This window comes from Myroides odoratus, assembly GCF_965118575.1.
Classification (GTDB): domain Bacteria; phylum Bacteroidota; class Bacteroidia; order Flavobacteriales; family Flavobacteriaceae; genus Flavobacterium; species Flavobacterium odoratum_B.
This window is the reverse complement of record NZ_CBCPHW010000001.1, coordinates 115,343-173,013: the sequence shown is the minus strand read 5'-3', so window position 1 is coordinate 173,013 and position 57,671 is coordinate 115,343. Positions and strand designations below refer to the sequence as shown.

At 36.1% G+C, this 57,671-nt stretch carries 39 protein-coding genes (2 of these 39 running past the window's edge); 13 read left to right on the top strand and 26 right to left on the bottom strand.

Going from position 1 to position 57,671, the window contains the following annotated elements; genetic code table 11:
• The 6 genes from ACMHJ2_RS00720 to ACMHJ2_RS00695 all read right to left on the bottom strand — a co-directional run.
• Positions 1 to 309: the start of a YicC/YloC family endoribonuclease gene (locus tag ACMHJ2_RS00720; RefSeq protein ID WP_413511179.1), read on the bottom strand. It extends 540 nt beyond the left edge of the window; 309 of the gene's 849 nt are visible here — the first part of the coding sequence; it begins with the start codon at positions 307 to 309; the stop codon falls past the left edge of the window.
• A gap of 585 nt (positions 310 to 894) precedes the next feature.
• Positions 895 to 1,248, bottom strand: a complete 354-nt coding sequence (locus ACMHJ2_RS00715) for an arsenate reductase family protein (RefSeq protein ID WP_413511043.1) — start codon at positions 1,246 to 1,248, stop codon at positions 895 to 897.
• Positions 1,249 to 1,252: 4 nt separating this feature from the next.
• Complete coding sequence (locus ACMHJ2_RS00710; protein WP_413511042.1) at positions 1,253 to 1,483, bottom strand: ferredoxin; 231 nt, start codon at positions 1,481 to 1,483, stop codon at positions 1,253 to 1,255.
• On the bottom strand, positions 1,480 to 2,724 hold the full coding sequence (locus tag ACMHJ2_RS00705) for a peptidase U32 family protein (protein WP_413511041.1): 1,245 nt from the start codon (positions 2,722 to 2,724) through the stop codon (positions 1,480 to 1,482). Before ACMHJ2_RS00705 ends, ACMHJ2_RS00710 begins: the two co-directional genes overlap by 4 nt.
• Before the next feature lie 11 nt (positions 2,725 to 2,735).
• Positions 2,736 to 4,094 carry a rhodanese-related sulfurtransferase gene (locus ACMHJ2_RS00700; RefSeq protein ID WP_413511040.1) on the bottom strand — a complete coding sequence of 453 codons (1,359 nt, stop codon included), beginning with the start codon at positions 4,092 to 4,094 and terminating at the stop codon, positions 2,736 to 2,738.
• A gap of 163 nt (positions 4,095 to 4,257) precedes the next feature.
• Positions 4,258 to 6,231, bottom strand: a complete 1,974-nt coding sequence (locus ACMHJ2_RS00695) for a KUP/HAK/KT family potassium transporter (protein ID WP_413511039.1) — start codon at positions 6,229 to 6,231, stop codon at positions 4,258 to 4,260.
• Between the two features lie 561 nt (positions 6,232 to 6,792).
• Between ACMHJ2_RS00695 and recA the strand changes: the two genes are divergently transcribed.
• Complete coding sequence (recA, locus tag ACMHJ2_RS00690; protein ID WP_413511038.1) at positions 6,793 to 7,797, top strand: recombinase RecA; 1,005 nt, start codon at positions 6,793 to 6,795, stop codon at positions 7,795 to 7,797.
• A gap of 439 nt (positions 7,798 to 8,236) precedes the next feature.
• On the opposite strand, the gene ACMHJ2_RS00685 is transcribed toward recA, so the two are convergent.
• Entirely contained in the window at positions 8,237 to 9,001 is a 765-nt protein-coding gene (locus ACMHJ2_RS00685) for a lysophospholipid acyltransferase family protein (protein ID WP_413511037.1), read from the bottom strand.
• Between the two features lie 138 nt (positions 9,002 to 9,139).
• Between ACMHJ2_RS00685 and trpS the strand changes: the two genes are divergently transcribed.
• A complete protein-coding gene (gene trpS, locus ACMHJ2_RS00680; protein ID WP_413511036.1) occupies positions 9,140 to 10,120 on the top strand; it encodes a tryptophan--tRNA ligase in 981 nt (326 codons plus the stop codon).
• Positions 10,121 to 10,184: 64 nt separating this feature from the next.
• On the opposite strand, the gene dprA is transcribed toward trpS, so the two are convergent.
• Positions 10,185 to 11,294, bottom strand: a complete 1,110-nt coding sequence (dprA, locus tag ACMHJ2_RS00675) for a DNA-processing protein DprA (RefSeq protein ID WP_413511035.1) — start codon at positions 11,292 to 11,294, stop codon at positions 10,185 to 10,187.
• Between the two features lie 173 nt (positions 11,295 to 11,467).
• Here dprA and ACMHJ2_RS00670 point away from each other — a divergent pair, with 173 nt between their 5' ends.
• From ACMHJ2_RS00670 to ACMHJ2_RS00660, 3 genes are all read left to right on the top strand, one after another.
• The gene (locus ACMHJ2_RS00670; protein WP_413511034.1) at positions 11,468 to 12,391 is read left to right on the top strand and encodes an SPOR domain-containing protein; all 924 of its coding nucleotides are present in this window, start codon (positions 11,468 to 11,470) and stop codon (positions 12,389 to 12,391) included.
• Between the two features lie 79 nt (positions 12,392 to 12,470).
• On the top strand, positions 12,471 to 12,980 hold the full coding sequence (locus ACMHJ2_RS00665; RefSeq protein WP_413511033.1) for an acyl-CoA thioesterase: 510 nt from the start codon (positions 12,471 to 12,473) through the stop codon (positions 12,978 to 12,980).
• Between the two features lie 15 nt (positions 12,981 to 12,995).
• A complete protein-coding gene (locus ACMHJ2_RS00660; protein WP_413511032.1) occupies positions 12,996 to 13,784 on the top strand; it encodes a S1/P1 nuclease in 789 nt (262 codons plus the stop codon).
• A 67-nt stretch (positions 13,785 to 13,851) separates the two neighbouring features.
• Here ACMHJ2_RS00660 and ACMHJ2_RS00655 read toward each other — a convergent pair whose 3' ends face one another.
• The 7 genes from ACMHJ2_RS00655 to ACMHJ2_RS00625 form a co-directional block, all read right to left on the bottom strand.
• A complete protein-coding gene (locus tag ACMHJ2_RS00655) occupies positions 13,852 to 15,198 on the bottom strand; it encodes a hypothetical protein (RefSeq protein ID WP_413511031.1) in 1,347 nt (448 codons plus the stop codon).
• A 131-nt stretch (positions 15,199 to 15,329) separates the two neighbouring features.
• Positions 15,330 to 17,243: an OmpA family protein gene (locus tag ACMHJ2_RS00650; protein WP_413511029.1), complete on the bottom strand. Its 1,914-nt coding sequence runs from the start codon at positions 17,241 to 17,243 to the stop codon at positions 15,330 to 15,332.
• An 18-nt stretch (positions 17,244 to 17,261) separates the two neighbouring features.
• On the bottom strand, positions 17,262 to 18,188 hold the full coding sequence (locus ACMHJ2_RS00645) for a type IX secretion system membrane protein PorP/SprF (protein ID WP_413511028.1): 927 nt from the start codon (positions 18,186 to 18,188) through the stop codon (positions 17,262 to 17,264).
• 70 nt (positions 18,189 to 18,258) lie between these two features.
• Entirely contained in the window at positions 18,259 to 24,273 is a 6,015-nt protein-coding gene (locus ACMHJ2_RS00640; RefSeq protein WP_413511030.1) for a fibronectin type III domain-containing protein, read from the bottom strand.
• 350 nt (positions 24,274 to 24,623) lie between these two features.
• Positions 24,624 to 26,537, bottom strand: a complete 1,914-nt coding sequence (locus ACMHJ2_RS00635; RefSeq protein ID WP_413511029.1) for an OmpA family protein — start codon at positions 26,535 to 26,537, stop codon at positions 24,624 to 24,626.
• Between the two features lie 18 nt (positions 26,538 to 26,555).
• Positions 26,556 to 27,482, bottom strand: a complete 927-nt coding sequence (locus ACMHJ2_RS00630; protein WP_413511028.1) for a type IX secretion system membrane protein PorP/SprF — start codon at positions 27,480 to 27,482, stop codon at positions 26,556 to 26,558.
• A 71-nt stretch (positions 27,483 to 27,553) separates the two neighbouring features.
• Positions 27,554 to 34,540 carry a fibronectin type III domain-containing protein gene (locus tag ACMHJ2_RS00625; protein ID WP_413511027.1) on the bottom strand — a complete coding sequence of 2,329 codons (6,987 nt, stop codon included), beginning with the start codon at positions 34,538 to 34,540 and terminating at the stop codon, positions 27,554 to 27,556.
• A gap of 354 nt (positions 34,541 to 34,894) precedes the next feature.
• On the opposite strand from ACMHJ2_RS00625, the gene hflX reads away from it, so the two are divergent.
• Positions 34,895 to 36,130, top strand: a complete 1,236-nt coding sequence (gene hflX / locus ACMHJ2_RS00620; RefSeq protein WP_413511026.1) for a GTPase HflX — start codon at positions 34,895 to 34,897, stop codon at positions 36,128 to 36,130.
• 248 nt (positions 36,131 to 36,378) lie between these two features.
• Positions 36,379 to 37,380, top strand: a complete 1,002-nt coding sequence (gene asnA, locus ACMHJ2_RS00615; protein ID WP_413511025.1) for an aspartate--ammonia ligase — start codon at positions 36,379 to 36,381, stop codon at positions 37,378 to 37,380.
• A gap of 51 nt (positions 37,381 to 37,431) precedes the next feature.
• Here the strand turns inward: asnA and ACMHJ2_RS00610 are convergent, their stop codons facing one another.
• From ACMHJ2_RS00610 to ACMHJ2_RS00585, 6 genes are all read right to left on the bottom strand, one after another.
• Positions 37,432 to 38,286, bottom strand: coding sequence for a DUF3078 domain-containing protein (locus ACMHJ2_RS00610; RefSeq protein ID WP_413511024.1), 855 nt, complete (start codon positions 38,284 to 38,286; stop codon positions 37,432 to 37,434).
• Positions 38,287 to 38,342: 56 nt separating this feature from the next.
• Positions 38,343 to 38,858 (bottom strand): DUF2480 family protein, encoded by a 516-nt coding sequence (locus ACMHJ2_RS00605; RefSeq protein ID WP_413511023.1) that lies wholly within the window; start codon positions 38,856 to 38,858, stop codon positions 38,343 to 38,345.
• Between the two features lie 2 nt (positions 38,859 to 38,860).
• Positions 38,861 to 39,181: an iron-sulfur cluster assembly protein gene (locus tag ACMHJ2_RS00600; protein ID WP_413511022.1), complete on the bottom strand. Its 321-nt coding sequence runs from the start codon at positions 39,179 to 39,181 to the stop codon at positions 38,861 to 38,863.
• 29 nt (positions 39,182 to 39,210) lie between these two features.
• On the bottom strand, positions 39,211 to 39,627 hold the full coding sequence (locus ACMHJ2_RS00595) for a SufE family protein (protein WP_413511021.1): 417 nt from the start codon (positions 39,625 to 39,627) through the stop codon (positions 39,211 to 39,213).
• Positions 39,628 to 39,649: 22 nt separating this feature from the next.
• Positions 39,650 to 40,864 (bottom strand): aminotransferase class V-fold PLP-dependent enzyme, encoded by a 1,215-nt coding sequence (locus tag ACMHJ2_RS00590; RefSeq protein ID WP_413511020.1) that lies wholly within the window; start codon positions 40,862 to 40,864, stop codon positions 39,650 to 39,652.
• A gap of 327 nt (positions 40,865 to 41,191) precedes the next feature.
• Entirely contained in the window at positions 41,192 to 41,989 is a 798-nt protein-coding gene (locus ACMHJ2_RS00585) for a M48 family metalloprotease (protein WP_413511019.1), read from the bottom strand.
• Positions 41,990 to 42,263: 274 nt separating this feature from the next.
• Between ACMHJ2_RS00585 and ACMHJ2_RS00580 the strand changes: the two genes are divergently transcribed.
• The 6 genes from ACMHJ2_RS00580 to ACMHJ2_RS00555 all read left to right on the top strand — a co-directional run bounded on the left by ACMHJ2_RS00580 (position 42,264) and on the right by ACMHJ2_RS00555 (position 49,106).
• Positions 42,264 to 43,130, top strand: coding sequence for a heme/hemin ABC transporter substrate-binding protein (locus ACMHJ2_RS00580; protein WP_413511018.1), 867 nt, complete (start codon positions 42,264 to 42,266; stop codon positions 43,128 to 43,130).
• A 10-nt stretch (positions 43,131 to 43,140) separates the two neighbouring features.
• Complete coding sequence (locus ACMHJ2_RS00575) at positions 43,141 to 44,172, top strand: FecCD family ABC transporter permease (protein WP_413511017.1); 1,032 nt, start codon at positions 43,141 to 43,143, stop codon at positions 44,170 to 44,172.
• A 1-nt stretch (position 44,173) separates the two neighbouring features.
• Positions 44,174 to 44,950, top strand: a complete 777-nt coding sequence (locus ACMHJ2_RS00570; RefSeq protein WP_413511016.1) for a heme ABC transporter ATP-binding protein — start codon at positions 44,174 to 44,176, stop codon at positions 44,948 to 44,950.
• A 12-nt stretch (positions 44,951 to 44,962) separates the two neighbouring features.
• The gene (locus tag ACMHJ2_RS00565; protein WP_413511015.1) at positions 44,963 to 46,003 is read left to right on the top strand and encodes a hemin-degrading factor; all 1,041 of its coding nucleotides are present in this window, start codon (positions 44,963 to 44,965) and stop codon (positions 46,001 to 46,003) included.
• A gap of 403 nt (positions 46,004 to 46,406) precedes the next feature.
• Positions 46,407 to 47,384 (top strand): ribonucleotide-diphosphate reductase subunit beta, encoded by a 978-nt coding sequence (locus ACMHJ2_RS00560; RefSeq protein WP_413511014.1) that lies wholly within the window; start codon positions 46,407 to 46,409, stop codon positions 47,382 to 47,384.
• 27 nt (positions 47,385 to 47,411) lie between these two features.
• A complete protein-coding gene (locus ACMHJ2_RS00555; protein ID WP_413511013.1) occupies positions 47,412 to 49,106 on the top strand; it encodes a ribonucleoside-diphosphate reductase subunit alpha in 1,695 nt (564 codons plus the stop codon).
• A 350-nt stretch (positions 49,107 to 49,456) separates the two neighbouring features.
• Here the strand turns inward: ACMHJ2_RS00555 and ACMHJ2_RS00550 are convergent, their stop codons facing one another.
• From ACMHJ2_RS00550 to ACMHJ2_RS00530, 5 genes are all read right to left on the bottom strand, one after another.
• Positions 49,457 to 49,927: a hypothetical protein gene (locus tag ACMHJ2_RS00550; protein ID WP_413511012.1), complete on the bottom strand. Its 471-nt coding sequence runs from the start codon at positions 49,925 to 49,927 to the stop codon at positions 49,457 to 49,459.
• Between the two features lie 2 nt (positions 49,928 to 49,929).
• Entirely contained in the window at positions 49,930 to 54,480 is a 4,551-nt protein-coding gene (locus ACMHJ2_RS00545; RefSeq protein WP_413511011.1) for an RHS repeat-associated core domain-containing protein, read from the bottom strand.
• 79 nt (positions 54,481 to 54,559) lie between these two features.
• Positions 54,560 to 54,862 carry a hypothetical protein gene (locus tag ACMHJ2_RS00540; protein ID WP_413511010.1) on the bottom strand — a complete coding sequence of 101 codons (303 nt, stop codon included), beginning with the start codon at positions 54,860 to 54,862 and terminating at the stop codon, positions 54,560 to 54,562.
• Positions 54,859 to 56,199 carry a hypothetical protein gene (locus ACMHJ2_RS00535; protein WP_413511009.1) on the bottom strand — a complete coding sequence of 447 codons (1,341 nt, stop codon included), beginning with the start codon at positions 56,197 to 56,199 and terminating at the stop codon, positions 54,859 to 54,861. Before ACMHJ2_RS00535 ends, ACMHJ2_RS00540 begins: the two co-directional genes overlap by 4 nt.
• Before the next feature lie 5 nt (positions 56,200 to 56,204).
• Positions 56,205 to 57,671: the 3' portion of a type VI secretion system Vgr family protein gene (locus tag ACMHJ2_RS00530; RefSeq protein ID WP_413511008.1), read on the bottom strand. It continues 501 nt past the right edge of the window; the window shows 1,467 of its 1,968 coding nt (coding positions 502–1,968); its start codon lies beyond the right edge, outside the window; its stop codon occupies positions 56,205 to 56,207.

The following is a 57,671-nucleotide window of genomic DNA, read 5'->3' as shown; positions in this document are numbered from 1 at the left end:
AGCCATTTTCATCAACTCTGTGGCATCTGCATTAGGAATAATCGCTTTCATTTGCTCAATATAAGCTAGAACAATTGGTGCATTGATTTTACTAGATGTCTCTTCTGCTGTTATTTCGCAAAACAGCGAAAAATCTACTTTTCCGCGCTCTAATTCTTGGGCAATTTGATTGCGCAAAGCCAATTCCTTTTCTCTATAACTCAAGGGCAAACGCACATTTAAATCTAGGCTTTTGCTATTAAGTGACTTTACTTCGATTGTAATTTTTTTTGTGGGTAATTGTAAACATGCTTTACCAAACCCAGTCATTGAATGTATCATACGCTAAATAGATAATGACTACAAAGGTAACAAAAACTAAAATAAATTGCTGATAACTACTTAAATTAAAAAAAAGAGGTAAAAAAGTGAAAATTCACATGGTAACACACAACTGCAATTGTAAAAATCTCTTGCGGACACCTCAAAGTTAGGTGAACAAAAAAAAGGGAAGTAAAAAACTTCCCTTTTCAAACCAACGTTGTACTTAACCGTAACTCTTTTAAAAACAAACCAATCTTTTCACTACGATAAGTCTAAACCAACTTCACACTATTTATGAAATAAAATATTCTTTTTCAATAGCTATTTTTTCACTTTTACAAAAGAACTATACCGGCTCTTCTTTCTGATTGAACCCCTTAATAAACAATTAAAATCCAAACCAGTATAGTATACTTTTCATTTTATTAAATCTTGAAAAACTTCATAGCAATTATTCCCTTTTTCATTATTAAGACAATCCATTTCGCATTTGGTCACATCTTATTGGTCACAAAAAACAAAAAAAAGACATAACACACTATAAATGAAGTACATAAAAACACAGAAATCGAAGTTTTCACTTCGATTTCTCTATTTTTTAGCTTCTATAAGAGCTTCTTCGACTACTTTTTTACTATTCCCTACAAAAATAAGGTCATCAATTAAAATTACGGGTCGATTTAAAAAAGTATAGTGTTCTAAAATTAAATCTTTATAATCTTCTTCTTGCAAGTTTTGATCTTTTAACCCTCTTGTTTTATACAATTGCGCTCGCTTATTAACTAGTGCTTCATAACTCCCCACTAAACGATACATTACTTGCAATTGTTCTGAAGTAACAGCCTCTTTCTTAATGTCTTGCAATTCAAAGCGGTCTAGGTTCGGCATTTCACCTAAAATTCGCTTACAGGTACTGCAAGAGCTCAAATAATATATTTTTTTCATGTCTTTACACTTCTTTTACGGTAATAATATGTACAGGACATACTTTTTGCGCCTGTTCACAAGCTTCTAAAATCGTATAATCTGGTGATTTTAAGGTGTGAAACCCCTTGGTATTCACTCCTTTCAACAATACTGTTTTTCCGTCTTTTTTTGACATTTGAAACTGCTGTGGAGCAACTTCAACACAGTAATTACAGCCAATGCATTTATCGCGTTGTAAGGTAATTACAATCATTCGCTTGTAACTATTTTATACATTTTATCAGATAATCGAACCCGAAAAGGTAATTTAAGCGTGCAATCATCTCCTTTTGTTGCTTTTTCTGCTGGTTGTTCATTGACAAATAGTTCCTCAATCCTTAATTCCTGAGCACCTGTACTTGGACCCGTAATTAAAATTCGATCGCCAATTTTAATCTCATAGGCTTCAATTTTAAACTCGCCAATGGATGCTTTTTGGAAATAATGAGCTGCTTTACCGACATATACTTTTTTCTGTGTTGCATTACTGCCAGGATTATCACTCCATTCCCCCAATTTTTGTCCCAAATAATAACCACTCCAAAATCCGCGATTGTAAACCGTTTCTAAAGCCACCATCCATTCGGTCACTTTTTCTTTACTATAAGTTCCATCAGCAATAGCATCTAGAGCTTCTCTATAGGTTCGAATAACAGTAGCAACATATTCAGGAGCTCTGCCTCTTCCCTCTATTTTTAGCACTTTGGCTCCTGCATCAATCACTTGGTCCAAGAAATCAATCGTACACAAGTCCTTAGGTGACATCATATACTCGTTATCAATCTCGATTTCAAATCCACTATCTTGATCAATAACCGTATATTTTTTACGACAATTTTGCTTGCATGCACCGCGGTTTGCGGAAGAATTATGCGAGTGTAAACTCAAATAACATTTACCCGAAACAGCCATACATAGCGCCCCATGTCCAAAAATTTCAATTTCTATTAAATGCCCTGAAGGTCCTTTTACTTGGTCTCTTTCGATTGCTTCTGTAATCATTTTTACTTGGCGTAAACTCAATTCACGCGATAAAACGATCGTATCAGCAAATAAACTATAAAATTTAACCGTTTCAATATTAGTTACGTTCAACTGCGTCGAGATGTGCACCTCAAAACCAATCGCTCTTGCTGAAGAAATCACAGCTTGATCCGAAGCAATTACAGCCGTTAAACCGGCCTCTTTCGCTTTGTTTAATAAGGTTTTGACTACTGACAAATCATGATCATAAATGATGGTGTTTAATGTCAAATAAGTACGAATATTTTTCTCTTTACAACGTCTAGCTATTTCGGATAAATCATCCACCGAAAAATTTACTGTCGAACGCGCTCTCATATTCAATTGATCCACTCCAAAATATACTGAATCAGCTCCGTTATCAATTGCAGCTTGCAATGATTCGAAGTTTCCAGCTGGAGCCATCAATTCAACTCTTCCTGAAACTGTCATAGCTTATATATTTAATCTAGAATTTTAAATATTTGATCGTTTTTACGTACCCGAAAACTCAATTCCATAGTCATAAGATCTCCTACCTTAACCTCAGTTACTTCTTGTCCATTGACTAACATTCTGTTTAAAGTTAAACGTTCATCACCGGTTGTTGGTCCTAGAATGGCAATCTTATCGCCCCTGTGTATGGCTTTATCTATCAAAAATTGACCTACTTGAGCTTTGGTAAAATAGTGTTGCACCGTTCCCACCAATTGTTTGCGTTCTACCTGTTTTTTTCTAATTTGAGTAACAGTACTCACTTTTACAGGTTGAATTTCTACTGTACCATCAACGTCTTTCTTGAATTTCAAAGATTCCGATCGTCCTTTTTTGAAAATAAGATTCCCTTTCTGTACTCCTTTTCTCAAGCGTTTTTGTTCATCAACAGGCATTTGAATAATTTCCAGACATTCATCCGAGCAACAACCGTGCATTTGTTCTGCACAGGTATCACACTGAATAAACAATAAATGACAAGCCTCATTTGCACAATTTACGTGCACATCACAAGGACTTCCACATTGATGACAATTTGCAATCACATCATCGGTAATTCGCTCCCCTAAACGGTGATCAAAAACAAAATTTTTACCAATAAATTTACTCTCTAGACCTTCCGCTTTTACTTGACGGGTATATTCAATAATACCTCCTTCTAACTGATAAACATTCTTGAATCCGTGGTGTTTAAAATAAGCAGAAGCTTTTTCACATCGAATTCCACCTGTACAATACATCAACAAGTTTTTCTCTTCCTTACTATCTTCCAATTGATCTTTGATGATTGGCAAGGATTCACGGAAAGTATCCACATCCGGGGTAATAGCTCCAATAAAATGGCCTACTTCACTTTCGTAGTGATTTCGAAAATCAACAACAACCGTATTGGGATCTTCTAATAATTGATTAAATTCTGTAGCTTTTACGTGAATCCCTTTATTGGTCACATCAAAAGTTTCATCTTTTAATCCATCTGCAACAATTTTACTTCGAATCTTTACGGTAAGTTTTAAAAACGATAAATCATCTTGTTCAACCGCAACATTTAGCCGAATACCTTGCATAAAATCATAGGCTTCTAAAGTTTCTCTGAACGCATCAAATTGAGATGCTGGTACAGACATTTGTGCGTTGATTCCTTCCTTTGCTACGTAAGTACGACCTAAGGCGTCTAGCGCATTCCAGGCTAAGAATAAATCATCTCTAAATTGTTGTGGGTTTTCGATTTTGGCATACGCATAGAAAGACAAAGTCAAGCGATTTTCTCCCGCTTGCTCAATAAGTTCTGCTCTTTCTTCTGCGCTTAAGGTGTTATACAGTTGCATGCTATATAAATTTAAGTGTAGAATAATTAAAAAAACGATTTGAAATTCTAAATGGAAGAATTTCCAGGCGCAAAGATACTCTTTTGTTTTGAAAATAAAAGAGTAAAATGAGAAAGACTGATTTACATTGCTGTAAATCAGTCTTTTATAAAATTATACCTTTTTATTCTAAACGCTTTAAAGGCAAGTCTTCAATAGGTTTAATTATCAGTGGGAAACGCTCAACTTTAACCGCACTACTATCCAACCCAAAAGCCTTTTCTTCTGATAAGGAGATCTTCTTTAAAAAGTCATATAAATCCAGAATAATCTTCTCTTTCATTGGCAAATCATTATCATACGACAATTCTTTTTCAATCAAAACATATTCAAAATCACCAACAGCATCGATTTTCTGCAGTGATTCGCATCGACTAGTAATATCAATTTCCCCTTGATTCATCAATTCAGTAACTACTTGTTTCATCAAGACATTAATGCGTTGTTCATTTCTGAATCCCAAATAAAAATCAACGCGTAAAATATTTTTATTAGGTCCATATTTTACAATTTTATATTCGAGTCTATAAGGTTCATCTACCACATTGACATGGACAAACCAATAATTATCGGCGCGCTTAGGGCGTCGATTAATAATGGAAAACATCGCTTTATATTCAACCTTTGATGGGTTATAAGCATTCGTTAGATAGACTAAGTTAGTCACGTATCTAGGCATGGTGTGATCTTGACTCAAATCTGTCAAAATCTGTTGATAATCTGCAATATCGACCAAATCCGTATAATTCCGTCTAATTTTCTTTCCTAAGTAGTTAACAGTCATAACCGAAGCCAAAATTCCCGCAATAAAAACGGTCACATAGCCTCCATGTGAAAATTTTTGAACGTTAGAGATAAAAAAGGAAACCTCAATGGTAAGGTAAACGAGTTCAATCAAAATAATTAATACGATAGGTACACGTTTCAAGACCATGAAGTATCCCAATAGGATTGTTGTACTAATCATACAAAGCGTAATGGCTAATCCATAAGCAGCTTCCATATTTCCTGATTCTTTGAAATGTAGCACAACGAAAACACAACCGATAAATAGTAAAAAATTTACAGAAGGGATGTACAATTGTCCTCTAATATTCGTTGGAAATTTTACGCGTATTTTAGGCCACAGATTTAATCGAATCGCTTCATTAATCAAGGTAAATGAACCACTAATCAAGGCTTGAGAAGCAATAACTGCAGCAAGTGTAGCAATTCCTATTCCAAAGGGTAAAAACCAATCAGGCATAACTAAATAAAAAGGATTCGCTGGTTGATCTGAATTTGGCGATAAGTCTATCAGTGTTTTTCCCGCATGTTCAATTAGCATTGCTCCTTGACCGAAATAACACAAAACTAGCATTGTCTTAACAAATGCCCAGCTAATGCGAATATTCTTAATTCCACAATGACCTAAATCACTATACAAAGCTTCTGCCCCCGTTGTACATAAAAATACAAATCCCAAAACAAAGTAACCTTCCGAATGTATCGACAAAAGGTGAAACGCATAATACGGATTTATAGCACGCAGAACGCTCAAATTATCCAATAAATGACTGAATCCTAAAATCCCTAGCATTAAAAACCAAACCATCATCATAGGACCAAAAAACTTACCAATCGTTTTTGTACCAAATTGTTGAATAAAGAAGATTCCCATCAAGATTCCTATCACAATAGGTATCGTTGCTAATTCTGGTTGGTAAATTTTAAGTCCTTCTACCGCAGAAGAGATTGAAATTGGCGGTGTTATAATTCCATCAGCGAGTAAGGCACTTCCACCAATAATAGCTGGAACAATTAACCACGGTTTCTTCAATTTTTTTACTAGCGTAAAAAGAGAAAAAATCCCACCTTCTCCATTATTATCCGCTTTTAACGTTAAAAACACATATTTAATAGTGGTCTGTAAAGTTAAAGTCCAAAAAACACAAGAAATTGCTCCTAACACAACCTCTTCGCGAATAGTTGCACGTCCCATAATAGCCTTCATCACATAGAGCGGAGAAGTTCCAATATCTCCGTATATAATTCCAAGAGTTACTAATAGAGTACCAGCTGTTACGCGATTTAATTGCGTCGATTTTGAATGTGACATCACAAATTATTTTATAAGTAATTGAATTGCCTGATTTTGTTTAAATAGAGAATAAACATCCTCTCCTTTTCAAGAAAACGCTACTTCAAACAACAACACAGAACGTCACACACCCGCTTTAAAAGTGTGCTTTTCTCTCTAAGTTTGGTTGATTTTGGTTGATTCTCCTTCTTCACTTGATCAATCCGTTAAGAAATGATCGATGTTTTTCTGCGCTGTAAAGGTATAAACTAAGCCTTTACAAAAATCAAAATGAATGTGATATTTTTAATCAAACCCATATCAAACTGAAAAAAAATGGACTTTTTTAGGTTCCTTTTAATTTTTCCTCAAATCCCTTCCCCTTCTTCTGCCTTGCCTTGGTTACTAGGTCAACGCAAAATATAAGCCTTTATCCTCGCACTACTAAGCTACCTCACCGTTTACAAAAGTTCATCAATCCCAATTGAGCAATAAAAAAAGTATCTTTTGCTACAAATTGTAGCATAATTAAAACAAAGCAATCATCTCTGACAATTTTAGCTTATTTTTACATCAGTTAAGAACCAATATTTCAAAAAAATGAGTGCAGATAAAGAAGCTAAATTAAAAGCCTTACAGCTTACATTAGACAAATTAGACAAAACCTACGGAAAAGGAACTGTAATGAAATTAGGAGATACAGCTGTTGAAGAAGTTGAAGTTATCTCTTCTGGATCATTAGGTGTAGACTTAGCTTTAGGAGTAAATGGATATCCGAGAGGAAGAATTATTGAAATATATGGTCCTGAATCTTCAGGAAAAACTACCTTAACGTTACATGCAATTGCAGAAGCACAAAAAGCAGGAGGCATTGCAGCCTTTATTGATGCAGAACATGCTTTTGACCGTTTTTATGCTCAGAAATTAGGGGTTGATATCGACAATTTAATCATTTCACAACCTGACAATGGGGAACAAGCTTTAGAAATTGCAGAGAACTTAATTCGTTCTGGCGCGATTGATATCGTTGTTATTGACTCGGTTGCGGCCTTAACACCTAAAGGAGAGATTGAAGGAGAGATGGGAGATTCTAAAATGGGATTACATGCTCGTTTAATGTCACAAGCTTTAAGAAAGTTAACTTCTACAATTAGCAAGACCAACTGTACGGTTTTCTTTATTAACCAATTAAGAGATAAGATCGGGGTTATGTTTGGTAGTCCAGAGACAACCACAGGAGGAAATGCATTAAAATTTTATGCTTCGATTCGTATTGATATTCGTCGCTCTACTCAAATCAAAGATGGCGAAAATGTAATTGGTAACCGTACCAAAGTTAAGGTTGTAAAAAATAAGGTAGCACCCCCATTCCGTACAGCAGAATTTGATATTATGTATGGAGAAGGAATTTCTAAAGTTGGTGAAGTATTAGATTTAGCCGTAGACTATGAAATCGTGAAAAAAAGCGGATCTTGGTTTAGTTATGGCGATACAAAACTTGGTCAAGGTAGAGATGCTGTAAAATCCTTAATTAAAGACAATCCTGAATTGATGGATGAGTTAGAACAAAAAATTAAAGAAGAAATTAAAAATAAAAATGCTTAATACGAGCATCTTCCTATAAAAAAAGCCTCAAAAATTAAAACTTTGAGGCTTTTTCAATTTAATATATTTTTAAAATAAGATAAGACGACAAATAGGCAATGCCAACTAAGCAACAATAACTAATCCAATCTAACCAAAGTATTCCCTTTTTTCTAAACCAGAAAGATTTATACCCCAGTATCCCTAAACAAAGAACCATATAAATATTCAAAAAATAATAACTATATACAACTACGTACGCCTTTAAGGCACGATCCGTAAACAAAAAGAAAAGCATCCAGGCCAATAGAATAGGCCAATTAAGAAGAAACCCTCGCAATAGAAGGTATCCCAAGTAAGTTTTAATTCGCATGGAACAATATTTAGTCATTGGATTAGACTAAACAAAAAAAGTACCAAAATTGGTCTAAGAATTATAAATCAATGTTTTAGTTGCCTTTTAAGCAACCTTTTTAATCTTTTTTCTTTCCCAAACTGAAACTACCTCTAAGATTCCCTGATACGCTTGTTCTTTCACTTCTTTTTTGTGATCTTGTTTCATTCCTTGCGTAGAGATTGGCGGTAAAATAACCACCGGAACTTTTCCAGGTTTACCCAGTCCCCATTGAAAGGGAAAATAATATTTCAAATAACCCAAAGCAATAGGTACAACTGGGATTTGATGATCAATAGCTAAACGAAAAGCACCATCTTTAAAGCTATCTAATACAATATGCCTATCATCTGGCACCCCGCCTTCTGGAAAAATACAAATACTTAGCCCACTATTTAGTTTTTTCTGTGCACTTTGAAACACTTGATATCTACTTTTCGAATCCTTTCTATCTACCAAAATACAGGTCTTCTTATAGAAAAAACCAAAAATAGGCAACTTCGCTAATTCTTTCTTACCCACAAATACAAAGGGATTGTCTTTCACTAAAAGCAACATCATCAAAATATCCATCATAGAAGAATGATTGGCAATAAACATATAGCTTTTGCCTTTTTCTAGCGGATAGGAAGCTTCTTTATGATAGGACATACCCATGCCATAAAAGGTCAATTTTGCCCATAAACGAGCTATTTTATAAAAAGAGGGGTAAGTAGAATCCGACCAAATCGTTGCTAGTAAAAGGGGGGATAGTAAAAGTATAACAAGGAGCATCCATAGATAAAACCAAGTACGCCATAAAACACTAAAAAACGTGCGAATGTATTTCATTAAAGAATGAATTTAAATTGAGGTTGGTGCTCCTCAAAAATAAAAAATAAAGAATTGGTAAACCAATGAAAAGCAAAAAAAGAAAAACAATATCTTCAAAAGCTCTATCTTTGCTCTTATTATAAATACAAACACGCAATGGCTAAAATTCTAACAGGAGTTCAAAGTACAGGAACTCCACACTTAGGGAATCTCTTAGGCGCTATTCTACCTGCGGTTGAAATGGCAAATAACAAAGAGAATGAGTCTTTTATTTTTATTGCAAATTTACATTCAGCAACACAAATAAAAGATGCAAAAACATTACAGGAAAACACCTATAGTGTTGCGGCTACATGGCTTGCTTGTGGTTTAGATGTTAATCATGTAACTTTTTACCGCCAGTCAGACGTACCGCAAACGACTGAACTATCTTGGTATTTAAGTTGTTTTTTTCCGTTTCAGCGTTTAACGTTAGCCCACTCTTTTAAAGATAAAGCAGAGGTCTTAGCGGATGTTAATGCAGGACTTTTTTCATATCCAATGCTTATGGCAGCAGATATTTTGTTGTATGATGCCAATCTCGTTCCAGTCGGAAAAGATCAGTTGCAACACTTAGAAATTACACGTGACGTTGCATCGAGATTCAATCATCAAATGGGAGAAACTTTTGTTTTACCTGATGCTAAAATCTCAGAAGAGGTGATGATTGTTCCTGGATTAGACGGCCATAAAATGAGTAAATCTAGAAATAATACAATCAATATTTTCGAAAACGACAAAACGTTGAGAAAACAAGTAATGAGTATTGAAACAGATAGTACTCCTTTGGAAGAACCAAAAGATCCAGCTACTTGTAATGTATTTACCCTTTACAAATTGTTAGCTACTCCTGAGCAAATTAATCAGATGCGAGCCAAATATGAAGGTGGTAACTATGGTTATGGACATGCTAAACAAGAATTATTCGAATTAATTGTTGACAAATTTCAAACGATTCGCGAAAGATATACCTACTATATCAATAATCTAGAAGAGGTTGATCGTCTATTACTTCAAGGAGCTTCCAAAGCTTCTGTTGTAGCTACAGCGACATTGAATCGCGTTCGAGAAAAGCTTGGCTATAATCAAATTAAATAAATACAAGGAGGACATCTTAAAAGGTGTCCTCTTTTGGTTTACATCAAATTGAAAGCGTAATGCTTTAAGGCAAACATTCGAAATACTTTCCGGGTAAAGGTCGAACTAACCCCTGCAATTCTAGCTGTAACAAAATCGTACTGACTTTGTAACAAGGCATATTACAGCCGGAAGCAATAAAATCGATGATTTCTCTCCCAATCTTATGGAGGTAATCATATACTTTTTGCTCTTCCTCTGTTAAATTCACAAATAATTGAGGTTGAACACTAGGGCGTTCTTTTCTAATTTTATTCCAATTTAAACAATCTATTAAGTCCATTGGATTATGGAGTAATTGTGCTCGATGACTGCGAATTAATTCATTACATCCTTGGCTCATACTATCATCAATTCTACCGGGTACAGCAAAAGCATCACGATTATAATCATTGGCAAATGTAATAGAACTCATTGACCCGCCTTTAATTGCACTTTCCACCACGAGAATAGCTTGACTCATTCCCGCAACAATACGATTTCTCTGCACAAAATTCTCTCTGTCTATTTTACTCTGAACAGCAAACTCAGTCAGGAGCCCTCCTTTTTCTAGCATTTCTTCCGCAATAGTTAAATGCTCAGCGGGATATAATCGATTTAAACCATGCCCAAGAATTCCAAAGGTCTCTAAACCAAAAGCTAACGCCTGTTGATGGGCACATATATCAATTCCGTATGCTAATCCACTAACAACAATAGGATTATAGGCTTGTAGGGTTTCCATAAAACGCATACAAAAATCTAAACCGCGTGGAGTTGGTTTTCGAGTACCTACTAAACTTACAATATTACGAGAAGACCAATCGGGTTGGACCTTCCCTTTCGAAAATAATAAAATAGGGGAATCCTCACATTGGCGCAAATAAAAAGGGTACTCTTTTGCTTGATAAAATAGGACCCGGATTCCAAATTTGTGTATGAGTTTTAGTTCCCTTTCCGCCCAAAATCTATTCTCTTTTGCTTGTAAATTCTTCATTAGAAGCTCAGATACCCGTTTGGCAAGTAATTCTTTTTTACTTGCCTCAAAAACGCCTTTTGCAGAACCAAAATTTTCAATCAATCTTTTTCCTATAATAGGCCCCACTCCATTCACTTTGGTCAAAGCTAAAGTGAAAAACAAGTCTTCTTCTTTCATAAAAGCTATGTTAATTAGTTAAAAATCCTTACCTTGGTCTTGTTAACATCAAAAATCTAACCATTCATTACCAAATACTTACCAAATGTTTTTTGGTGTATTACCTTGTTAATAAAAAAAACAAGCTGAATATTTGCTAACCGATTGGTTTAGACTAATTTTGTACTATGAAGATGACTCAATACATATCGGCCTTGTTGTATCGCTATCCATGCGTTATTGTTCCTGGATTTGGTGCTTTTATTACTGAAATCCAATCGTCTTTTTACGATACGGAGAAACAACTCTTTTTTCCTCCACAAAAAAGAATTTCTTTCAATAGAAATATTGTCAACAATGATGGATTATTAGCGAATCACATTGCAACGCAAGAAAGACTCTCGTATGAGGAGGCTGCGTTGCGTATCCAAAATATGGTGGCTGATTGGAATAATACCTTGACTTCTTTTGATTCATTAGCTTTAGAATCTATTGGAACATTTAGCTATAATGAGGAAAAAAGCTTGCAATTTGATCCGATTCAAAATCAAAATTATTTAGCAACTTCATTTGGTTTAGCTTCTGTTGGTGTTCATTCGATTGCTAGAGCTGAAAAAACAACTCCCTTTGTGGTGTTGGACCAAACGCCTGTAAAAACAAGACGTACTGCTACTTTCTTTAAATATGCCTCTGTTTTAGTTCTTACAGCAGGTATTGGAAGTGTGTTAGTACAAAACGGCTATACGGCCTATGTAAATGATCATACTCTTTCGATTGAAAATAACGTTCAATCTCAGGTTCAAAATAAAATTCAACAAGCTACTTTTATCATTGAACCTTCTATTGAAACAATTGCTCTACCTGTAAAAGATGAAACTATAGTAGTAGTTACACCTTATCACCTTGTTGCAGCTGCCTTTAGAAGCGAAGAAAATGCAGCTATAGAGGTTGATCTTTTAAAGAAGAAAGGATTTGAAAATGCAGCTTTCTTAGACCGTACTAAGTATGGTATGTACCCTGTATTATACGGAAGTTTTGCCACGCAAGAAGAAGCAAAATTAGCACTGAAGGAAATACATCGTACAACGAATAAACACGCTTGGATATTTATTAAATAATACGTTAAATATACTAACCGAACGCGAAACGTTCGGTTTTTTTTTGCTTTGTCATTATCTTTGTCGAAAATATATTCTTATGAGGGCAAAATTAGTATCTGAATCAGCCACAATAACGAGTGATTTAGTTCTTCCAGGAGAAACAAATCCTTTAAACAATATGTTTGGAGGTGAATTATTAGCACGTATGGATAGAGCTGCTGGAATTGCTGCTAGAAGACATTCTAGAAGGATTTGTGTAACTGCATCTGTAAATCACGTTGCTTTTAATAAACCCATTCCTCTAGGTAGTGTTGTAACTATAGAAGCTAAAATATCCAGAGCGTTTACTTCTTCGATGGAAATTTATTTGGATGTTTGGATTGAAGATCGTGAATCTGGGAATAAAACCAAAGCGAATGAGGCAATCTATACTTTTGTTGCTGTAGATGATATGGGTAATCCGGTACGGGTGCCTGAACTTATCACCGAAACAGAGTTGGAACACCAACGCTTTGAAGCTGCTTTAAGAAGAAAACAATTGAGCTTAGTACTTGCTGGAAAAATGAAACCTAGTGATGCTACTGAATTAAAAGCTCTTTTTAATTAATAGTAAAAACAAACAATGAAAAAAATTTTATTTGCTTTAGCATTTACTTTTTGCCTGTTGCAATCAACAGCCCTCTTTGCTTGGGGAACTACCGGACATCGAGTTATTGCAGAAATAGCTGAAAGAAACTTAAACAAAAAAGCTAAGAAAGAATTACAAAAAATTATTGGTAACCAGCAATTAGCTTATTGGGCTAACTGGCCTGATTTTATTAAATCAGACCCTACTTGGAAGTTTGCTGATAGTTGGCATTATTTAAATTTACCAGGTAATCTAAATCGCACCGTTTTTAATCAGGAGTTAAGCAACTCAACGGATGAGAACTTGTATAAAAGAGCCTTGGTATTGATTGAGGAGTTAAAAAGCAACACACTTACTTTAGAAGAAAAGCAACAAAAGTTGTATTTTTTAATTCACATCATAGGAGATGCACACCAACCACTACATATTGGAAGAGCGGATGATTTAGGAGGAAATAGAGTTAAAATAGAATGGTTTAAAAAACCAACTAATTTACATAGCTTATGGGATTCTGCCTTGGTAGATTTTGATAAGTATAGCTATACAGAATATGCTACAGTTTTAGATATTCACGGCAAAACACACAACCAAAGTTTATCCTCTGGTACACTAGAAGATTGGATTTTTGATTCGTATTCAATTGCCAATACACTTTATGATAGTGTTGAAGCGAATGAAAACTTAAGCTACCGCTATCATTTTGATTTTAAAGATACAGTAGAAGCACAACTTTTAAAAGGAGGACTTCGCTTAGCAAAACTGTTAAACGAAATCTATAACTAAAAGACCAACCGAATTAAATAAAAAAATCCCCACCGTATGATGGGGATTTTTTAGTATATGAAATCTTTTATCTACTTCTTGAAGACGAGGATGAACTGCTACTTCTTGAACCTGAACTAGAAGAGCTACCTGAATAACTTGGGCTACTGCTTCTTGAACTTGAACCCGAACTATAACTTGAAGAACTACGTGAATAACTTGGGCTACTACTGCCTGAATTATAACTTGAAGAACTACGTGAATAGCTTGGACTACTACTGCCTGAATTATAACTCGAAGAACTACGTGAATAGCTTGGACTACTACTGCCTGAATTATAACTCGAAGAACTTCGGGAATAGGTCGGACTACTACCAGAGTTTGAACTCGAGGAACTACGTGAATAACTTGGATTACTACTCTCTGAACTATAACTCGAAGAACTACGGGAAGAGCCTGCATTGCTATTTCCAGAATTTGAACTCGAAGAACTACGCGAGTAATTCGAAGTATTATTACTCTCTGCATTTCCTATTGCTTCTCCTCTTTTATATGAAGTTGAGGTATTAGATGAATAAGAACTTCTTGAATTACCTGTATCTACGCGATTAATATCACGTGTAGACCCTGTTGAACTTGAGTAATTACTTCTTGAATTTGAACTGTCAGTGGTATTGGCAGTCGCATAAGAAGTCCTCGCGTTTGATAACTCACGGCGATTCGAGTACCCGTTATTTCTATCATAAAAGGAATTATTAGGATTAGATCGCTCATAATAATCTCTTCTTACATCACTATACAAGGTTCTTGATCCATTATTATAGTGATTATTGGTATACACATAGCGGTTGTTGTAATTAATATGATTGTGTACATGAACCATATACGTTTGTGTTGGATACGGGGAGTAATAAGAGTAATACGATGGATAATACCCCCAATACCAAGAGGAATAATAAGGGCGATAAGAAACACCCCAGAACAAACTAAATACGGGAGGGGTAGCTACATAAACTGGCTCATAAATATAATTCGGTCCGTATAAATAACTATTCCCTACGATTTGTACTGAAACTTGATTACGACGCTTATTTTTATCTATCTCAATTGTTGCTATATCTTGATACATATCACGTCCTAAAACGGCTTGAATCACAATTAAATGCGCATTTGATTCAACAACTTCAATTACTCGTAGATAATCTACATACCCATCTTTGTTTAAGTCCAAATTATTAATACGCAAACTAGGGTCATTCAGGCGATATTCAAAATCTTCTAAATCTTTTGAATCGCCAAATATAGAAGCGACTGCTTGTAAATCTAAGTTATCACTGATGTCATAACTATTTGCAGTCACTACCGCTTTTTGCGCTTGTACGTTGGTAGCAAACACAAAAAATAACAAGACTATATGATAATATAAAAACTTCATTTTTCTACTTTTAAGTTACACACTTGTTGTATTTCAAATTATGTGCCAACAAATTATAATCTAAGGTACAAAAAAAGCCCTTACCCATATGGTAAGGACTTCTTAAAATATATTCAAACTTAATACTTTAACTATTTTAGGATTACAAACTCACTGCGTCTGTTGATTGCGTGTTCCTCTTCACTACAGTTCGATTTACAATCAATCTTCGGTACACTTGGTCCATATCCTTGAGATTCTAAGCGGTACGATTCTATGCCTTTTGACAACACATATTGAACCGTAGTCTTCGCTCTATTCTCAGATAACTTCTGGTTGTAAGTTGCACTTCCACGGTTATCCGTATGAGCCCCTACCTTGATGCGCATCTGTGGATTGCGCTTCATCACTTTCACCAACTTATCCAATTCAAAAGCTCCTTGTTGGGTGATGTTAAAGCGATCAAACTCAAAGTAAATATCCCCTAAGATAATCTCGTCTTTGGTCACAATAACCTCAATAGGACGCAAGCCTACATTGACCAACTGACGTCCACCTTTGCGATTCAATGGTACTTCGATGGACTTGCCTTCGTAGTCTTCCATATCTACTTGAAGGTGGTAAAACTTATTACAATCTACCACATATTCTACAATACCGCGACGATCTGTAATCTTCGTCTCGATGAGATTCTTGCGGTCATCATAAATATCAACGCGCGCGCCTTCTAAGATCTTACCTGTATCTTTATTCGTAACGGTAACATACATCTCGGTATTACAAACCGGTTTGGCCTTGTAGATATCATCTCTTCCGATGCGATTCGTCGAGAAAAACCCGATATCCTTACCTGGGTAAAACGAAAACGAAAAATCGTCTTTAGCCGTATTTATAGGTGCTCCTAAGTTCTTTGGTTCTGCTTGAGGAATTGCCAAGTCGACAACATAAACATCCAAGCCTCCAAAGCCTTTGCGGGAATCCGAAGCAAAGTACAACTTCCCATCCTCCGAGATAAATGGAAAAGATTCTCTCCCTTCGGTATTGATTTGGCTACCCATATTCACTGGTGTGCCATAATTACCCTCTTCATCAATATCCACTTTCCAGATATCGGTGCTACCCATCGTGCCTGGCATATCCGATGAAAAGTACAACGTACGACCATCTTTACTTACACTTGGGTTACTTACCGAATAATCGCTGCCATTAAAGGGAACCGGTTCAAAATCGCTCCACTTGTCCTTCTTCTTGGTCGCGCGGAAAACACTTACCTTACCGAGTTTTACCAACTTCGCTTTGTTCTTGACAAACTTTCCAGCGCGGAAACTCTCCGTTGCAAAATACATCGTATGACCATCGCCTGTTACTGTTGCTGGTCCATCGTGGTATTTTGTGTTTAGTTCCGCTACCGGTTCGACATCGTACAAAGGATCATCGGCATTCTTGTATTTCGCTTGGTAGATATCCAAATATCCTTGGTTGTCCCAACCGTACTTCTTCTTTGATTTATTGCCCCCGCGACTCGACGCAAAATAAAGCGTATCACCTACCGTTAAAAAGGCACCGAAATCATTCCCTTGACGGTCATTGATTCCCGATTCTTCAAAGGTAAAAAGCTCCTCTTGTTCGCGTAATCTTGGGATATAGTCCGGCTCACGCATAAAAGCTATCGCCCGTTGATCTTCTGGATTGCGCTCTGCAAACTTGCGCATAGCCGCATTGGAAGAATCATAACGACCACTCGCCTTTAGCATCTGAGCATGGCGGTAGTAAAACTCCGAATCTAAACTCGGATCTTTCTCCAAGGCCTTACCGTAATACTTGGCAGCCTCGACCGTATTAAATATATTGTAATAACAATCTGCTAATTGTAAATAAATGTAATTCTCTGTCTTAGCCCCGCGAATTAACTTTTGATAAACCTTAGCGGCATCTACAAATTCATAGTGCTTATAATGCTCATCGGCTATCTCTAAGGGCGTTTTTATTGGCTCTTGGGCTTGGATACTCTGTGTAGCTAATAAACCACCTAAGAACAGAGCGTAATAAACCTTTCTTATTTTCATTGTGTCGTTTTTATGCGTTTAGAAATAACGGGATGAACTCGAGACTTTCTTAGATAAGAAAATGTCATATAACACCATAAACTCATGCGAGCCTTTGGCTACTTTATTGATGTCTGAGGTTACATAATCATACGCATAACCCACACGTAATTGTGGCGTTACCCGGTAGTTGATCATCCCGCCGATAGCATCATCCAAACGGTAACTAACTCCCGCCTCTATCTTATTCAAATACATCACATTCATATTCAAATCAAAGGAAATCGGTGCATTCATCGCATATTTAATCATTGTCGATGGTTTCAATTTCCAATCGCGATCTAAATCAAATACATAACCTCCATTCAAATACATGTGAATCTCGCGTTGGCCAAAGTTCTTTCCATCGTAATTCAAATAGTACTCCTTGATTAAATTGGGAACTCCCAAACCGATAAAGTATTTATCCGTGTAATAATACGCTCCGATACCCGCATTGAAAAGCGTCGATTTGCTATCCTCGCCAAAAGCTGGATCATTAGGATCAATTGTATAACCATTTCCTACATCCGAAAACAAATTCGCACTGTGGAACGTAGCTCCAGCTTTTACTCCTAAAGCCAATTTATGGACTCCTCCTAACTCTAAGGTATAGGAAAAGTCTCCATAGATATTATTCTCCGTAACAGGGCCAATGCGATCATTGATAAAAGACAAACCTACTCCCACTTTCTTGCCAACGCGACTGTTGATGAAAAAGGTTCCTGTCTCTGGCGCGCCATTAAAGCCTGCCCATTGCTTGCGGTACAAAGCTCCCATAGATACGGCATCCTTAGAGCCCGCATAAGCCGGGTTAACCACACTCATGTTATACATGTATTGCGTGTACTGTGGATTCTGTTGGGCCTGTACTTCCAGACAACCAAGAAAACTCAGCAACCCTAAAGCTAAATATATTTTTTTCATATATAATTTATTTTTTTAAATAGTAATAAAAACAACTGTGCATGCCGACACGCACAGTTGTTTATTTATATTAATAATTAATTTGTACCCAACCGGTAATAGTTTTTTGAAGCGTTTCAATTACATAATAATAAGTCCCTGATGGCAATTTATTTCCTGACTTATCTTGTCCCATCCATTCAACTTTATAGCCCAATCCATGAGTATATACCTCAGCTCCATTGCGGTTAAAAACTTTTAAACTTGCTACTTTATAGTTAGAAAGATCAAAATAATCATTCAACCCATCTCCATTTGGTGATATACCTTTCGGGATTAAACAGTTGATTTCTTCCGGTTTCAAAGTGATACTTTGCTCTTCATAACAACCATCTTTCGTCTCAATATAAACGCGATAATCTCCACCTTCTGTAACCGTTATCTCTTTAGTATCCGCTGTAAATCCACCTGGACCTTGCCATGTGAATTTTGCCATATCCATATCAATATTACCTAAAACATCGATGACTCTCATGTAATATTTACCATTGAAACAATCACCGTCTAAAACAATCTGAAAACGATCAAAAATTGTAATCTTAACCGTATGACTGACATCCTCTCCACACATCGTAGAGGGAACTCCATAGTAATATTTCACATCGTACTCGCCAGGAATACTCGCAGCAACATTGATGGTACCTGTTATTTTATCAAGTATCAAACCTCCTGTTGGCTTTTTACTTGGGTCTTTCGGATTGGTATGATTAATTACCACATAAGTAAAGATTCCTCCTGGGGTAAATTCTGATCCAGGAATCATTGGTAATTCTTCTATGTTATTGATACATATTGGTCCTTCATATGAAAACTCTGCATTCGGATAAAAAGTAGCTTTAATTTTTAATCGAAGCTCAAAATAACCCCTACAATCTTCATTCTTATCGCGTGAAACACCGATATAAATAGTCTCATCTCCCGCTGATTGATAAAGGTCTTCTATTTCAAATGCATTTCTATCTGCATTAAAATCAGCTAAATTATGATAGTATTTATGTTCTATTGTTTCTGGTTCAGCATGATTGGCAATTGCTTCCTCAACAACACTTTTTATATCAAATAAAGCATACCCTACATTTTCTAAGTCACATAATACAATCTCTTGTGGCAAACGAAGTGAAATTGGATCGTAGAATTTGATATAAACCTCATCTTCTGGATTCTCCTCACATAAATCTTTCTCTACTTTAACGCGGTATTTACCTGTTTCTGTTACAACAATTCTTCGTGTATTAAACAGTGCCGGGTCTAACATTACATCATCTTTGAACCAAGTATAAGTCATTTCTTCTGTTGATCCTGCTGCTGTAATATTAGCTACAATCTCGTACGAAGTAACATCCGAACATAAGTATTGATCTTCTCCTAAATCAACTTCACATAAAAATTTACAATCTGTAGTTCCTGCTTCATTCTGACCTGCATTTCTTTGTACTAATTTAATAAACCCTGGTGATCTTCCAAAATTAGTAATCAAAACCGCATAAATCTGACCGCGTACGGCATTGTTTATAGTCAACGTTTCAATATTTCTAAAATCATAACTACAATCTATAATATTGCCTACAGGGTAATTACTTGTAGCATTTGTATTATTAGGACAATCTACACCTGCAGGACAAGGTCCCAAAATAGATTCTGAACAAGCTTGATCTAAATTATCAAATGGTCCAAAAGCAACAAAATCAACATCTAGTACTCGTCCATTTGCCACACCATTAGCATCAAAAGAAGTACTTTGTATAATATCAAAAACTAAATCCCCATCTTGATCGACCTTTAAGAAATACCATACTGGATAGGGAACTGATCCTAGACAAGCTATTCGAAGGTTTTCTCCATAAGGAAATTGTACTGAACCATCTTCATCATTTCTATTGGGAAAGATAATTCCTTCTGGACCCGCACAAAATGGCTCGGCATCCAAAATATTTGTACTATTGGTTTTTACTTTTATTTTTTTCCACATACTAAAGACCCCTTCTCCACAAATATTGCGAACATAAAAGTAATAGTCTGTATTTACCGTTAGTCCCGTGGCTGAGTATTGAGGTTCATCTATTCTTAGGATATTAGCCGCATTTGGCTCTGCCAAATCTGTCGTTTCAATGGCTATTTCCCACTGAGTTCTGCCAGCTTGAGAATCCCATCCATAATTGATACGATCACTACCAATACAAGCTGTCAATCCTGTAACAGAAGGACAAGTCTCAACCTTAAACTTAACATTATCTATAGCTCCAGCAGGGTCATCTCCGCCACTTCCATCGTTTCTCCACTCAAAGATAAGTCTCATAGTTCTGCCAGAGAAAGATCTTAAATCAACCGATTCTAACACACTTGCAAATGTTGCTTGTTGATTATAATTGCCTCTTATTTGAATGCGATTTACTCCAGCTGTTATTAATTGACCTGTAGTTGGTCTAAATGTTGCAGGTACAACCCATACACGAACATAATCACAACATGATTCGGCTAAGGCTCGCCAATCGAAACTAAGACTTCCTTCAATAGCTCCAACTGGAACTGCAATATCGCGATAAGCATGAGCTACTGTTGAAGTAGAATTGTTATACGTATTGGTTACACCATCATCTTTTGAAACATATAGAGATCTAGTTCCTCCATTATTAACAGCAGTTCCTACAACCCATTTATTGATAGAATTACTAACTAATGACCAATTGTTATTTCCTTCAAAACCTTCTTCATAAGGCATCTCGGCAGGAATTTGACCTGTAACAATTGGCAATTGCTTCCAGAAACTTTTATCCGTATCACTACAAATCGTTCTAATCCATACAAAATATTCTGTATTAGGCGTTAATCCAGGAATTGTATAAGGGTTATCTGTTGTTGTAATAGACCCTGCCACTGTTGTTCCTGGAGGTGTAGCAGTTGTAGCATAATAAACCTCATACGTATTTTGTCCTATTACACCCGTCCAAGATATAGTTGCTGTTGTTCCTGTAACGGAAACCACCTGCAAATCAGTTGGAGCAGAACAAGTAATTACTGACACTTCTAGATTATCAATTGCTGCTGGCGGTTGAGTACCTCCACTACCATCCTGACGCCATTCAAATACTAAACGCATCGTTTGCCCTGCAAATGCAGTTACATTTTGCACTCCTTGTTCTCGTAAAAAAGTAGCATTATCATTATATTCAGATCTACCTAGGCGAATTCTATCTGCTGCCGCAGTAATTTGTGTTCCTACAATTGGTCTAAATGAAGTAGGCACAAGCCAAACTCTGAAATAATCATATCTTGTAGAGGTTCCTTCGCCAACACAACGCCAATCAAAATTGATACCCACCTCTGTGGTTCCAGTCGGTATATCAATATCACGATACACATGCGCTACTGTTGCAACATTTGTATCGTACGTATTTGTAGTTCCGTTGTCTTTGCTTACATACAAAGATTTTGTTCCTCCGTTATTTACGGCTGTCCCAATCACCCATTTATTAATAGAATTACTACTTGCACTCCAATTGTTATCTCCTTCAAAATTTTCTACATAAGGGATTTGCGCTGGAATTTGACCTGTCATAATTGCTACTTGTTTCCAAAAACTCTTATCCGTACCACTACAAATCGTTCTAATCCAAACAAAATATTGTGTATTAGGATTTAATCCAGGAATTGTATACGGATTATCTGTAGTTGTTACAGACCCCGTAACAGTTGCCCCTGGCTCAGTATTGGTTGTAGAATAATAAACCTCATAGGTTTGTTGTCCCGTTACACCTGTCCAGGAAACCGTTGCTGTAGTGGCTGTTGAAGTTACCATTTGTAAATTGGTTGGCGCAGAACACGTAATCACTGATACCTCTAGGTTATCAATCGCTGCTGGTGGTTGAGTTCCTCCACTACCATCCTGACGCCATTCAAATACTAAACGCATCGTTTGCCCTGCAAAGGCAGTCACGTTTTGAATTAATTGCTCTCTCAAAAACGCATTATTTCCATTATATTCTGATCTACCTAGGCGAATTCTATCTGTTGCAGCAGTAATTTGCGTACCTACTGTTGGTCTAAATGACACAGGTACAACCCATACTCTAAAATAATCGTACATTGTAGAGGTTCCTTCACCTACGCAACGCCAATCAAAATTGATACCTACCTCTGTGGTTCCAGTCGGTATAGCAATATCGCGATACACATGGGCTACTGTTGCCGCATCTGTATCGTACGTATTTGTAGTTCCATTGTCTTTGCTTACATACAAAGATTTTGTCCCGCCGTTATTCACGGCTGTACCAACCACCCATTTATTAACCGAATTACTACTTGTACTCCAATTATTATCTCCTTCAAAATTTTCTACGTAAGGGATTTGCGCTGGAATTTGGCCCGTCGTAATTGCTACTTGTTTCCAAAAACTCTTATCCGTATCACTACAAATCGTTCTAATCCAAACAAAATAAGAAGTATTAGGCGCCAATCCAGGAATTGTATACGGGTTATTTGTAGTCGTTACAGACCCCGTAACAGTTGCTCCTGGTTCAGTATTGGTTGTAGAATAATAAACCTCATAGGTTTGTTGTCCCGTTACTGCTGTCCAGGAAACCGTCGCTGTAGTAGCTGTTGAAGTAACTGCTTGCAAATTAGTTGGCGCAGAACATGTAATTACTGACACCTCTAAATTATCAATAGCTGCTGGTGGTTGTGTCCCTCCACTACCATCTTGGCGCCATTCAAATACTAAACGCATCGTCTGCCCTGCAAAGGCAGTCACATTTTGAATTAATTGCTCTCTTAAAAACGCATTATTTCCATTATATTCTGTTCTACCTAGGCGAATTCTATCTGTAGCAGCGGTAATTTGAGTGCCCGCTGTTGGTGTAAAAGTAGTCGGAACTATCCAAACTCTAAAGTAATCGTACATCGTAGAGGTTCCTTCTCCTACACAACGCCAATCAAAATTAATAGCTACTTCAGTTGTTCCAGTAGGGATATTAATATCTTTATAAGTCTGAGATACTTGAGCTCCATCCGTTGTATACGCATTTGTAGTACCATTGTCATTACTAATATATAGCGCTTTGGTACCCCCATTATTTGCTGCATTTCCAACGTGCCATTTATTTGTTGTATGATTCGTATAAGCAAAACTAGCGTCTCCTTCAAAATTCTCAATATAAGGTAAAGTTGCTGCCACTAATCGAGTTGTAAAAATAGCTGCGGACGAATAGGTAGAAACATTATCTGTTCCACAATTTGCACGAACATACAATGAATATCTTGTATTCTGTGTTAAACCAGTTATTGTAAAGGGCTGTGCATTTAAATCTACAAAAGTTCCCGAAGTAACTAATCCCGTAGCTCCTGAACCAGCTGCGCCCTCTGTTCGTATTTCATAATACAATGCGGTCGTAGTTGTTCTATTTGATACAGAAAAATTTACGTTTGTTGCTGTAACACTATTTACAGTTGCATTAACTCGAGGGCATGTAATTTGCGTTCCGAAGGTTAATCTTAAATTGGGTCTAGAAGCTAACGCAGACAAATTGGCAATCGGGGCAGTATTATCTGCTCCTATTTCAAAATGCATATTTGTTTGATTACTAGATTTTATCATTAATCCATTAACTCCATCTCCATTTCCACTCCCTTCAAAATTGGTTTCAACTAATACCAGTAAATTTTTATTCCCTCCAGTATAATTGAAAGATGCATCTAAATTAATAGCATTAAATCCAACTGTTAAAGGTGTAAATGATCCATCGTATACTAAAGTTGCATTTTCAACAAAAGTAGCCCAATTAGCAGCTATCAGAGTTGTTGATTCAACTTCTTTTAAATAAATTTTAATTGGTCTTGCTCCTTTAACTGCTCCGATATCCCAAGCTAATTGGTTAATGAACCCTACTTGACCCACTTCTGTTGAGGTGTATAATGCCGCAGAACGAGCAAAACCATGATGGCTACTCAGAGGTTGTCGTGCCGACACTGTACCTGTGCCAATCGTAACTTCTTGTCCATAAGTAAAAACAATACTTAATAAGAAGAAAAACAGCACTGTAATTCTTTTCATACGTTTAAGTTTTAAGTTTAGTATGGTCAAATATAAAATATTTTTATATAAACCTTAACAGCACACCCCCCTCTACTGCAATATACCCATACTAATACTCAAATTACAATTACTATTCATATACGACTATAAAAAAATGAACTTGTTATTTGCTATTTTTAAGTTAAAACTTTTTCTCTTCTCCCCTTATAAAACACAAATCTATTGAAATACCATTATTTTCACAAATTAACAGGAATTCAATTATTTAAAACAAATTGTACCAATTTGAACCTCAAAAAAAAAGTCCTTACCACTTTAAAGTGATAAGGACTTCTTAAAATATACTAAACTTAATACTTAAAAAACAATTATTTTAGGATTACAAACTCACTGCGTCTGTTGATTGCGTGTTCCTCTTCACTACAGTTCGATTTACAATCAATCTTCGGTACACTTGGTCCATATCCTTGAGATTCTAAGCGGTACGATTCTATGCCTTTTGACAACACATATTGAACCGTAGTCTTCGCTCTATTCTCAGATAACTTCTGGTTGTAAGTTGCACTTCCACGGTTATCCGTATGAGCCCCTACCTTGATGCGCATCTGTGGATTGCGCTTCATCACTTTCACCAACTTATCCAATTCAAAAGCTCCTTGTTGGGTGATGTTAAAGCGATCAAACTCAAAGTAAATATCCCCTAAGATAATCTCGTCTTTGGTCACAATAACCTCAATAGGACGCAAGCCTACATTGACCAACTGACGTCCACCTTTGCGATTCAATGGTACTTCGATGGACTTGCCTTCGTAGTCTTCCATATCTACTTGAAGGTGGTAAAACTTATTACAATCTACCACATATTCTACAATACCGCGACGATCTGTAATCTTCGTCTCGATGAGATTCTTGCGGTCATCATAAATATCAACGCGCGCGCCTTCTAAGATCTTACCTGTATCTTTATTCGTAACGGTAACATACATCTCGGTATTACAAACCGGTTTGGCCTTGTAGATATCATCTCTTCCGATGCGATTCGTCGAGAAAAACCCGATATCCTTACCTGGGTAAAACGAAAACGAAAAATCGTCTTTAGCCGTATTTATAGGTGCTCCTAAGTTCTTTGGTTCTGCTTGAGGAATTGCCAAGTCGACAACATAAACATCCAAGCCTCCAAAGCCTTTGCGGGAATCCGAAGCAAAGTACAACTTCCCATCCTCCGAGATAAATGGAAAAGATTCTCTCCCTTCGGTATTGATTTGGCTACCCATATTCACTGGTGTGCCATAATTACCCTCTTCATCAATATCCACTTTCCAGATATCGGTGCTACCCATCGTGCCTGGCATATCCGATGAAAAGTACAACGTACGACCATCTTTACTTACACTTGGGTTACTTACCGAATAATCGCTGCCATTAAAGGGAACCGGTTCAAAATCGCTCCACTTGTCCTTCTTCTTGGTCGCGCGGAAAACACTTACCTTACCGAGTTTTACCAACTTCGCTTTGTTCTTGACAAACTTTCCAGCGCGGAAACTCTCCGTTGCAAAATACATCGTATGACCATCGCCTGTTACTGTTGCTGGTCCATCGTGGTATTTTGTGTTTAGTTCCGCTACCGGTTCGACATCGTACAAAGGATCATCGGCATTCTTGTATTTCGCTTGGTAGATATCCAAATATCCTTGGTTGTCCCAACCGTACTTCTTCTTTGATTTATTGCCCCCGCGACTCGACGCAAAATAAAGCGTATCACCTACCGTTAAAAAGGCACCGAAATCATTCCCTTGACGGTCATTGATTCCCGATTCTTCAAAGGTAAAAAGCTCCTCTTGTTCGCGTAATCTTGGGATATAGTCCGGCTCACGCATAAAAGCTATCGCCCGTTGATCTTCTGGATTGCGCTCTGCAAACTTGCGCATAGCCGCATTGGAAGAATCATAACGACCACTCGCCTTTAGCATCTGAGCATGGCGGTAGTAAAACTCCGAATCTAAACTCGGATCTTTCTCCAAGGCCTTACCGTAATACTTGGCAGCCTCGACCGTATTAAATATATTGTAATAACAATCTGCTAATTGTAAATAAATGTAATTCTCTGTCTTAGCCCCGCGAATTAACTTTTGATAAACCTTAGCGGCATCTACAAATTCATAGTGCTTATAATGCTCATCGGCTATCTCTAAGGGCGTTTTTATTGGCTCTTGGGCTTGGATACTCTGTGTAGCTAATAAACCACCTAAGAACAGAGCGTAATAAACCTTTCTTATTTTCATTGTGTCGTTTTTATGCGTTTAGAAATAACGGGATGAACTCGAGACTTTCTTAGATAAGAAAATGTCATATAACACCATAAACTCATGCGAGCCTTTGGCTACTTTATTGATGTCTGAGGTTACATAATCATACGCATAACCCACACGTAATTGTGGCGTTACCCGGTAGTTGATCATCCCGCCGATAGCATCATCCAAACGGTAACTAACTCCCGCCTCTATCTTATTCAAATACATCACATTCATATTCAAATCAAAGGAAATCGGTGCATTCATCGCATATTTAATCATTGTCGATGGTTTCAATTTCCAATCGCGATCTAAATCAAATACATAACCTCCATTCAAATACATGTGAATCTCGCGTTGGCCAAAGTTCTTTCCATCGTAATTCAAATAGTACTCCTTGATTAAATTGGGAACTCCCAAACCGATAAAGTATTTATCCGTGTAATAATACGCTCCGATACCCGCATTGAAAAGCGTCGATTTGCTATCCTCGCCAAAAGCTGGATCATTAGGATCAATTGTATAACCATTTCCTACATCCGAAAACAAATTCGCACTGTGGAACGTCGCTCCGGCTTTTACTCCTAAGGCCAATTTATGGACTCCTCCTAACTCTAAGGTATAGGAAAAGTCTCCATAGATATTATTCTCCGTAACAGGGCCAATGCGATCATTGATAAAAGACAAACCTACTCCCACCTTCTTGCCAACGCGACTGTTGATGAAAAAGGTTCCTGTCTCTGGCGCGCCATTGAATCCTGCCCATTGCTTGCGGTACAAAGCTCCCATAGATACGGCATCCTTAGAGCCCGCATAAGCCGGGTTAACCACACTCATGTTATACATGTATTGTGTGTACTGTGGATTCTGTTGAGCCTGTACTTCTAGACAACCAAGAAAACTCAGCAACCCTAAAGCTAAATATATTTTTTTCATATATAATTTATTTTTTTTAAGTAGTAATAAAAACAACTGTGCATGCCTGCACGCACAGTTGTTTATTTATATTAATAATTAATTTGTACCCAACCCGTTCTCATTTTTGCATTAGCAACTACAACATAGTAGTACGTTCCTGAAGGTAATTGTTTTCCTGATTTATCCTTACCGACAAACTCTTTCGTATAACCAACTCCATGAGAATATACCTCAGTTCCATTTCGGTTAAAGATCTGAATTTTTGCGATACCATGGTTACTTAAATCAAACGAATCATTCAGACCATCTCCATTTGGTGAGAATCCTTTTGGGATTGGACAATCTTCAAAATCTACCCTAAAACTACTCTGATCGATACAAATAGCGCCGTTACTTCCCTTATTGTAGGCAAATACATAAATTGTACTTGGTTCAAAAATAGGCATACCTACTGGCAATTCTACTCCTTCTCCATTAGGCTGCGTATAATACTTACTAAACGTTGATAACGCGGGTAGCTTAAATACATCACAATACATAATCTGGTCAGGTATTACATCAGCTACAGGTTGTTCGACAATTTCTAATGTAAAACTAGACTCTCCAAAACAACCATCCTCATCTTCTCTATAAACATAAATCGTATGTTTACCCAACTCTCTAAAAGTATCGCCTACTTCATATTTAGTGCCTTGACCATACTGTTCGGTATAATAATCTCCCCCTTCTTTTAACTCTGGAAGTAAATAGAAACCACATACACTTTGATTTGCTGGTTTATCTACTGGCAATGGATCTTTGACATAGGCTCTAAACACTTTATACTCCCAACATCCTGTTGTTTTATTGGTCAGTTTGACATAAATACTCTTTGATCGTACATTGAATTTATAAATATCATCAACCAATTGATCCGTTCCATTATTCATCGAGGATTCATCATCAAAATACTCTAATACGTATTTCGTTGGATCAAGATCACCTAAAACTAACGCATCATTGTTACGTAAATTTACCTCGTTTAATTCACCTGGTCTACGTGAACAGTCAAATAAATCAATTGGAGTTCCTAAGCTAAAGTCTTCTTTAACAAAACTAAACTCTTTGGTAAGTTCGGTAACTTCTCCACAAATTTCATACGTCGCTTTGGCAGTGTATTTTACGGTTTCTGTAACTGAAATATCAATACTTGTCTCTGAAGAGAAAAACTCTCCGTCTTTTTCCCATACAAACTCTGCGGTTGAATCTCCATCTGGTGTAAATCGCCAAGCTTCTCTTTGAGCAGTCCAACGACCAACGTTACGTCCTGGAGGTACATAAGCTATTGTACCATCACTATTCTGAATTCCAATTACTCCATTTCCACCGTTATGTGCCCTTGCTACAGGTCTATTCTTTACATATACTTCAATAATATTGGTTCCTTCATACAACACAACCTGCGTTGTTTGGGTACTACCTTCTATATTTTCAGGATCAAAAAGATCAGTCCATAGACCCAAATGATAGACATTAAATACCAGTGTTCTACAAGGTGCCTTACCAATAATTTGATAATTGATAGATTTATCAGCTGGTGAACCTATATTTGGTCGAGGATCTAGATCTTGCATCACCCCAAATATGGAATTGACATAAAGAGGTTGAGTACTAGGAGGAGGGGGACTATATGGCAAAGAATCATTCGCATTCATACTAAATCCACTTCCACTATTAGGAGTATAACGTCCATCGGGCACAGCATCCCTAATACTAAATGTAATTGCTCCATTATCTGTGATTAATACTTTATCAAATTTATTTCCAAAAAAACAAAAATCAAACCCTAAATCAATTACACCTGACCATCTGTCATCGGTATCAATTTCAACGGCTCCTCCTCCTTTAAATGGGAATGGTGGTCGATATTCAATAGGTTCAACTTTGTATTCATTTGTTTTTAAGATATCATAATAAGATGCTCCTAAGGTAAAATTAAAAGTTCCATCTTCACAAATTACATAGTCGCCATTTTCATTTTTCTCTAATCCTTCAATATCAGAAAACTCAATTTCTGCATCCACTACAGCACATCCTGGAGGCGGAATAAACGAGATAATTCCCGGTTTTGACCAACGTCCTTTATCTGTAGGTGAACAAATTGGGCGAACATAAAAACGATAAAATTTATCTTCTGTTGCATTTGGATTTGGATCAACGAAGATATAACGGGGTTCATTAACTACAATTCCTGGAGTTGCATCTGTAGGAACTGTCTCATCCTCTAGATCTAATATATATACTTCCCATTGCGTCTCATCTCCTTGAGGCTCCCAAGTCAATAATACATTAATAGGCGTTACATTAATATCTACTATTTCTGCCTGTAAATTCTTTGGCGTTGGACATGTTATCTGTTTCAGTAGCACATTATCAATAGCTCCTGCAGGAGGATCTCCCATACTACCATCATTTCTCCATTCAAAAATAACACGTATAGTTGTACCTGCATAAGCGCTTAAATCTAATATTTGTTCAACCGTTCTAAATTCAGCTTGTTGATTGTAATTCCCTCCTATTTGTATACGATTCGCTCCTGCTGCAATTTGTTGTCCCTGTGTAGGTCTGAAAGTTGCAGGTACTAGCCATACTCTTATATAGTCACAACATGCTTCTCCCATACCTCTCCAATCAAAACTCAGTATAGTTTCTGAGACTCCTCTTACATTTGGAACAGCAATATCTCGATACGCATGGGTAACTGTTGAAATACTATTATTGTAAGTATTAGTTACACCGTTATTATCTGAAACATATAGTGCTCTTGTTCCTCCGTTATTTACAGCTGTACCAACAACCCATTTATTTACCGAATTGCTGATTACAGACCAGTTGTTATCCCCCTCAAAACCTTCTTCATAAGGCATCTCTGCAGGAATTTGACCGGTTGAAACAGGTAATCGTTTCCAGAAACTCTTATCTGTATCACTACAAATGGTTCTAACCCACACAAAATAATCTGTATTAGGTGTCAATCCAGGAATTGTATAAGGATTATCTGTTGTGACAACTGATCCTGTTACTGTTGCCCCTGGAGGAGTATTAGTTGTTGTATAATAAACTTCATACGTATCTTGTCCTGCTACTGGAGTCCAAGATACAGTTGCTGTAGTTCCTGTAACGGAAACCACTTGCAAATTAGTTGGAGCTGGACAAGTAATCACTGCTACTTCTAGGTTATCAATCGCTGCTGGCGGTTGAGTTCCACCTCCCGTATCTTGACGCCACTCAAATACTAAACGCATGGTTTGGCCTGCAAATACATTCGCATTTTGTGTCAGTTGTTCCCTGATAAATTCAGGGTTTCCATTAAATTCAGATCTTCCTAAACGAATTCTATCCGTTGCTGCTGTAATTTGCACGCCCGTAGTAGGGATAAAAGAATCAGGCACAAGCCAAACTCTAAAGTAATCCCATGTTCCACCTTCTCCAACACAACGCCAATCAAAATTAACGCCTATTTCAAGTGTTCCAGTTGGAATAACAAAATCTTTATAAACATGTGACACTTGGGCTCCAGTGGTATTATACGTATTTGTAGCGCCTAAATCATTACTAATATATAAGGCTTTCGTTCCTCCGTTATTCACAGCATTACCCACGAACCACTTATTATTCGTATCGTTCCTTTTATATTCTAGATTAGTAATTCCTTCAAAATTTTCTGTATATGGCAACGTTGCTGCTGTCATATTCGTTGCAAGTATTTTCGGTCCCGTCCACACTCCAATATCAGTTGGACCGCAATTAGAACGGACATAGACTAAATACTGTGTTCCAGGATTTAAATTTTCAAATGTATGCGTAGGATTTGTAACATTAATCGTTGGTGTAGTCGCATCTGTTGGTCTTACTGGACTCTGAGTCAAGTATAAATCATAGGATGCAACATTCGTACTAGTCCAAGCAACTGTTCCTGTTGTTGTTGTAATATTACTCAGCTGAATTGTAGCATTGGCAACATCCCTACACGTATATTGCTTAATTTTCAGATTATCAATAGCAGCAGGTGGTTGAGTTCCCCCTCCTGTATCTTGACGCCATTCAAATACAATACGCATCGTTTGTCCGGCAAAGACAGTTCCATCAAAAATTAGATTTTCCGTTAAAAAAACAGCATTCGCATTGTATTCAGACCTTCCTAAACGAGTTCTATTAGTTCCAGCTGCTGTTTGTACACCAACTGTTGGAGTAAAAGTAACTGGTACCACCCAAACTCTAAAATAATCCCATGTTCCACCTTCTCCAACACAACGCCAATCAAAATTAATTTGCAAATCAGTTGCGCCTGCGGGTACTGTAAAATCTTTAAAAACATGTGAAATCTGAGCTCCTGCAGTTGTGTATGTATTCGTAACTCCATTATCATTACTGATATACATAGCACGTTGTCCTCCATTATTTACTGCATTTCCAATATGCCATTTATTCGTTGTATCATTAACATATCCATAGTTAACATCTCCTTCAAATGTTTCTGTAAAAGGTAAATTAGCTGGTAGTAACCCAGTTCTTGCTTCTAAGGGCCCCGTCCATATACTTTGGCTTGTACCTGAACAATGAGAACGCACCCAAATATAATATTGGGTAAGCGGACTTAACCCTTGAAATGTATGTGTAGTCCCCGTTACATTCGTAACTGTAGCATTGTCTGCAGGTCTATTTGCTGTCGTTCCAATATATACGTCATAACTTGACACATTGGATACAGCTGTCCAACTAGCTGTAATTGTATTATGAGTAAGTGAATTTAGAACTAGTCCTGTAGGTTGACTACAGGTGACAATAGAAACACCTAAATTATCAATTGCTGCAGGGGGTTGAGTTCCTCCGCCACCATCTTGACGCCACTCAAATACCAAACGCATCGTCTGCCCAGCAAAAACACTAGCATTTATAACCGCAACTTCATTCAAGAAAGCGTTATTCGAATTATATTGTGCTCTTCCTACACGAATCCTATCTGTGGCAGCCGTTGTCTGTGCGCCTACTGCAGGTTCAAAAGATACAGGAACAGCCCATACCCTAAAATAATCTGTTGTTGTTCCCTCTCCAACACAACGCCAATCAAAACTAATGGATAAGTCTGTTGTTCCTGCAGGTATAGTAAAATCTTTATAAACGTGCGACACTTGCGCTCCAACAAGGGTATATGCATTTGTAGTACCATTATCATTACTGATATATAATGCTCTTTGCCCTCCATTATTTACTGCATTCCCAACATGCCATTTATTCGTCGAATCATTATTAAACGCGAAATTGGGGTTGTTTTCAAAATTCTCTGTATAAGGTAGAGTAGCAGCTACTAAATTTGTACGAATTTCAGTAGCAACACTCCAATCGGAGTTTACTGTTGCGGAACATTTATTACGCAAATATAGATAGTATCGTGTATTAGGTTGCAAACTATTAATAGTGCCGCTTGTGCCATTTCCAGTAAAAGTACCTGTAGCAACAGTAGTTTCATCTACTGGTGTATTAGTTTGAGCAATATAATAGTCAACACCTACAGAAGACACTCCAGGTAATATTCCCCAAGCAATTCCTACTGAATTATTTGTAATTGTATTGGTTGAAATATTTACTGGTCTATAACACGTTGGTGTATCTATTGAACCTAAAAAGAGTTGTGGTAAATATTGGAATCTTGATGAAGCTGCTCCACCAACTGCTTCATTAATACTAAATGCAGTATCACCTCTTTTTACCATTGCTCTATTAGTAGTCGTGGCAAATTTTCTAAATTTCGCTCCACTACTAAATCCAGGAGAATCTTCATATATAGCCAAAACCAAATTACTTGTACCATCCCAAATAATTGGTGTATCTAATACAATCTCAACCCAACGGCCTACTGGAGTTGCTAGATTTAAGGTTCCTGTATATACTTTAGTTAAAGTTTGATGATTTACCCAATTAGAAGCTGCTGTACCACCAAACTCAGCTTGCGTAGTATTCCCTGCAAATACCGTCCATTTAGAATATGAAGTTGTATTTGGTGCTGCTGCAGTATAATAAAATTTTATTCGATCAACTAGTCTTCTTGTTCCTAATATACCTCCAACTTCACTTGCTGTATAAATCATTTGTGAATAATTATACCCAAAATTGGAATGAATTGGTAAGTCAGAGTCATCTAATTCACCTGTACCAATTACATTTTCGAATAAAGTACGAAAACTTAGCCCATTAGAAAAGGTAGAAGTTTCAGCATTACAATTTGCTCTGACATATAGATTATATACCGTATTTTCTGTTAATCCGGCTATCTCAAATGGCGTATTTGTTAAATCGTTAATTGTTCCTGAAGTGACTAATCCAGTCGCTCCTGACCCTGCATTACCTGTTGTTCTTAGCTCATAAAAAACCGAAGTAGTACTCGCTCTTTCAGTTACATTAAATCTAACTTTATTAAAAAACAATTCAGCAATTGTTAGTGCAATTGTTGGACAAGTAATTTGAGCACCAAATGTCATTTTTATATTGGGTCTACTATTTCCAAAAGTTAAATTCCCCGTTGGAGCAGTTGTATCTTGGGTAGCAGCTAAATGCATATTAGCAATTGTTGACCCTTTAATATTCAACCCTGAAACTCCATCAATTCCACCACCACCTGCATTTGCTTCAACTAATACCAACAAACTTTTGGTTTCGCCAGTATAATTGAAACTTATATCTAAATTCAGCGTTCGATAACCTGTCGTGTTTGGTAAAAAACTTCCGTCATAAACCAGCGTCGCTCCTGTTGTCAAAGTAGTCCAATTGGCTGCTGTTATTGTAGTTCCTTCTATTTCTTTAAGATAAATTTTTACAGGTCGGACTGCTCCAACGCTTCCAATATCCCAAGCAAGTCTATTAATAAAACCTGTTTGATTTATTTCAGCGGCTGTATATAAAGCTGCCGAACGTTGATAACCGAAATAACTACTCAAAGGGTGATTTTGAGAAATTGTACCTGCGCCTATCGTTACTTCTTGTCCGTAAGTGAGAAATACACTCAGCAAAAAGAAGAAAAGCACTGTAATTCTTTTCATACGTATTCGTTTTAGGTTAGTTACTGTCAAATATATACTTTTTTTTATATTAATATTAACAAAATGTAAATTATTACTAAAGTAAATTAATACGGTATTTTAAATAAAAAAAAGAGAAAAAACCAATGTTAAAAACAAAAAACAGGCGATTACATATATATAAACTGATATTTTTTTATCAAATGCTCTCTTTTAATTAACAATTAAGATTGTTTTAAATTTCATTTATTCATTCATTTCTTCTCTAAATCCGTTTTTTTCTTAGTAATCGCATACTAAATCCATAAACTCTTTCCTAACAAACCGACCAAGCCATATTTTTTCACTAATTTTGTCTAACTAGACAAGATGTATATGATTGAAAGAGAAGACATAAATTTTGAAAGATCGGTTATTGTTGGAATTATCAATAAAGATCAAGATGAGACTAAACTAAAGGAGTATTTGGATGAACTCGAGTTCTTAACAATTACTGCTGGAGGGGAAGTACAGAAACGTTTTACCCAAAAATTAGATCAACCAAATCCAAAAACTTTCTTAGGAACAGGAAAGATGGACGAAATCAAATATTATATTGTAGAACATAATATTCAGACCGTAATATTTGACGATGAGCTTACTCCTGGTCAACAAAAGAACATCACTAGAATATTAGATTGTAAAGTATTAGACCGCACCCATTTAATTTTAGATATTTTTGCGCAACGTGCACAAACCTCGTACGCAAGAACGCAAGTTGAATTAGCCCAATTTCAATACCTACTTCCTCGTCTTTCTGGTATGTGGACTCACTTAGAGAGACAACGTGGAGGTATAGGAATGCGCGGACCAGGAGAGACTGAAATTGAAACAGATAGACGAATTGTTCGCGATCGCATCACCTTGTTGCGTGAAAAGCTAAAAGTAATTGACAAACAAATGGCTTCTCAACGCAGCAATCGAGGAGCTATGGTACGCGTAGCTTTAGTAGGATATACCAATGTAGGGAAATCAACTTTAATGAATACTATTGGAAAAAGTGATGTATTTGTTGAAAATAAACTTTTTGCTACTTTGGATACTACCGTACGAAAAATCGTGATTGGCAATTTACCGTTCTTACTATCTGATACCGTAGGTTTCATTCGTAAACTACCTACTCAATTAGTAGAATCGTTTAAAAGTACCTTAGACGAAGTTCGAGAGGCTGATTTACTTTTGCATGTTGTTGATATTTCGCACCATGATTTTGAGGATCATATTGCTTCTGTGAATGAAATTCTAAAGGACATTAAGAGCGATGACAAGCCAACCATCATGATCTTCAATAAAATTGATGCCTATCATCCTGAAGTAATTGAAGAGGATGATTTGATGACTGAACGCACATCCCGCCATTATTCAATTGAAGAATGGAAAAAAACATGGATGAATAAAGCCGGCATTGAAAATGCCCTCTTTATTTCGGCAACGAACAAAGAGAACTTTGAAGAATTTAGAAAAACCCTTTATGAAGCCGTAAGAACAGTTCATACAACAAGGTTTCCGTATAATAATTTCTTGTATCCTGATTTTGAGCATTTGATTGAAAATGAGGAAGATGAAATTTAACATTTATTTTAGATCGCACGAAGAATAAAATTTATTACTTTTATTCTTTAATTAGTCAAACGCCAATTTAGTATGCTTATATCAATCCTAAATAACAATTTCTCTTCTAATTTGAATTGCATCTGCATTTCGAAGGGGAATTCTATGGATCTAAAAATAAGCTAATTATTATATTATTTTATTCAACGTTTCAAGGCTCCTCATTCGAGGAGCCTTTTTTTATTTTATAACTTTTAAATGATTGTATTATGCGTAAAAAAGAAATTTTACAGACCGAAAAATCCATTGCTTTAATTAAGCAAACCTTTGCTTCAAAATTAAGTGAAGCATTGAATTTATATGCCATCTCTTCTCCTATGTTAGTCAATGAGGATACTGGAATTAATGATGATTTGAATGGATCGGAAAGAGCGGTATCTTTCCCTGTAAAATTCTTGCCGAATAATGCTGTAATTGTTCATTCTCTAGCGAAATGGAAAAGAATAAGACTCCAAGAATTGGAATTGTCTATTCACGAGGGAATCCTAACTGATATGCGTGCCATTCGCGCAGATGAGGACTATAGTCCCATTCACTCCATATATGTAGATCAATGGGATTGGGAATTGAGAATTGCCGCAAACAATCGTTGTTTAAGTTATTTAAAAAATATAATTAGATCGATCTATCAAGCGCTGAAAGAAACTGAAGAGGTTGTAGAGACACAACTCGACATACCAGCTACCTTACCTTCTACACTCTCTTTTATCCATGCGGAACAACTTTTACAATTGTATCCTCATCTAACGCCTAAAGAAAGAGAACAGGCTATTACGAAAGAATACAAAGCTGTTTTTATTGTTGGGGTAGGACATCCGTTATCCAATAATGAACCGCATGATTCACGTGCCTCCGATTATGATGATTGGAGTACCGAAACCGAAGAGGGTTATCGAGGACTCAATGGTGATTTACTGGTTTGGCATGCTGGTCTAGAACAGGCGATAGAACTAAGTTCTATGGGTATTCGAGTAGATAAAGATACTCTAAACTATCAATTAGCGTTGACTCAAACAACCCAACGTGCACAACTATTCTATCACCAGCTTTTGCTCAAAGAACAGTTACCCTTAAGCATTGGCGGAGGCATAGGGCAATCCAGAGTATGTATGTTTTTATTGCATAAAAAACACATTGGCGAAGTACAAGCCAGTTTATGGCCCGCAGAAATAAAAGAAAAAGCACAACAACAACAGATGCATTTTCTTTAATAAAAAAAGCTCGAGCATGCTCGAGCTTTTTTTATTCTATATATACTTAAACTAAAAAGTATAGTTTACTCCTAGACCAACCATTTCACGTAATTGGAATCCGCGGTAAGCATTATCATCATAAATGGCTTGAAAAGTTAAGTTTGTAGACAAATATTTATTTACTTTCAACACAACATTTAATTGGTAATCTAAGACTACTTTTTCAGGGTTTTCTAAATAGTTAGAATACAGGTTTAAAATGTTTTCAATAGAAACATTTTCCATTGGATTAAACTTATAATACCCATTAATAGCCATACCCAATTGGTACTCCATTGTCTTGCCTTCTTTCACACCAAAAGCATCTCCGAATTGAGTAAAATGTTTGTGTACCATAATGAATCTTGATGTAGCAGGTGCAAAATTCACTTTCAAATTGTCATCGTGCTTCCACAACAAACCAGGTCCTATTTGCAGATAAGCAGGCGACATAAAGTGTGTATTCTTATTTCCATCTTTATCCCATCCAGAATCCATCTGTGTTTTAAAGTTCATAAAAAATGAATAATACCACTTGCCTGTCATTTGTTTACCAAGTAATGAGGTAATTTCTAAACGGTCATCGGTCTTTTTTTCTTTTTCTCCTTTTAACTTAGTTAGACCATAACTAACCTGGAATTTATTATCCCAAGTCCATCCCTCTTTTTTGTAATTCAAATCGTAATTCAGATTCACATTCCCAGCGAGGTTATTATCCCCACCTGCTTGCCAATTTGAAAAACTAGATTGGTTTGCTAAAAGAGCAAAATTTCCTTTTGAAGTCCAATTTTTTGGAACTTCCGTGCCTTCAGCAACTTCAGTTTCCTGAGCTTGTGCCGAATACAACATAAACACAGCAGCAATGCTAAGCAAAATTTTTTTCATAATACTGTCAATTTAACACGAAAATAACAATAACAGATAGAAAATACAAAAAAAAATTACTTTTTTGCTAAACGTTTGTAAACTGGGACTGCAGAACATGCCTCTCCAAACATGACAGATCGAGCTGTATTCATCATTAACTGCGTAACTAAAACATAGGCTTCTTCGGGAATTTCCTTTTTAGAACAGCCTTTAATAATCACAGGTAAGTCTTGATAAGCCGTATAATCAATAGCGAACAATAGCTCTTGGTAAATGGATTTCTCTAAGTGGTTTTTATCGCCAAGAAAAATGCGTTTTGCAACAGGCTGCAAATAGCTTGTTAAAAGCATATAGGCCCATCCAGGAAGAATTGCATCCGTAGAACAATATAAACCGACATAAGCGTCTTGATAAATTGCCCAATCCACTTCTTTCAAAGCGATTCTGAAATCTTTTTCTCTCAAAACAAAGCCTTCGTATAACCATTGTGCGATATCTATTTCCATTCTTGGATTTACAGGATATATCTCCTCTAAGTCAAAAACTTTTAAAGCACTATTAGCCACTTTATTTACAATTTCTCCTTCCATAGTTATAGTAATCCCAACTCTAATTGTGCCTCTTCACTCATCAAATCTTTAGACCATGCTGGATCGAATGTCAATTCAATCTCTACGTTATTTACCTGATCGATTGATTTTACTTTTTCTTCTACTTCCATAGGCAAGGTTTCGGCCACAGGACAGTTTGGCGATGTCAAAGTCATCAAAATTTTAACATCGTTTGTTTCATTTACAAACACATCGTAAATCAATCCTAATTCATAAATATCTACAGGAATTTCTGGATCGTAAATTGTTTTCAAAATTTTTACGATATTTTCTCCTAATTGTTGTACATCTACTTGTTCCATACTAAAAAACACTTGGTTTTACATTAAAATTATTTGGCTTGAAAAGCCAAAGCATACAAGCGAATTTGCTTAATCATCGAAACCAAACCATTGGCACGAGTGGGTGATAAATGCTCTTTCAATCCAATCTCATCGATAAAAGACAAATCTGCTTTTAAAATATCTTCTGGTTTTTGATCTGAAAAAACACGAATTAAAATGGCGATAATTCCCTTGGTTAATATTGCATCACTATTGGCTGTAAATACAACTTTGTCATTCGTCATTTCTGCGTACAACCAAACTTGAGATTGACAACCTTTAATTAAGTTTTCCTCAACTTGATATTGCGCATCAATCAATGGCAAGGTTTTACCTAATTCAATAATGTATTCATAGCGTTGCATCCAATCCTCAAATAAGGAAAATTCATCTATTATTTCTTCTTGTGTTTCTTTTATTGTCATAACTTTCTACTTTCTATTTGAGCTAAGAAAGCATTTGTTTTGCTTTCTTCACTGCTTCAATTAAAATATCAATTTCTTCTTTTGTATTATAAAAACTAAATGAAGCGCGTATGGTTCCAGGAATACCAAAAATATCCATAATCGGCTGTGTACAATGATGTCCTGTACGCACAGCAACTCCAAATTTATCAACGATTACACCTACATCATAGGGATGTAATCCTTCAATATTAAAGGAAATTACAGCGGTCTTATTTGCAGCAGTTCCAATAATTTTTAATCCCTCAATTTCTAATAAGCGCTTCGTTCCATAAACCAACAGTTCATGTTCATAGGCCTGAATAGCATCAAAACCAAGCTTATTTAAATAATCTAAAGCATATCCCAATACGATACCACCCGCGATATTTGGTGTCCCTGCTTCAAATTTATGAGGTAAACAAGCATAGGTTGTTTTTTCAAATGTAACCGTTTTAATCATTTCTCCTCCGCCTTGATAGGGAGGTAATTTAGTTAACCATGCTTCTTTTCCATATAATACACCCGTACCGGTTGGTCCACAAACTTTATGTCCTGAAAACACATAAAAATCGCAATCTAATGCTTGTACATCGGGTTTAATATGTGGTGTTGCTTGTGCTCCATCAATCAAAACAGCGGCCCCCACTTGATGTGCCTTTTCAATCATTTCCTTGATTGGGTTGATTGTCCCTAGTGCATTGGAAATATGGGTTACAGCTAGCATTTTTGTTTTGGTTGAGAGCAATTGATCAAATTCTTCCATAATCAATTCCCCCTTTGCATTCATCGGAATCACTTTGAGTATAGCTCCTGATCGTTCACAAGCAAACTGCCAAGGCACAATATTTGAATGATGTTCCATAGCAGAAATCAGTATTTCATCTCCCTCTTGCAACAGAAAAGAGAAACTACTTGCTACTAAATTAATTCCAAAAGTAGTTCCAGAGGTAAATATAATTTCTCGATCTTCTTTGGCATTGATATGCTGTTGTACTTTTTTTCTTGATTCTTCATACGCATCTGTCGCCAATTGACTCAATGTATGGACACCGCGATGAATATTTGCATTTATAGTTTCATAATATGTTGTAATGGCTTCTTCAACCACTTTGGGTTTTTGAGCTGTAGCAGCATTATCAAAATACACTAAAGGTTTTCCGTTTACTTGTTGTTTAAGTATGGGAAAGTCTTCTCTAACTGCTTTTATATCTAACATAATTTGTCGTTTTAAATCAAAAGTATATACAAAGATAGTGAATCCCATTTGTTTGTAGAAAACAATCTATTCGCAATACAATACTATATTCTGTAACAATTAGATGCATTAATTATTAAAAGCCCTTATACCCTTTACTCCTAAATAAGGAAAATTAAAAACTCTACGGTCAAATACCTTAAATATAATATCTAAAGATTTTACTTTATTTATGATTTTCACTGAAAGAGAGCTAAAGGATTAAAATTCTAAGCTCATTTTTCAAGTAATAAAAAAGGGACGATTTCTTTCCAAAACCGTCCCTTTTTTATTTATCCATTTCAAAAACTACTTTTTATCGCCTTTTTTGATTTTGTCTAGAACTCGTTTTACACGTTTCTCACTATCTGGATGACTTGAAGCCATTTTAGCCCCTAATGATTTATCAGCTCCACCCTCTTTTTCCATGTCTGCAAATTTTTGAAACCCATCTGCAAGTGCTTGAGGATTCTTTCCATTGCCAACCAAGAACTTATAAGAATAATCATCCGAGTCTGTTTCTTGTTTTCGAGAAAAAGAAGCACTCATTAATTTTTCGGACATCCCACCCAAATCAGAATTCATTAAATCCGCAGCAGTCCCTTTCGTAGAACCAACATATTTAGTCGCTGCCTCTGCTAATAAAATTTGCTTGTATGCATTTTTAGTATGTTCTAATTTCACATGACCTATCTCATGACCAATAATAGCCAATAATTCATCATCAGTCATGATGTCCATTAAGGACGAAAAGACGCGAACACTACCATCTGCACAAGCAAATGCATTAATATCTGTTACGTAGTATACTTTATAATTTAAAGTAAGTCCATCATAGTTTTTATATGGTCCAAATATACGCTCTAAACGCTCGGCATACTCGCGCATATCCTTTTGTTTAGAATTAAGCTCACATACTTGATTATTCTCATCCATCCATTTAATCGCCGCTGTAGCAGATTGTTGAATTTCAGTATCAGAGACAGTAAAAGCAGCTACTGCTGTTGATAAAGCGTCTATTTTTTTCGCACCCAATTTTCCCAATTGAGCTTGAGCAGTTGCCATCCCTAAAAATACCAATACTGCTGTCAATAAAATTTTTTTCATAGTAAATTTTTTATCCTACAAAGATAGCTCAAAAAAAAGATTCAATCCTTTCATCAAACACAAACAAAACTAAAACGGCAACAGAAAAAAAACAGCTTTTCACAATTCTACAACCACCAATCCAAACCCAAAGTATCCTTGGATATTTTTTTTACCTAATCACAGGCTACCCCCACAGAATCTATTATTTAAAATTAATCTTAATATGTTTTGTATGAGCCCAAAAAAACCTATTTTTGCCTCTATTCAGATTTAATTAAAATAACAATCCGGTATGAAAAGAACTGCCATTTTAGTCCTGCTCGCGTTATCAGTTATCGCGTGTAAAAACAGTAAAGAAGAAAAAGCTGTTGAGACAACTACCACAGAAGCAACGACTTCTAACGAGCGAATTATATCGTTAAACGGTGCAATTACAGAAACTTTGGTTGATTTAGGTCAAAGAAGTAATATTGTTGGAATCGATATTACTAGTACATTTCCAACAGATTTATCTACTACAGCTACTCAATTAGAGCATGTAAATAAAATCAATATTGAGGCTTTAATGGCGTTAAAACCAACGATTATATATATTGCAAAGAAAGATTTAAACGACAATCTAAAAAAACAATTAGAGGATGCCAATATCAAATTAGTCGTTATTGACCAGGTCTATTCTGTTGACGGGACAAAACAATTAATTAAAGAGGTTGCAGCGACTTTAAATATTACTGATTATACGCAACTACTTGCAAAAATCGATCAAGATCAAGCACAGTTGAAAACGTTAGCAAACAAACCAAAAGTTCTTTTCATTTATGCACGTGGTGCGTCTAACTTATTTGTTGCAGGAAATAATACACCGATGCAAAACATTATTGAATTAGCAGGTGGACAAAATGCAGTAACTGGATTTGACGATTTCAAACCCCTAACTCCTGAAGCTTTATTAAATAGCAATCCAGACTATATCTTACTATTTGATACAGGATTACAAAGCATGGGTGGCATCGATGGTGTTTTAAAAATTGAAGGCTTGAATCGCACAAATGCAGGTAAAAACAAAAAAATAATAGCGATGGATGGTCTATTATTAACTGGTTTTACACCTAGACTTGGAGAAGCGATTACAAAATTAAATCAACAATTATCAGAATAAGCAAAACACCATGCAAAAAAGACTCTCTTTTTACATAGTCACATTAAGCCTAATTTTATTGTTTATTGCTGCTGTGTCTATTTTTTTAGGAGTGTATAACTTTGAGGATAGTAGTTTAAACACCATTATAAACCTACTCTTTCATCCAGAAAAAGTAAACCCTAGTGATAGCTATGTAATCATGCACGTGCGATTACCGCGCGTTATCATGGCTATTCTAGCTGGTGGTGGTTTAGCCCTATCAGGGACGGCTCTACAGGGGATGTTTAAGAACCCTTTAGCTTCCCCAGACTTAATTGGAATCACCTCAGGTTCGGTATTATTTGCCTCTATTACCATTGTTTTAGGTGCTTTTATCAAACCGTTTATCCCTGAATTCCTACACTATTCGCTGTTGAGTATTATGAGCTTTTTTGGCGCTATCTTGACGATGAGTTTTGTTTATAAAATGTCTACGGTAAATGGCAAAACCAACATCAGTATCCTTTTATTATCTGGAGTTGCTATCACGGCACTATCTGGATCAATAACCGGTTTGCTGACCTTTGTTTCCAATGATGAAGAGTTGAGAAACTTAACCTTTTGGACCTTAGGTAGTTTGGCAGGAGCAACTTGGACAAAAATTACTATTTTAACAGTGGTTATAGGTGCCGCTTTATTTTATTTACTTAACTTAGGTAAAGCATTAAATGCCATGATGTTAGGTGAAAAGGATGCGAATCATCTAGGCATTAGTGTGGAGCGAATAAAAAAGAGAATCATTTTATTTTCTGCCTTAATGGTAGGAACGATTGTTGCTTTTACAGGAACAATTGGTTTTGTCGGCTTAGTAGTACCGTATATTCTGCGTTTAATCTTTAAGTCGAATTACTATTTTATTCTTCCTTTATCCCTCTTAGCAGGTGGTATTTTATTACTTGTTGCAGATGGTGTTAGTCGAACCTTAGTTCCGCCAACAGAAGTTCCTATTGGAATTTTAACTGCCATAATGGGAGCACCTGTATTTATTGCTATTTTAATTAAATTCAAAAAATCAATGTAACATGATTGAAGCACTAAAAGTTAGTTTTAAAGCAAAAGAGACTTACCTAATTAACAACATTGATTTTAATTGTAATAATGGGGAGTTTATTGCTGTACTCGGGCCAAATGGAGCGGGTAAATCTACTTTTTTGAGTTTACTTGCGGATGAATTACACCAACCAGGTAATCGCATTTTATTGAAATCTTGCGAATATCCAAAATGGTGTAAAAAAACATTGCCCAAACACAAAGCTAAATTTTCTCAATCATTCAATACAGATATTCCTTTGCAAGTTGAAGACGTTGTCATGATGGGGAGATATCCTTATTTTGAGCACACTCCTTCTGAAGAAGATAAAAAGGCGATTCAACACAGTATGGAATGCATTGATATATGCCCACTCCAACACAGAGAATACAATCACCTATCCGGTGGAGAAAAACAGCGTGTACACTTGGCACGCGTACTGTCTCAACTCAATAATACTGTTGAAAACAAATTGTTGTTTTTAGATGAACCGTTAAACAACTTAGACGTATTGCACCAACATAAAATTCTTGATTTAATCAAAAAATTTACGGCACAGGGTAATACTGCTATTGTTGTGATCCATGACTTAAATATTGCAGCACAATATGCTGACCGCATACTTTTACTCAATAAAGGAGAAAAAGTAGTATATGATACACCCGAAAAAGTATTAACCCAAGAAACTATTTCTCAAGTCTATAAATTTCCGTGTATCGTAACGAAAAATCCAGTTAATAATGCTCCTTTAATCCTATTTGGAGTTTAAACACATACAAGAATGAATACTGAAATATTGTCTTTAAAAGAACGTTGGAATAAATTAAAAGAAGAAAATCCACGTTTACGTATAAGAAATGCAGCTAGTGAATTAAATTCAAGCGAAATGGAATTGTTGGCAACTACCTTAGGTGAAACAGCAACTTTATTAAGACCTGAAGTTGTCGCTATTTTGAGCGAAGTTGAATCTTTAGGAAAAGTAATGGCTTTAACACGCAATGATGAATGTGTTCACGAGAGAAAAGGAATCTATAGCAATCCGGATTTCTCAAATCCACATGCGGGTTTATTTGTAAATCCAGATATCGATTTGCGTATCTTTTTATCCCATTGGAAATACGTTTTTGCTGTCGTTGAAGAAACCGGAAATATTACACGTAAAAGCTTGCAATTCTTTGGTAAAGATGGAGAAGCAATTCACAAGATTTACCTAACTACGGTAAGTATTGAAGACGCTTTTGATTCCTTAGTTGCTAAATTTAAAGCGGATGATCAAGTTTTTATAAGTCAAACAGAACCTTATATTCAAAATTTAGATGAAAGACTAGATGAAGAGATTGATGTTGAGGCCTTTAGAGAAGAGTGGAAAAGTCTAAAAGACACCCATAATTTCTTTAGTTTATTGAAGAAATACAATGTAACAAGAACCCAAGCCTTGCGTCTGGCTCCAAGTGAATTCTATGCTAAACCTATTGCAAAGGAAGCTATTATTACGATGTTAGAACTCGCTTCTATAGAAAAAACACCAATTATGGTTTTTGTGGGTAATAGAGGAAATATTCAAATTCACACGGGAGAAATCAACAAAACGATGTGGCATCAAAACTGGTACAATATTTTAGATCCAGATTTCAATATGCACTTAGATATGGACAAAGTAGCTCAAACTTGGATTGTTCGCAAACCAACTGAAGATGGCATTGTTACTGCAGTTGAAGTTTTCAATGAAATGGGTGAAATTATAGTTCAATTCTTTGGCAAAAGAAAACCTGGAATTCCGGAATTAGAAACTTGGAGAACGATCGTTTCACAATTAAACTAAACTACAAAATATTTTTTTAAGTGCATGTATTTTTTCGATACATGCACTTTTTTTATACCAAAATATAGCCCTATTTTTCCTTCTCCCTTACGAAAAAAAATTGATTTGTATATAAAATAAAGCTACCATCAACTTGCTTTCTTTCGTTAAACACAGATGAATCAAGGCATACTCAGGGATAGAAAAGTTATTAACAATATTTGATAACTTAATCTAAAATAAAGTTGACATCGTAGCATCTAAATAGTAACTTAGCAGTATACACTTCTACTTATTCTCTTAGCTATAAGCGTATAAAAGCAAGTGAGTTAAGCAAAAAACGTCTGACACTTTTTATCAAAATGTCGCGCGTGCGCTACCCTTTTAAGCCCTACATCCATTATTAATTTAAAAACATATTGCTATGTCTATTTTTGATAAAAGAGTTACCTATAAACCATTTGAATACCCCGGTATCTACCAATTTACAGAAGCTATTAACAAGTCATATTGGGTACATAGTGAAGTAGATTTCACCGCTGATACACAAGATTTTCATTCGCATTTAACTAAAGGAGAACAAATCGCGATTAAAAACAGTCTATTAGCTATTGCTCAAATTGAAGTAGCTGTAAAAACATTTTGGGGTAACATTTATGGTCACTTTCCAAAACCTGAATTCAATGGATTAGGATCAACTTTTGCTGAATGCGAATTTAGACACTCTGAGGCTTATTCTCGTTTATTGGATGTATTGGGATACAACGATGAATTTGAAGGTTTACTAACAATTCCAGTAATCAAAGAGCGCGTTGAATATTTGACTTCTGTATTAGAAAATTCAAATAATAATACGGATAGAAAAAAATATGTAGTCTCATTAATTTTATTTTCACTACTTATTGAAAACGTATCTTTGTTTAGTCAATTTGCCATCATCTTATCTTTTACAAGATTCAAAGGATTGATGAAAAATGTGAGCAATATTATTGCTTGGACTTCAGTTGATGAACAGATCCATGCAAATGCAGGAATCTATATTATCAATGCTATTCGCGATGAATTTCCAGATTTCTTTGATGATGAATTAATCAGCCATGTAAATGACGTAGTAAAGACATCCATCGATATTGAGGCTAAAATCTTAGATTGGATTTTTGAAAATGGTGCTATTGAAACTGTAAATAAACATGATTTATTAAACTTCATGAAGTTTAGAGTGGATGAAAGTATGCTCAAAATTGGCTTGAAAAAAGTATATAATATCTCCCAAGAACAATATAAACCAATGGCCTGGTTTGAAGAAGAAGTTTTTGCTAATAGCCTAGATGATTTCTTCGCCAAAAGACCTGTAGATTATACTAAACACGACAAAAGTATAACCGCAGAAGATTTATTCTAATAACCCCTTTAATTGCACAAAAATACTATGAACAATTTCGCATTACCATTAGAAGTAAAAGAAAACGACAACCTACAAGAAAAACTGTGGTGGAAAAACTCCGAAAGTGAGCAAATCCTAAATAGAGGGTATTTATTGAAGGGTGAAACGGTTGAAGGAGCCATTGACCGTATTACAACAGCTGCTGCAAAGCGCTTATTTAAGCCAGAATTGAAGGAGTCTTTCCAAGAAATGATAGAACGCGGTTGGATGAGCTTAAGTTCGCCTATTTGGGCTAATATGGGTACGGAACGCGGTTTACCAATTTCTTGTTTCAATGTGAATATTCCAGATAGTATTGAAGGTATTACACATAAATTAGGGGAGGTTATTATGCAAACCAAAATTGGCGGGGGTACTTCAGGTTATTTTGGAGGCTTACGCGAAAGAGGAAGTGCAGTTACAGACAATGGTAAAAGTAGTGGAGCTGTAAGCTTTATGAAGCTTTTTGATACGGCTATGGACACTATTTCTCAAGGAGGGGTAAGACGCGGTGCATTCGCTGCTTATTTAGATATTGATCACCCGGATTGTGATGAGTTTTTAAATATTAAAAATATAGGAAATCCAATCCAAAATTTATTCTATGGAGTAAGTATTCCGGATTATTGGATGAAAGAAATGATTGATGGAGATAAAGAAAAAAGACAATTATGGGCTAAAGTACTGGAAAGCAGACAGCAAAAAGGAATGCCTTATTTGTTCTTCTCTGACAATGTAAACAGCCACAAACCACAAGTTTACAAAGATTTAAATATGCGTATTAATGCAAGTAATCTTTGTTCTGAAATCATGTTGCCTTCTTCAGATGACGAATCATTCATTTGCTGTTTATCTTCAATGAATTTAGAATTATATGAGGAATGGAAAGATACAGAAGCGGTAAAATTAGCTATTTTCTTCTTAGATGCAGTATTACAAGAATTTATTGAAAAAACAGAAGGAAACTACTATTTAGCTTCAGCTAATCGCTTTGCAAAAAGACACAGAGCTCTAGGTTTAGGCGTTTTAGGATGGCATTCATACTTACAAAAAAACATGATCCCTTTTGAAGGATTAGAAGCAAAAATGTTGACGAATAAAATTTTTGAAGATATCAGTGCAAAAGCTGACAAAGCCTCTCAAGAATTAGCGCGTATTTATGGTGAACCCGAAATATTAAAAGGATATGGTAGAAGAAATACAACCACAATGGCTATTGCTCCGACTACTTCTTCTTCTGCTATTTTAGGGCAAACTTCTCCTGGAATTGAGCCATTTAGCAGTAATTACTACAAAGCAGGTTTATCCAAAGGAAACTTTATGCGCAAAAACAAATACCTAACGACTTTATTAGAATCGAAAGGGATGGACAATGAAGAAACCTGGAGAAACATCATGCTTTCTGGAGGTAGTGTTCAACAATTAGATGGTTTAACTGAAGAAGAAAAAGCTGTTTTCAAAACGTTCAAGGAAATCAGTCAATTGGAAATTATTCAACAAGCAGCCATTAGACAAAAATACGTGGATCAAGCCCAAAGTTTGAATTTAAATATTCCATCTGCTTTACCGATTAAAGAGGTAAACCGCTTAATGATTGAAGCATGGGAATTAGGGGTTAAAACTCTTTACTACCAAAGAAGTCAAAGCGTTTCAAAAGAAATGGTTACCAATTTAGTAAACTGTAGCAGTTGCGAATCGTAATCAAAAAATACTAGTATAACAGCCTCAAAAAGCGGTATCTTTTTGAGGCTGTTTTATTTTCTGCTCTTTTTGCTTCTTAAAACGCACTTTCCTCATTCAGCTGTAAACCTCATCTTGTGATTTTATTTTAAATCGATTTACACTCTTATTTTATCCTAAGGCACTCATCTCTGATTTTAAAATCATATTGTCTTAAATCTATTAAATTGACCCAAATAAATACTCTTTCTGTCCTACTTCGAGTTTTATATAGCATTTCTAATTTCTTTATCGAAAATCTGTGCCAACTTGCCTAAAAAAGACCTCCTGTATAGGTATAGATTGCCTTTTCTGCATAAAAAAATTGTTTTTTAACTCTTATCTTCCTTGAAAACTAAAACTTCAATATCATATTCTAAAATAGCTAATGCAAGTAGTTTGCTTAACGTTTCATTTATAATAAGGCAATCTTTCGTATTTAACTTTTGGTAGATTGCAATTAAATTATCATCAAACTCCATTTTCAATCCAAAATATTCTTCTTTAAATTGAATAAAACAAATAACCACTTCTTTGTCACAAAAAATAGGCAGATTTGCAGCAAAATATACCTGTGCTTCTAAATACATAAGATTACAATCTAGATACTCATGTATTTCTGGATTATAATAACTGAATTTCTTTCGATTAATAGAATCTAAAAGACTTATTTGCTGATCAAATTCGTTATATAAATGAAGTTCTTCTCCATACAATATATCTAGGATTGTATAAGTAGCGAATGCTTCAAGTATTTGCTTCTTATACAAAGCAATTTTTAATTTTTGAACCTTAGTAGTCATCTTTATTGATACGTATGTTTTTGAACATTACTTAATCCTTTACTATTTTCAGGTATATGTCCCCGATGCTGGTTGTATTTTCCAGCCAATTTAGGATCTCCTTTTGCACCATCAGCCGTATGTAAATGAGCCCCTCTTCCGAATTTGTCGTCTTGATGCATAATTATATATTTTCCTTTATGATCTCCACCAAAAGCCCAAACTGTTCTATTTTCATACTGCTTATCAAAAACGAAAACCGCTTCTGGTGTACTTATGTGTCTAGGAATTCTTAGTTGTTGTTTCGCTCTCCTAAATGCCTCCCTAAAAGTCATTTGGTCAGTAAGATCTAACCCAAACACATCTATACAAATCGTAGGATCCCCAACATATCCATATAACGTAGGATTCCCTCCTTCAAGTCCGATTGGATCTTGACTGATGTAGTTTCCAATTTCTGGATCGTAGTAACGAAAGCGATTATAGGCTAAACCCGTTTCTTTGTCATACATCTGACCTTGATAAAGGTAATTACAAAATTCCTCATCACCAACGGCCATTCTCGCTTTTCCGAAACTATCCAGCTCACGTTCCCATATCTTTTCCCCTCTATCAGAATAGCCAAGTATAGGTGTTCCCAAATGATCAGTCACAAGACTGTATTTCTTATCTCCTTTAATCTTAGCCATGGGTACAAAGCTATCTTGCTCAAATACCCAAGTAATAATATCATCTGTTGTTGAGGCATTTACATCAAAGGTTTTGTATTCATGCAATACAACATCCCCTTCCCAAACATAGTGCGTTGTGGCCTCACGGCAGCACTTACTCACCCGTCTGCCAAGTGCATCATATTGAAAATCTACGATATCACCCTCTGGAGAGATCGCTCTACTAAGCATACCCGCACCATTCCATTGATATGTCCAGTTTTTACCTGTCAGTTTCTCAATTTTTTCTACTAAATTACCTTCTCTATCGTATTGATATTTAGCCGTTTTTGTTTCTTCTAATCGATTGATTTTATAAGATCTATCTTTACAATCCAACTGTTTGTATAAATTGCCACTGGCATCTACCCCTCTTTCAATTTTTTCATTTCCTTGGTAAATGACCCCTTGTAAAAAGTCTCTTTTATCATGTTGAAAATAGGTATGTTGAACTCCTTGGTCCGTAATTTGGCACAGTAAACCTCCTTGATCCCATATATATTGTCTATAAAAATGAGGTACTGAATAATTAGAGCACTTTAGTCTATGTATGCGTTGCTCTTTTACACGTCCTATTTTATCATATTCCCATGCCTGTTGAATACCTCCACTATAGATTCTTAGGTTCTCCATTCCAAAAGAATCATATTCCTTATGTACCTTCCAATCATTGAAATGGCTTTCTATCCTATTATTTAAGGCATCAAACCGATGTTCTAAATTTGCCCCTAGACTACTACTTAAATTTGTACGTCGCCCATAAGCATCGTAGGTAGATTGAACCTTTTTGGTATTAAATCTTTCTTCAATAACCTGACCTAATACATCATACTGCAAAGATAAAACACCCGCCTCATTTATCGCTTGACTCAAAAGCCCAGATTCATAGGTATAGGTTTCACAGCTCTTATCACTATACTTAACTTGGGTAACACGCCCCATTTCATCATATTCATAGTGTGTCCATCGATTATCGGGGCGCTGAATGGTTGTAATCCATCCTACTTCATTGCGTTTGAATCTTTTTTCTATGCCATCAAACGCTTTTTCATGTACCACATGCCCAATAGCATCTAAACCAAACTGATATATATGTCCTTCTTCATTCTTAATTTCCCGCAGCCGTTCATTCGAATCATAACTATAACTAATAGCATTGCCAGCCTCACTGCGCCAAATCAACTTGTGAATGCCTTTATATTTAAAGTGAATATGCCGGTTTTGGTCTTCGTATTCAATTATATTATTAAGTGCATCGTATTTCAGTTGAATAATAGTACCATCAAAATCATGAACTGCAACGGCTCGACCAAGTCTATCTAATATTCTTTTTTGTTGTATTCCATTTGCATTGATAGTATGTGTACAGCGATTCCACAAATCATATTGATAGCGCATTCTATTTCCTGTGGGGCTACTGATAGCTGACAAATTATACTGTTTGTCATATTCTAATTGTGTACTTACTCCTAGTCCGCTTAGGATGGAAACTAGAAGTCCTTCTGCATTATACTTCCACTTTGTTTTCGCTTGTAATGGGTTTATCATTTCTCGAATTCGCCCTTCTCTATTGTAGAAATACTGCCACACCCCACCCTTAGCATCAATGCGTTCTGTAGGTAAATAGGGATAATCGGATTCTTTATAGTTAATTTGAGTAAACTGTCCATCGGGTAAAATAATCTTAGTGATATTCCCATAATCATCTCTAATAAAGCTGTGTACATGACCCAACGAATCTATACTACGATCAAGCTCACTGTATTTGTTGTACATTTTTTTCCAGACACCACCATTTGCATCTAGAGTTTCATAGACCAATTTATTTTGATGCTTGTATATCGTTTTGTTTGCTTCCCCATCAATCACGTGGGTTTCTCCCTGGTAATAAGCGAGTTTAAAGTGTTGAATGCCCCCGTCACCCCATGTTTCTATACATCTAGAGCCTATTTTATTGCCTTCATATTTAAAAAACCACTGATGCCCATTGCGCCAAGTTTCTTTTATTAGCAAATGCCGGTTATATTGCATTTGTAAAGGTTGACGCATCTCATCATAATGAGTTATCATGTCTCCTTGATTGTTATACACATATTCAGCAATACACACTTTAGTGGCACTACCTTCAAGACCTTCTGTCCACACTTTGGTAAGATGCCCTTCTTCATCACTCTCAAATAGATATATTCTATTTACCGTATCTTTTATTTCTGTTAGAATCCCTTTCGAATTATAGGTAAAACGAATAGTAAATCCCTCTTGATTACAAATAGCAGATAGTAAATAAGCTTCTTGTCTATCCATATAAGCTTTTGTATGAAATAAATACAGTTCTTCTTTTTGATTTTTGAGGTAATAATATCCATCCTCATGGTAACACAACCAAAGCTTTTCAGAACGATGATAACGTGGTTTAGGATGCTCTCTAGTGGGAATTTTATCGAAGTTAATTAATCTGCCGTCCCAAAGTCTTGCTTGAGCTCTTCGGTGCTCCAAATTAATAAATAAAGCCCTATCATAGCTATGATGCCAACCATGTCCCAAAGGGCCAAGGTATTCACTATCACTATACCAAACTCTTTCAAAAGACAGAGGAATAATCCCCGAAAATTTAAAATCTATGCTATCCGTAAATAAATCTCCGCCTACAACATCAACAGGGTGACCCACATAGGTTTTTAATTTTTTGTCAATTTTACTATATAATCCTTTGGTATATTTAGTATTAAAGATCTTTTCATTTGCTCTATTTAGCGCTCTAGAAATAGTACTACAAGGTTTTTCTTTCTCTGTATTGTCCTTTACTTTTTTTGCACGCATAGTCTTTAACTTAGTAAAGCCTGCTCGCATCAACAATCTAGGTATTTGAACGGGATTAATAGCACAGGGCACGGGATTGGTAAGTACAATCCCATTCCAAGGTATAGGAATAATAATTCCGCTTGGCATATACAATTTCGCTTGTACTCCTTTTTCAGGATCAGGCTTTGAACCCGCATCGTGTATCGAAGTTATGCCAAAATCTGAACATACATTTTGTAAATGAGGAGCTCCAACTAGCGGAGAACCATCTGCCAAAACAAACATACTGCCTACCCAAGCATGTCCGTGATCTTTCTTTATAGCATTGGCTATCGCATGAAACCCCGCACCAAAGGGGACGTGTTTGATACTTTTTATTGGTGTTCCAGCAACGGTTCGCGGTAAAATCATACCCATTTTAACTGTTGCTCCGAGATTGCTAATAAAAATACGCGCAAAACTTGTAACAAATTCGGTCGTATCGTTAATCATTCCCCCGTTTTCTTCTGATAAATTATCAAATTCTACCTGTTGGTTTACTGAAGCATCAAGCCCGTCTTTAACCATCACACTAGCTGTCATCACAGCTAGTGCAAGGAAATCTTTTGGGCGAAATGAGAAGCCGATAAAGGGGTGAATCATTGGAATAGGCGCTAACGAGGGCGGAATAGAAACCAAATGGATATCAAATAAATTGATTACAGGATCCATTTGTTTGCAGACAGGTAAACATCCTATTCCTTGCGTAAAATTTACTGTTCTTAACAACGGCAACATTAGCGCATCACTCAGCTGACTAGTAAACCCCGTAACCTTAGAGTAGGTTGCTAATGCTCCGTCTGCAACATTTATAACCGTTGCAGTAGCTTTTTGAGCCGCATTTAAATTTGGCTCGTTAACGATATTTTTTTCCTTATTCCAGATGGATAGGAAAGTATTTCTATGTTCTGAATACTTAGAAGTAAAAGTCTCCGTATAAAAATCTACTTCTTTTTCTAGATTTTCTTTATCCTCAGTATTCGCATTCCGTGCTTCGCTTTGTACATATTCTTTTTCTCTCATAGCGACTATTGTTTCAGACGTAACAATTCATATAACTTGCTTTGCTGTTTATTTCTTTGAATAGTATCAAAGTCGTAGTTTACTTATTTCCTGTCATACTGGCGATTCTCAACCCGACTCCCAAAATCAAAAAAACAATCCCTGAAGCAATTATACTCCAGGATATCAACACATTAAATCGCCTAGCTATGGCTTCACCGAACGTATTTCTTACCCACGTTATATTACTAAATATTCCAGGTCCTCCCGTATCGAACATCCATTCATTCCCCTTTATGGACCAATACCAAATTACTATTCCAAGTAACAACATTAGTATTCCAGGCAGTTCTGGAAAGCACTGAATTAACTCAACAAACCATCCTTTATCGCTTTGACTCATAACTCATCTTTATTAAACATTATATTTTTTATATTTTTTGTCTTTGCTCGCCACTGCTCTCCTAATAAAGGTGAAATGATTTCATCAAGCTCTTTATCAGACACATAAGAACTATATTTAGAAGCTAAAACATCTTTGATCAATAATTTATACGTTGAAGCTTCAACTAAGGTGGTGGTAAGATTTTCACCTAAACGCACTCCTTTATTCAAAGCCTCATACTTTACCGTCCTATCGCCATCTTTATCCGCTGCAACTGCTAATAATCGCAAAGCTTCTATTTCCAAAATACTATCCTGGCAACCTTTATAATAGATTTCTCCACTTAAAAAATCCTCCTTGGCATTTCTGTATTTTTTTAACGTTAAAAATAAATACCCTCTAAACAAATAGGCTTGCCCGAGCAAGCGATATAGCATCTCTTCAGGCAATGCACCTTCTACTTTTTTTAATACATCTATCCCTTGATTAATATAAAGTACAGCTTCCTTATATATTTTTTTTCCAAACGCATGTGCACTCAATGCACTGTATATAAACATCTTTTGCACGTACCAATTCGCATCTTTCGCTTGGTTTTTCTCTGCAATATCCAAACAGAGGGTCGCGTGTTTTGTTATATTTTTTTCATGTCGTTTGCTAATTGCTTCATAGAGTTGTATCAGGTGATATCTATACTTAGTATCGGGTGCTTTTGGATCACCGATAGCCGCAATTTCTTTCATTGCCATATTTAAACTAAAACGATGTTCCAAAATACGAGTTGCTCGAGGAGCGAACTTGACTAAGTCATTAAATATCGGTTGTTCAAAAGTATCGGATAATACAATCCGCACTTTGGGATGTAAATCCAATTTCTCTAGATCTTCTAGCCATTGAAGCATAGGCTTTGCTTTAGTATTTTGGTAGTCTAATACACAAACTAAATTAGAATATGCCTCAAACTCGACTGCTTCACAAAAAGCATTAATATTGGAAACAAAAAGAGAAGCTACATTCTTATCCATGGTTAAACTCAAATCCATCTCCCAGTTCACCTGATTATCTTCAATACCTTCTGGTTTATCCGAATAATTCCACAAAAATGTAGTGGTAAAGAGTTCTTCAACCAATGCTTTACTATATGTGTCTGACTGATATAAAATCGATTGGAATAATAAAACCACATCTTCAATCTCATTATCCATCCCAAGCATATACTCGTAAAAGGCTTCTATCATTTCTACATCTTCTTGCGTTGTACGGAAAACCAAATACTTATATTCTTCCGAATAACTAACCTCTAAGTATTTTAATTCAAACTCTTCCGCGCGTTGTTGAATTGGATTGCTTTCCATAGTTGTCAGTTCAATTTAACAATTGCTCCTTGTATGGCTGCTGTTCCTCCTGCTACAAGTTTTGCATCTAATCCTCCACTAACGATTACCTTATTTTTTCCGCTGATTGTCGTTGTTTTAGAAGTAAGAGAAGCGTTGCTATCCTCCGAAGTCAAAGTCAAATTGGCTTCGCCGCTTTGTTCTATTAATTTAGTTGTTGCAACTGTTGTTATGGATTCTCCTTTAATTGACAATTCCAGTCCCTCTATTGTAATTTTCCCTTGTTCTTCTAGTATCAAGCTCGATCTTCCGGCTTGTAATACAATCGATTTCGCGCTTTTTATGTTGACATTTCCCTCGCCATCAAGCTCCATTATATTTTTTTTCTTATCTATTATTTTAATGCCTCCTGCATCGTTGAATTCAATACGATGCCCACTTTTACTGCTCCAACTCTTGCTGTTGTTGTCTTTTCCTCCACCAGAACTACTTGTTCCATGAAACAACCCGCCCATAACAAAAGGTCTGTCTGGATGTTGATTTAAAAAACCGACCATGACCTGGTCCCCTACTTCTGGAATAGCCACAAAACCACGATTGGTATCTACCGTATCACTGCTTCCAGCATCTGGAGCCATCACTCGAATAAACGCTGTATTTATATCTGCATTTTGCCAATCAAATCTAACTTGTACACGTCCTTTATTTTGTGGATCCGTATTACTTACAACGGTCGCTATTTGTTGTTCCGTTAGGGGATTCTTATACGCAATCCGAGGAATAAATCCTGTTTCTGCATCGACTGCTTCAAAATACCCTTTATACTTACCCAATACATCCACCATATGGTTAATGCTAGTTATCATAAGCTTTGTGAAATAAAGGCTTTCTTTGTGATAAGGTTGAAGCATACTGAGTTTGATAATACAACCTGGATATAAAAAAGGAACTGTTGTTGTGCCAGAAATCACAAAGACATTGGTACCTACACTACCGATAAGCCCTTGTTGTGCTTGAGTAATATCTTGATTTGTAGATGCTTTTATAGGGGCTGCCTGCAAAGAAGGGGCAGTAAAAATACGTTGTGATTTTTCATAAGCCGTCTTTGCTAAGGTTCCTTTGATTTGCAATTTAGTATCTCCTATTGCACTTAATTTCTCATTAGTCAAGCTGCTATAACCATAAAGCTCTCGATTGATATGTTGCGCAGACAAACTCACTTTTACTTGGTCAATGTCCCGTCCATAAATCAACGGTATAGGATCTTCCATGAAAGGAATATCTCCAAAGTAGAGGGTTTCTCCGTCATAAAAAAATTGTTCTCCATACGCCTCTGCCGTCCGTGCTAAATAGTTATACGCAGACTCGTTATACTGACAGCTATAGGGCAGATAATTGTTTTTAGAAGATTGAATAGCATAGTGATACTTCCCTTTTTGTGTGTACCCCTCTTCTAGCAATTGATCAACAATCGTAGGCAGAGAAATAGAGTT

What these genes read in the sequence shown, in the direction of transcription:
- ACMHJ2_RS00565 (WP_413511015.1), top strand. Translation starts at nt 44,963, where the DNA reads ATGAATACTGAAATATTGTCTTTAAAAGAACGTTGGAATAAATTAAAA.
- ACMHJ2_RS00570 (WP_413511016.1), top strand. Translation starts at nt 44,174, where the DNA reads ATGATTGAAGCACTAAAAGTTAGTTTTAAAGCAAAAGAGACTTACCTA.
- ACMHJ2_RS00715 (WP_413511043.1), bottom strand. Translation starts at nt 1,248, where the DNA reads ATGAAAAAAATATATTATTTGAGCTCTTGCAGTACCTGTAAGCGAATT.
- ACMHJ2_RS00685 (WP_413511037.1), bottom strand. Translation starts at nt 9,001, where the DNA reads ATGAAATACATTCGCACGTTTTTTAGTGTTTTATGGCGTACTTGGTTT.
- asnA (WP_413511025.1), top strand. Translation starts at nt 36,379, where the DNA reads ATGCGTAAAAAAGAAATTTTACAGACCGAAAAATCCATTGCTTTAATT.
- ACMHJ2_RS00695 (WP_413511039.1), bottom strand. Translation starts at nt 6,231, where the DNA reads ATGTCACATTCAAAATCGACGCAATTAAATCGCGTAACAGCTGGTACT.
- ACMHJ2_RS00590 (WP_413511020.1), bottom strand. Translation starts at nt 40,864, where the DNA reads ATGTTAGATATAAAAGCAGTTAGAGAAGACTTTCCCATACTTAAACAA.
- ACMHJ2_RS00645 (WP_413511028.1), bottom strand. Translation starts at nt 18,188, where the DNA reads ATGAAAAAAATATATTTAGCTTTAGGGTTGCTGAGTTTTCTTGGTTGT.
- recA (WP_413511038.1), top strand. Translation starts at nt 6,793, where the DNA reads ATGAGTGCAGATAAAGAAGCTAAATTAAAAGCCTTACAGCTTACATTA.
- ACMHJ2_RS00610 (WP_413511024.1), bottom strand. Translation starts at nt 38,286, where the DNA reads ATGAAAAAAATTTTGCTTAGCATTGCTGCTGTGTTTATGTTGTATTCG.
- ACMHJ2_RS00660 (WP_413511032.1), top strand. Translation starts at nt 12,996, where the DNA reads ATGAAAAAAATTTTATTTGCTTTAGCATTTACTTTTTGCCTGTTGCAA.
- ACMHJ2_RS00635 (WP_413511029.1), bottom strand. Translation starts at nt 26,537, where the DNA reads ATGAAAATAAGAAAGGTTTATTACGCTCTGTTCTTAGGTGGTTTATTA.
- ACMHJ2_RS00560 (WP_413511014.1), top strand. Translation starts at nt 46,407, where the DNA reads ATGTCTATTTTTGATAAAAGAGTTACCTATAAACCATTTGAATACCCC.
- ACMHJ2_RS00705 (WP_413511041.1), bottom strand. Translation starts at nt 2,724, where the DNA reads ATGACAGTTTCAGGAAGAGTTGAATTGATGGCTCCAGCTGGAAACTTC.
- hflX (WP_413511026.1), top strand. Translation starts at nt 34,895, where the DNA reads ATGATTGAAAGAGAAGACATAAATTTTGAAAGATCGGTTATTGTTGGA.
- ACMHJ2_RS00640 (WP_413511030.1), bottom strand. Translation starts at nt 24,273, where the DNA reads ATGAAAAGAATTACAGTGCTGTTTTTCTTCTTATTAAGTATTGTTTTT.
- ACMHJ2_RS00585 (WP_413511019.1), bottom strand. Translation starts at nt 41,989, where the DNA reads ATGAAAAAAATTTTATTGACAGCAGTATTGGTATTTTTAGGGATGGCA.
- ACMHJ2_RS00630 (WP_413511028.1), bottom strand. Translation starts at nt 27,482, where the DNA reads ATGAAAAAAATATATTTAGCTTTAGGGTTGCTGAGTTTTCTTGGTTGT.
- ACMHJ2_RS00555 (WP_413511013.1), top strand. Translation starts at nt 47,412, where the DNA reads ATGAACAATTTCGCATTACCATTAGAAGTAAAAGAAAACGACAACCTA.
- ACMHJ2_RS00710 (WP_413511042.1), bottom strand. Translation starts at nt 1,483, where the DNA reads ATGATTGTAATTACCTTACAACGCGATAAATGCATTGGCTGTAATTAC.
- ACMHJ2_RS00650 (WP_413511029.1), bottom strand. Translation starts at nt 17,243, where the DNA reads ATGAAAATAAGAAAGGTTTATTACGCTCTGTTCTTAGGTGGTTTATTA.
- ACMHJ2_RS00655 (WP_413511031.1), bottom strand. Translation starts at nt 15,198, where the DNA reads ATGAAGTTTTTATATTATCATATAGTCTTGTTATTTTTTGTGTTTGCT.
- trpS (WP_413511036.1), top strand. Translation starts at nt 9,140, where the DNA reads ATGGCTAAAATTCTAACAGGAGTTCAAAGTACAGGAACTCCACACTTA.
- ACMHJ2_RS00575 (WP_413511017.1), top strand. Translation starts at nt 43,141, where the DNA reads ATGCAAAAAAGACTCTCTTTTTACATAGTCACATTAAGCCTAATTTTA.
- ACMHJ2_RS00540 (WP_413511010.1), bottom strand. Translation starts at nt 54,862, where the DNA reads ATGAGTCAAAGCGATAAAGGATGGTTTGTTGAGTTAATTCAGTGCTTT.
- ACMHJ2_RS00595 (WP_413511021.1), bottom strand. Translation starts at nt 39,627, where the DNA reads ATGACAATAAAAGAAACACAAGAAGAAATAATAGATGAATTTTCCTTA.
- dprA (WP_413511035.1), bottom strand. Translation starts at nt 11,294, where the DNA reads ATGAAAGAAGAAGACTTGTTTTTCACTTTAGCTTTGACCAAAGTGAAT.
- ACMHJ2_RS00670 (WP_413511034.1), top strand. Translation starts at nt 11,468, where the DNA reads ATGACTCAATACATATCGGCCTTGTTGTATCGCTATCCATGCGTTATT.
- ACMHJ2_RS00605 (WP_413511023.1), bottom strand. Translation starts at nt 38,858, where the DNA reads ATGGAAGGAGAAATTGTAAATAAAGTGGCTAATAGTGCTTTAAAAGTT.
- ACMHJ2_RS00600 (WP_413511022.1), bottom strand. Translation starts at nt 39,181, where the DNA reads ATGGAACAAGTAGATGTACAACAATTAGGAGAAAATATCGTAAAAATT.
- ACMHJ2_RS00550 (WP_413511012.1), bottom strand. Translation starts at nt 49,927, where the DNA reads ATGACTACTAAGGTTCAAAAATTAAAAATTGCTTTGTATAAGAAGCAA.
- ACMHJ2_RS00535 (WP_413511009.1), bottom strand. Translation starts at nt 56,199, where the DNA reads ATGGAAAGCAATCCAATTCAACAACGCGCGGAAGAGTTTGAATTAAAA.
- ACMHJ2_RS00700 (WP_413511040.1), bottom strand. Translation starts at nt 4,094, where the DNA reads ATGCAACTGTATAACACCTTAAGCGCAGAAGAAAGAGCAGAACTTATT.
- ACMHJ2_RS00625 (WP_413511027.1), bottom strand. Translation starts at nt 34,540, where the DNA reads ATGAAAAGAATTACAGTGCTTTTCTTCTTTTTGCTGAGTGTATTTCTC.
- ACMHJ2_RS00580 (WP_413511018.1), top strand. Translation starts at nt 42,264, where the DNA reads ATGAAAAGAACTGCCATTTTAGTCCTGCTCGCGTTATCAGTTATCGCG.
- ACMHJ2_RS00665 (WP_413511033.1), top strand. Translation starts at nt 12,471, where the DNA reads ATGAGGGCAAAATTAGTATCTGAATCAGCCACAATAACGAGTGATTTA.
- ACMHJ2_RS00545 (WP_413511011.1), bottom strand. Translation starts at nt 54,480, where the DNA reads ATGAGAGAAAAAGAATATGTACAAAGCGAAGCACGGAATGCGAATACT.